The 56,592-nt window shown below is 69.9% G+C and carries 52 protein-coding genes, 1 tRNA gene, 5 pseudogenes and 1 riboswitch (1 of these 59 only partly in view); of the genes and pseudogenes, 40 read left to right on the top strand and 18 right to left on the bottom strand.

Annotated features, from left to right (window positions below; genetic code table 11):
• Together ACIBJH_RS41375 and ACIBJH_RS41370 are read left to right on the top strand one after the other, a co-directional pair.
• Window positions 1-68: the 3' portion of a hypothetical protein gene (locus ACIBJH_RS41375; RefSeq protein WP_399122103.1), read on the top strand. 478 nt of this gene lie to the left of the window's left edge; 68 of the gene's 546 nt are visible here — the last part of the coding sequence; the start codon falls outside the window, past its left edge; its stop codon occupies window positions 66-68.
• Between the two features lie 85 nt (window positions 69-153).
• A pseudogene (locus ACIBJH_RS41370) lies at window positions 154-699 on the top strand (amino acid permease); the annotation flags it as partial.
• A gap of 119 nt (window positions 700-818) precedes the next feature.
• Here the strand turns inward: ACIBJH_RS41370 and ACIBJH_RS41365 are convergent.
• From ACIBJH_RS41365 to ACIBJH_RS41350, 4 genes and pseudogenes are all read right to left on the bottom strand, one after another.
• A pseudogene (locus ACIBJH_RS41365) lies at window positions 819-956 on the bottom strand (ATP-binding cassette domain-containing protein); the annotation flags it as partial.
• Complete coding sequence (locus ACIBJH_RS41360; RefSeq protein WP_399122102.1) at window positions 953-1,294, bottom strand: hypothetical protein; 342 nt, start codon at window positions 1,292-1,294, stop codon at window positions 953-955. The gene ACIBJH_RS41360 and the pseudogene ACIBJH_RS41365, both read right to left, overlap by 4 nt.
• A gap of 18 nt (window positions 1,295-1,312) precedes the next feature.
• The gene (locus ACIBJH_RS41355) at window positions 1,313-2,527 is read right to left on the bottom strand and encodes an Acg family FMN-binding oxidoreductase (RefSeq protein ID WP_399122100.1); all 1,215 of its coding nucleotides are present in this window, start codon (window positions 2,525-2,527) and stop codon (window positions 1,313-1,315) included.
• Window positions 2,528-3,041: 514 nt separating this feature from the next.
• Window positions 3,042-3,173, bottom strand: a complete 132-nt coding sequence (locus ACIBJH_RS41350) for a hypothetical protein (protein ID WP_399122098.1) — start codon at window positions 3,171-3,173, stop codon at window positions 3,042-3,044.
• 98 nt (window positions 3,174-3,271) lie between these two features.
• Here ACIBJH_RS41350 and ACIBJH_RS41345 point away from each other — a divergent pair, with 98 nt between their 5' ends.
• The 5 genes and pseudogenes from ACIBJH_RS41345 to ACIBJH_RS41325 all read left to right on the top strand — a co-directional run bounded on the left by ACIBJH_RS41345 (window position 3,272) and on the right by ACIBJH_RS41325 (window position 8,245).
• Entirely contained in the window at window positions 3,272-3,478 is a 207-nt protein-coding gene (locus tag ACIBJH_RS41345; RefSeq protein ID WP_362984531.1) for a DUF2180 family protein, read from the top strand.
• 72 nt (window positions 3,479-3,550) lie between these two features.
• Window positions 3,551-5,272 (top strand): GAF domain-containing protein, encoded by a 1,722-nt coding sequence (locus ACIBJH_RS41340; RefSeq protein ID WP_399122097.1) that lies wholly within the window; start codon window positions 3,551-3,553, stop codon window positions 5,270-5,272.
• 102 nt (window positions 5,273-5,374) lie between these two features.
• A pseudogene (locus ACIBJH_RS41335) lies at window positions 5,375-6,332 on the top strand (IS481 family transposase).
• Between the two features lie 144 nt (window positions 6,333-6,476).
• Window positions 6,477-6,623 carry a hypothetical protein gene (locus ACIBJH_RS41330; RefSeq protein WP_399122096.1) on the top strand — a complete coding sequence of 49 codons (147 nt, stop codon included), beginning with the start codon at window positions 6,477-6,479 and terminating at the stop codon, window positions 6,621-6,623.
• A 164-nt stretch (window positions 6,624-6,787) separates the two neighbouring features.
• Window positions 6,788-8,245, top strand: coding sequence for an MFS transporter (locus tag ACIBJH_RS41325; RefSeq protein ID WP_399122095.1), 1,458 nt, complete (start codon window positions 6,788-6,790; stop codon window positions 8,243-8,245).
• 174 nt (window positions 8,246-8,419) lie between these two features.
• Here the strand turns inward: ACIBJH_RS41325 and ACIBJH_RS41320 are convergent, their stop codons facing one another.
• Both ACIBJH_RS41320 and lgt read right to left on the bottom strand, forming a co-directional pair.
• Window positions 8,420-9,253, bottom strand: a complete 834-nt coding sequence (locus ACIBJH_RS41320) for a phosphatase PAP2 family protein (protein WP_399122094.1) — start codon at window positions 9,251-9,253, stop codon at window positions 8,420-8,422.
• On the bottom strand, window positions 9,250-10,134 hold the full coding sequence (gene lgt, locus ACIBJH_RS41315; RefSeq protein ID WP_399122093.1) for a prolipoprotein diacylglyceryl transferase: 885 nt from the start codon (window positions 10,132-10,134) through the stop codon (window positions 9,250-9,252). Before lgt ends, ACIBJH_RS41320 begins: the two co-directional genes overlap by 4 nt.
• A gap of 158 nt (window positions 10,135-10,292) precedes the next feature.
• On the opposite strand from lgt, the gene ACIBJH_RS41310 reads away from it, so the two are divergent.
• Entirely contained in the window at window positions 10,293-10,823 is a 531-nt protein-coding gene (locus tag ACIBJH_RS41310) for a MarR family winged helix-turn-helix transcriptional regulator (protein ID WP_399122092.1), read from the top strand.
• A 178-nt stretch (window positions 10,824-11,001) separates the two neighbouring features.
• Here ACIBJH_RS41310 and ACIBJH_RS41305 read toward each other — a convergent pair whose 3' ends face one another.
• A complete protein-coding gene (locus tag ACIBJH_RS41305; protein WP_399122091.1) occupies window positions 11,002-12,663 on the bottom strand; it encodes a penicillin-binding transpeptidase domain-containing protein in 1,662 nt (553 codons plus the stop codon).
• A gap of 477 nt (window positions 12,664-13,140) precedes the next feature.
• Between ACIBJH_RS41305 and ACIBJH_RS41300 the strand changes: the two genes are divergently transcribed.
• Window positions 13,141-13,968 carry a phosphatase PAP2 family protein gene (locus ACIBJH_RS41300; protein ID WP_399122090.1) on the top strand — a complete coding sequence of 276 codons (828 nt, stop codon included), beginning with the start codon at window positions 13,141-13,143 and terminating at the stop codon, window positions 13,966-13,968.
• A gap of 703 nt (window positions 13,969-14,671) precedes the next feature.
• A pseudogene (locus tag ACIBJH_RS41295) lies at window positions 14,672-14,959 on the top strand (fluoride efflux transporter FluC); the annotation flags it as partial.
• Window positions 14,960-15,157: 198 nt separating this feature from the next.
• Window positions 15,158-15,234, bottom strand: a riboswitch (Fluoride riboswitch).
• 82 nt (window positions 15,235-15,316) lie between these two features.
• On the opposite strand, the gene eno reads toward ACIBJH_RS41295, so the two are convergent.
• From eno to ACIBJH_RS41280, 3 genes and pseudogenes are all read right to left on the bottom strand, one after another.
• Window positions 15,317-16,591 (bottom strand): phosphopyruvate hydratase, encoded by a 1,275-nt coding sequence (gene eno, locus ACIBJH_RS41290; RefSeq protein ID WP_399122089.1) that lies wholly within the window; start codon window positions 16,589-16,591, stop codon window positions 15,317-15,319.
• A gap of 120 nt (window positions 16,592-16,711) precedes the next feature.
• Window positions 16,712-17,406: pseudogene (locus tag ACIBJH_RS41285) on the bottom strand (2,3-diphosphoglycerate-dependent phosphoglycerate mutase).
• Window positions 17,403-17,879, bottom strand: a complete 477-nt coding sequence (locus ACIBJH_RS41280) for an inorganic diphosphatase (protein ID WP_399122138.1) — start codon at window positions 17,877-17,879, stop codon at window positions 17,403-17,405. The pseudogene ACIBJH_RS41285 and the gene ACIBJH_RS41280 overlap by 4 nt, the downstream one beginning before the upstream one ends.
• Before the next feature lie 152 nt (window positions 17,880-18,031).
• Here ACIBJH_RS41280 and ACIBJH_RS41275 point away from each other — a divergent pair, with 152 nt between their 5' ends.
• Window positions 18,032-18,379, top strand: a complete 348-nt coding sequence (locus ACIBJH_RS41275; protein WP_399122088.1) for a DUF190 domain-containing protein — start codon at window positions 18,032-18,034, stop codon at window positions 18,377-18,379.
• Between the two features lie 11 nt (window positions 18,380-18,390).
• Here ACIBJH_RS41275 and ACIBJH_RS41270 read toward each other — a convergent pair whose 3' ends face one another.
• From ACIBJH_RS41270 to ACIBJH_RS41255, 4 genes are all read right to left on the bottom strand, one after another.
• Complete coding sequence (locus tag ACIBJH_RS41270; protein WP_399122087.1) at window positions 18,391-18,888, bottom strand: hypothetical protein; 498 nt, start codon at window positions 18,886-18,888, stop codon at window positions 18,391-18,393.
• 181 nt (window positions 18,889-19,069) lie between these two features.
• Window positions 19,070-19,288, bottom strand: a complete 219-nt coding sequence (locus ACIBJH_RS41265) for a universal stress protein (protein WP_399122086.1) — start codon at window positions 19,286-19,288, stop codon at window positions 19,070-19,072.
• A gap of 263 nt (window positions 19,289-19,551) precedes the next feature.
• Window positions 19,552-20,715, bottom strand: coding sequence for a cysteine desulfurase family protein (locus ACIBJH_RS41260; RefSeq protein WP_399122085.1), 1,164 nt, complete (start codon window positions 20,713-20,715; stop codon window positions 19,552-19,554).
• The gene (locus ACIBJH_RS41255; RefSeq protein ID WP_399122084.1) at window positions 20,712-21,380 is read right to left on the bottom strand and encodes an ArsR/SmtB family transcription factor; all 669 of its coding nucleotides are present in this window, start codon (window positions 21,378-21,380) and stop codon (window positions 20,712-20,714) included. Before ACIBJH_RS41255 ends, ACIBJH_RS41260 begins: the two co-directional genes overlap by 4 nt.
• Window positions 21,381-21,466: 86 nt before the next feature.
• Here ACIBJH_RS41255 and ACIBJH_RS41250 point away from each other — a divergent pair, with 86 nt between their 5' ends.
• The 3 genes from ACIBJH_RS41250 (at window position 21,467) to ACIBJH_RS41240 (ending at window position 24,839) form a co-directional block, all read left to right on the top strand.
• A complete protein-coding gene (locus ACIBJH_RS41250; RefSeq protein ID WP_399122083.1) occupies window positions 21,467-22,825 on the top strand; it encodes a rhodanese-like domain-containing protein in 1,359 nt (452 codons plus the stop codon).
• Entirely contained in the window at window positions 22,822-24,120 is a 1,299-nt protein-coding gene (locus ACIBJH_RS41245) for an MFS transporter (RefSeq protein ID WP_399122082.1), read from the top strand. The genes ACIBJH_RS41250 and ACIBJH_RS41245 overlap by 4 nt, the downstream gene beginning before the upstream one ends.
• Window positions 24,121-24,680: 560 nt before the next feature.
• Window positions 24,681-24,839 carry a hypothetical protein gene (locus ACIBJH_RS41240; RefSeq protein WP_399122081.1) on the top strand — a complete coding sequence of 53 codons (159 nt, stop codon included), beginning with the start codon at window positions 24,681-24,683 and terminating at the stop codon, window positions 24,837-24,839.
• Between the two features lie 267 nt (window positions 24,840-25,106).
• Here ACIBJH_RS41240 and ACIBJH_RS41235 read toward each other — a convergent pair whose 3' ends face one another.
• The 4 genes from ACIBJH_RS41235 to ACIBJH_RS41220 all read right to left on the bottom strand — a co-directional run bounded on the left by ACIBJH_RS41235 (window position 25,107) and on the right by ACIBJH_RS41220 (window position 28,013).
• Entirely contained in the window at window positions 25,107-25,349 is a 243-nt protein-coding gene (locus ACIBJH_RS41235) for a thioredoxin family protein (protein WP_399122080.1), read from the bottom strand.
• Window positions 25,350-25,379: 30 nt separating this feature from the next.
• Window positions 25,380-26,429 carry a permease gene (locus tag ACIBJH_RS41230; protein WP_399122079.1) on the bottom strand — a complete coding sequence of 350 codons (1,050 nt, stop codon included), beginning with the start codon at window positions 26,427-26,429 and terminating at the stop codon, window positions 25,380-25,382.
• Window positions 26,426-26,785, bottom strand: coding sequence for an ArsR/SmtB family transcription factor (locus ACIBJH_RS41225; protein WP_399122077.1), 360 nt, complete (start codon window positions 26,783-26,785; stop codon window positions 26,426-26,428). Before ACIBJH_RS41225 ends, ACIBJH_RS41230 begins: the two co-directional genes overlap by 4 nt.
• 1,156 nt (window positions 26,786-27,941) lie before the next feature.
• Window positions 27,942-28,013, bottom strand: a tRNA-Arg gene (locus ACIBJH_RS41220).
• A gap of 218 nt (window positions 28,014-28,231) precedes the next feature.
• Between ACIBJH_RS41220 and ACIBJH_RS41215 the strand changes: the two genes are divergently transcribed.
• The 26 genes from ACIBJH_RS41215 to ACIBJH_RS41090 all read left to right on the top strand — a co-directional run bounded on the left by ACIBJH_RS41215 (window position 28,232) and on the right by ACIBJH_RS41090 (window position 56,465).
• Window positions 28,232-28,714, top strand: coding sequence for a response regulator (locus ACIBJH_RS41215; RefSeq protein WP_399122076.1), 483 nt, complete (start codon window positions 28,232-28,234; stop codon window positions 28,712-28,714).
• A 185-nt stretch (window positions 28,715-28,899) separates the two neighbouring features.
• On the top strand, window positions 28,900-30,081 hold the full coding sequence (gene nrtL, locus ACIBJH_RS41210; RefSeq protein ID WP_399122075.1) for an ArgS-related anticodon-binding protein NrtL: 1,182 nt from the start codon (window positions 28,900-28,902) through the stop codon (window positions 30,079-30,081).
• Window positions 30,082-30,179: 98 nt separating this feature from the next.
• The gene (lysA, locus tag ACIBJH_RS41205; protein WP_399122074.1) at window positions 30,180-31,577 is read left to right on the top strand and encodes a diaminopimelate decarboxylase; all 1,398 of its coding nucleotides are present in this window, start codon (window positions 30,180-30,182) and stop codon (window positions 31,575-31,577) included.
• Between the two features lie 155 nt (window positions 31,578-31,732).
• On the top strand, window positions 31,733-33,025 hold the full coding sequence (locus ACIBJH_RS41200) for a homoserine dehydrogenase (protein WP_399122073.1): 1,293 nt from the start codon (window positions 31,733-31,735) through the stop codon (window positions 33,023-33,025).
• Window positions 33,026-33,031: 6 nt separating this feature from the next.
• Complete coding sequence (gene thrC / locus ACIBJH_RS41195) at window positions 33,032-34,090, top strand: threonine synthase (protein ID WP_399122072.1); 1,059 nt, start codon at window positions 33,032-33,034, stop codon at window positions 34,088-34,090.
• A 280-nt stretch (window positions 34,091-34,370) separates the two neighbouring features.
• Window positions 34,371-35,312, top strand: coding sequence for a homoserine kinase (thrB, locus tag ACIBJH_RS41190; RefSeq protein ID WP_019073189.1), 942 nt, complete (start codon window positions 34,371-34,373; stop codon window positions 35,310-35,312).
• 402 nt (window positions 35,313-35,714) lie between these two features.
• Window positions 35,715-37,748: a transcription termination factor Rho gene (rho, locus tag ACIBJH_RS41185; RefSeq protein WP_399122071.1), complete on the top strand. Its 2,034-nt coding sequence runs from the start codon at window positions 35,715-35,717 to the stop codon at window positions 37,746-37,748.
• A gap of 150 nt (window positions 37,749-37,898) precedes the next feature.
• Entirely contained in the window at window positions 37,899-39,743 is a 1,845-nt protein-coding gene (locus ACIBJH_RS41180; RefSeq protein ID WP_399122069.1) for a trypsin-like serine protease, read from the top strand.
• A gap of 196 nt (window positions 39,744-39,939) precedes the next feature.
• Entirely contained in the window at window positions 39,940-41,076 is a 1,137-nt protein-coding gene (locus ACIBJH_RS41175; protein WP_399122068.1) for an LCP family protein, read from the top strand.
• 335 nt (window positions 41,077-41,411) lie between these two features.
• Window positions 41,412-41,636, top strand: a complete 225-nt coding sequence (rpmE, locus tag ACIBJH_RS41170) for a 50S ribosomal protein L31 (protein WP_019060712.1) — start codon at window positions 41,412-41,414, stop codon at window positions 41,634-41,636.
• Between the two features lie 108 nt (window positions 41,637-41,744).
• Complete coding sequence (gene prfA, locus ACIBJH_RS41165) at window positions 41,745-42,821, top strand: peptide chain release factor 1 (protein ID WP_093629136.1); 1,077 nt, start codon at window positions 41,745-41,747, stop codon at window positions 42,819-42,821.
• A gap of 68 nt (window positions 42,822-42,889) precedes the next feature.
• Window positions 42,890-43,735, top strand: a complete 846-nt coding sequence (prmC, locus tag ACIBJH_RS41160; protein WP_399122067.1) for a peptide chain release factor N(5)-glutamine methyltransferase — start codon at window positions 42,890-42,892, stop codon at window positions 43,733-43,735.
• A 181-nt stretch (window positions 43,736-43,916) separates the two neighbouring features.
• Window positions 43,917-44,564: an L-threonylcarbamoyladenylate synthase gene (locus tag ACIBJH_RS41155; protein WP_262063545.1), complete on the top strand. Its 648-nt coding sequence runs from the start codon at window positions 43,917-43,919 to the stop codon at window positions 44,562-44,564.
• Entirely contained in the window at window positions 44,561-45,229 is a 669-nt protein-coding gene (locus tag ACIBJH_RS41150; protein WP_200710996.1) for a protein-tyrosine-phosphatase, read from the top strand. The genes ACIBJH_RS41155 and ACIBJH_RS41150 overlap by 4 nt, the downstream gene beginning before the upstream one ends.
• Before the next feature lie 204 nt (window positions 45,230-45,433).
• Window positions 45,434-45,604, top strand: a complete 171-nt coding sequence (locus tag ACIBJH_RS41145; protein WP_399122066.1) for a hypothetical protein — start codon at window positions 45,434-45,436, stop codon at window positions 45,602-45,604.
• A 115-nt stretch (window positions 45,605-45,719) separates the two neighbouring features.
• Entirely contained in the window at window positions 45,720-46,958 is a 1,239-nt protein-coding gene (gene glyA / locus ACIBJH_RS41140) for a serine hydroxymethyltransferase (RefSeq protein WP_399122065.1), read from the top strand.
• 129 nt (window positions 46,959-47,087) lie between these two features.
• Window positions 47,088-48,407 (top strand): MraY family glycosyltransferase, encoded by a 1,320-nt coding sequence (locus ACIBJH_RS41135; RefSeq protein WP_399122064.1) that lies wholly within the window; start codon window positions 47,088-47,090, stop codon window positions 48,405-48,407.
• A gap of 294 nt (window positions 48,408-48,701) precedes the next feature.
• A complete protein-coding gene (locus ACIBJH_RS41130; RefSeq protein WP_399122063.1) occupies window positions 48,702-49,115 on the top strand; it encodes a hypothetical protein in 414 nt (137 codons plus the stop codon).
• A 210-nt stretch (window positions 49,116-49,325) separates the two neighbouring features.
• Entirely contained in the window at window positions 49,326-50,162 is an 837-nt protein-coding gene (gene atpB, locus ACIBJH_RS41125; RefSeq protein ID WP_399122137.1) for a F0F1 ATP synthase subunit A, read from the top strand.
• A 73-nt stretch (window positions 50,163-50,235) separates the two neighbouring features.
• Window positions 50,236-50,484, top strand: coding sequence for a F0F1 ATP synthase subunit C (locus tag ACIBJH_RS41120; RefSeq protein WP_067003022.1), 249 nt, complete (start codon window positions 50,236-50,238; stop codon window positions 50,482-50,484).
• Window positions 50,485-50,521: 37 nt separating this feature from the next.
• Window positions 50,522-51,067 carry a F0F1 ATP synthase subunit B gene (locus tag ACIBJH_RS41115; RefSeq protein WP_399122062.1) on the top strand — a complete coding sequence of 182 codons (546 nt, stop codon included), beginning with the start codon at window positions 50,522-50,524 and terminating at the stop codon, window positions 51,065-51,067.
• 2 nt (window positions 51,068-51,069) lie between these two features.
• On the top strand, window positions 51,070-51,885 hold the full coding sequence (locus ACIBJH_RS41110; protein WP_399122136.1) for a F0F1 ATP synthase subunit delta: 816 nt from the start codon (window positions 51,070-51,072) through the stop codon (window positions 51,883-51,885).
• Window positions 51,886-52,015: 130 nt separating this feature from the next.
• Window positions 52,016-53,605 (top strand): F0F1 ATP synthase subunit alpha, encoded by a 1,590-nt coding sequence (gene atpA / locus ACIBJH_RS41105; protein ID WP_399122061.1) that lies wholly within the window; start codon window positions 52,016-52,018, stop codon window positions 53,603-53,605.
• A gap of 21 nt (window positions 53,606-53,626) precedes the next feature.
• Complete coding sequence (locus tag ACIBJH_RS41100; RefSeq protein WP_399122060.1) at window positions 53,627-54,544, top strand: F0F1 ATP synthase subunit gamma; 918 nt, start codon at window positions 53,627-53,629, stop codon at window positions 54,542-54,544.
• A complete protein-coding gene (gene atpD / locus ACIBJH_RS41095) occupies window positions 54,544-55,980 on the top strand; it encodes a F0F1 ATP synthase subunit beta (protein WP_019073172.1) in 1,437 nt (478 codons plus the stop codon). Before ACIBJH_RS41100 ends, atpD begins: the two co-directional genes overlap by 1 nt.
• Before the next feature lie 110 nt (window positions 55,981-56,090).
• Window positions 56,091-56,465 (top strand): F0F1 ATP synthase subunit epsilon, encoded by a 375-nt coding sequence (locus ACIBJH_RS41090; RefSeq protein ID WP_359602173.1) that lies wholly within the window; start codon window positions 56,091-56,093, stop codon window positions 56,463-56,465.
• Window positions 56,466-56,592 lie beyond the last annotated feature (127 nt).

Below are 56,592 nucleotides of genomic sequence, written 5' to 3'. Positions count from 1 at the left end.
ATTCCGGCCACGCGCTGCGGGAGCCGCGCTCCGCCACCGCAGCGGACCACCGCCACAACCCGGGCTGAACCACGGTGGACAAGGCCCACAGCCTGCGGTGCCCGTCGTGGTGCCGCGGGCCCTGCACGTGAACAGACAGCGAGGAAGCCCCCTATGAGTACCCGCATGAACAACGAGGCGCCCGACGCCGCCCCGCCGGTTCCGCAGGCCCCGGCCCCGGACGAGGCGGCACCGTCGGGTCGGTTCGGTCTGTCCACGGCCACCGCGCTGGTCATCGGATCGGTGATCGGTACCGGGGTGTTCGCGCTGCCGTCCGCGCTGGCGCCGTACGGCCCGATCAGCCTGGTCGCGTTCGTGCTGGTCACCGTCGGTGCGCTGGCTCTGGCGTTCACGTTCGGCGCGCTGTCCAAGCGGGTGCCCGGCTCGGGCGGACCGTACGTGTACGCCAGGGACGCCTTCGGTGACTTCGGCGGGTTCCTCAACGCGTGGTCGTACTGGATCACGGCCTGGGCGGGCAACGCCGCCATCGCCGTGGCCTGGGTCGGATACGTCGAGGTGTTCTGGAACTCCGGACATGCCAAAACGTGGTCCATCGTGATCGCGATGGCCGGCCTGTGGATCCCGGCGGCCATCAACCTGTCCGGCGTACGCAACATGGCGGTCACCCAGATCGTGACGAGCGTCCTGAAGTTCGTGCCCCTGCTGTTCATGGCCACGATCGGCCTGCTCTTCATCCGGGTGCACAACTTCGGCCCCTTCAACGCCGGTGGCACGTCGGCCGGTTCGGCGATCTCCGCCGCAGCCGCGATCGCGCTGTTCATCCGCATCGTCGTCGACTTCCCACTGCCGTTGGGCCCGAGGAACCCGGTGACCTGTCCGGCAGCGACGGTGACGGTCAGGTCGTCCACGGCCAGTGTCGTGCCGTAGCGCTTGGTCAGCCGCCGTGCCTCGATCACGGCCGCGACTCCAAGGAGGTGACGGATGCCGTGCTGCCCTGCGGTCGGCCGAGGTTGCGGATGGCGAACCAGCCCAGCAGCAGGGCCAGGACGGCCAGGAGCGGTGTGGCGATGCTCCACCAGGTGGTGACGGCAAGGGGCAGCGAACCGGCGGCCAGCAACGCCATGGCGCCCGGCACCGAGCGGTGAGCCGCGGCGAGCGCGGCGAGTAGGACCGGGCCACCGGCGAGACCCAGGATCCGGTCCCATCCGTGGGCGGTGAGCCCGATCCACATGTAGAGCAGCGCGACGACGGCCACCAGCACTGCGGGCCAGGTCCGACGCAATGTCTCGTTCATCGAAACCTCCAGGGTGCGTTACGCGCGTACGACATCGGCGGCGGGCCGGCGAGGGCTCGGCAACGCGGTGGCGGTGGGGTATCCGATCCGGAACGTCATGACCGCGTGCGAGCCGGCGGGCAGCATCGCCGCGATGGCGTCGGTGACCTCCGGTGAGAGACCGGCAGAGGTCTCCCGGTCGACGCGTTCGGGGATCTGGCACAGCGGCTGCATCCCCAGCCCGTGGGTGGTGGCCGTGAGGTGGATGCGCTGCCAGACACGTCCGGCCCGCAGGCGCTGGAGGGGGTCGTGCGGATCCTGTACGACCAGGGCGCCGAAAGCGGAAGCGGTGGGGAGCTGGGTGTCGCGGGTGCCGCTGAGCCAGCCGTCGTTGTTCTGCTCACGGGTGGTGGGCAGCAGCTTGGAGAGGGTCCGGACGACTGCGGACTGGCCGGAGGGATCGATGGTGATGCCGTCCTTGTGCCGCTGGATGTCGTGCCAGTCTGAGCGGTACCAGCGGTAGTCGTCGGCGGCCTGCCGCGGGTCGGCGATGATGGCCCGGGTCGCGCGAACGGTCAGATCGCTGAACGCCTTCTTCTGTGCGGCGGTGGTGAACCAGACCAACCGCGTGCCGGGGATGTCGGCCAAGGCGCTGAGCGCGTCGAGTCTGCTGCCGGTCACGGTGCGGCTGGTGCTGTAGGCGCCACGGCTGGTGTGGCGTACGGCGATGGCGTCGAACAGCGGTGAGCCCGATGCTGCGGCCGGGGTCAGTGACACCGTCGCGATGTGGGTGGTGTCGGACGGGGTGGGCAGGAAGGACACCTTCGCGGCCATGCCGTTGGGCGCGGCGGCCAGCGCCAGGTTCTCCACGGCGCAGCCGAGCGAGATCTGCATCTCGCGCAGCAGCGGGTCCATCGCCCCGGTGGTGCGGGACATGTCGGCGAACAGCTCGATACGGTCGGCGGAGACGGTGAACAGCCAAGGCTGGGTGTTGTGGGCGTTGGCGGCCAGGATCGCGGCGGCGACCAGGTTCAGCGGATGGCCGCCCGGGTCCGCCCGGCCCCAGGCGTCGTAGGCGGAGCCGGTCCCGGTCGAGAACACGCCGCCGTCGACGGCCCGCCAGGTCAGGCCGGTGGCCCCGGCGACCGCGACGACGCCGGACCCAAGCCCGAGGATCTGCAGGGCCTTACGACGGCTCACCGGCCGTGCGGCAGCGGGTTGGCCGGAGGTGGGCTGTTCGAGATCGGTTCGCACGGGAGCGGCGCCCTTCTGAACGCCGCGCACCCAGCGGGCACACGACGGTGGATGAAACACCACCAGGGGCCGGGGCGACGGCTTCACCCTACGCTCCATGGCCCCGATGCGAGGCGGACGGGACGCGCATGACGTTCACGTCTGATCGAGCACAAGAGCTGGATGGCCGTGCCCCCCGGCCTGGTCTGATTCCGGCATCCCCGGGCGACTGCCGCTGTGCAGGACCGGATGCGGGGACTAGTGTGGATGGTGCCGCCCTGGTTCCTGGCTGCGCCGCTTCCACCGCGATGTCGCACCGGATCACTCCGCTCACCTGTCGCAGGGTCGGTGTCCCGACTCCTTCGTACGGTGTCCGTGGTCAACCCGATGCGTCCAGCGGGGCACCTTCTCCTGCCCCGCCCTCCTTCGGCAGGCCATCGAAACCCTGGCGGTACCCATGGACGCACTGCTCCTCCCCGCGGTGTTCCCGTTCGTACTGCCGGGCACGATGATCGGGCTCTGCGGGTGGGACGACTCACCACAGCTGCCCGAAGAGCACGCTGAGACGTCGGTGGCCGTTGCCCTTCGGCTCTCTGCCCTGGCGGAGATGCCGGCCTATGGCCGCCGCACGCTCGTCGAGACGGTGGAACGGGGCCGTACGGCTCACCTGCGGCTGGAGCGTGCAGCCGCACCAGGACCAGATTCAACCGGGCATGCTCGCGCACCCCGCCGTATCCGCCGGCCACCCGGACAGGAGAGAGAAGCATGAACTGCTACGACTGTCACCAGACCGGGACGAGCACCGCTGCCGTCGCCGTCTGCCGGAACTGCGGCGCCGCGCTCTGCCCCGATCACGTCAAGGTCAACCCGCAGCACCTGGAGCGGCCGGAAGGTATGGGTGTGACCACCCTCAAGAAACCCGCTCGCCGCATCACCTGCCTCACCTGTCATGACGCGGAGCACCAGTTCTGACCTGCCCGCGCCACCCACCGGGCACCGGCAACGGCAGGCCACCCGGGACGACCGAGCGACCGGAGGCAGCACGTGAACGTCGAGGAACCCACCCGGCCCGATGCGGTGCCACGACTGCGTCTCGACGGGCTGCTCGAAGACATCCAGGCCCAGGTCCGTCTGGTCCGTGGCACCCAGGGGCGCCTCCACGGTCTCCTGGAGGCGGTCCTGTCGGTGGGGCGCGAACTCGATCTGTCCCAGGTGCTGCGCCACATCACCGAGGCCGCGGTGGTTCTGGTCGACGCCGAATACGGTGCACTGGGTGTCATAGGTCCCGATCAGCGCCTCGCGCAGTTCCTCACGGTCGGTGTCAGCGAGACCGAGCAGGCACGGATCGGGGCTCTGCCCGCCGGGCACGGGATGCTCGGCGAACTGATCAGCCATCCGCGACCGCTGCGGCTGACAGAGCTGTCGCACCACGCGGCCTCCTGCGGCTTCCCCGCGCACCACCCGCCGATGCACTCCTTCCTGGGGGTGCCCGTCAGTGTCAGAGGCGAGGTGTTCGGCAACCTCTACCTCACCGAGAAGCGCGGTGGCGCCCAGTTCGACAGTGAGGACGAAGCCGTCCTGTCGACCCTGGCCGCAGCCGCAGGGGTGGCGATCGACAATGCCCGCCTCTACGCGGAGGCACAGGTCAGAGAACGCTGGATGGCGGCAGGCGCCGAGCTCACCCGCGGCCTGCTCTCCGGGACCCCGGAGACGAAGGTGCTGGAGCTGATGCTGACCCGGGCACAGGACATCACCTCGGCCGACCTCGGCGTGGTCGACCTGGTCACCCCGGGCTCGCTGGAACTGCGCGGGGTACTCGCTCTCGGAGAAGGCGCCGCGCCGCACCGTGGCGTGCGGCTGCCGCGCGAGGGGACTCTGAGCGGGGCGGCCCTGGCCGCAGGGCAGTTGATCACCACCTCGGATGTGGACTGCGACCCTCGGGTCACCCACCGTCCCGAACGCTGGAAGGGGCTGGGACCCGCGGTCGCCGTTCCCATGAGTACCAGTGACGGAGACCGCGGGGTACTCGTACTCGCCCGTGCCACGGGGCGCCCGCCCTTCACCCAGGCGGAGATCGTGCCGCTGCCCGGATTCGCGGGCCAGGCCGCCCTCGCGCTGGAACTCGCCGACAAACGCAGGGCCGCCGAGCAGGTGAGCCTGCTGGAGGACCGCGACCGCATCGCCCGCGACCTCCACGACCTGGCCATCCAACGGCTGTTCGCCACGGGAATGACGCTGCAGAGCGCACATCGCTACGTCGAGCACCCGGAAGCAACCGCGCGGATCAACCGGGCCGTCGACGACCTCGACACCACCATCAAAATCATCCGCTCCACTATCTTCGGCCTGCGCGCCCACGACACCACGGCCACCGGCCACGGCCTGCGTGCCCGTGCCTCCAAGACCGTCGAAGAGGCCGTTCCCGCACTGGGGTTCACCCCGTCCCTGCTCATGGAGGGACTGCTCGACACCGACGTCCCGCACACCATGGCGGACGAAGTCGTGGCGGTGCTGAGCGAAGCCCTGTCGAACATCGCCCGCCACGCACACGCCTCGTCCGCGGAGATCGCACTCGTCGTCCGCAAGGAACGGCTCACCCTGACCATCACCGACAACGGCGTCGGAATCGGCGACGGCGGACACCGCAGCGGGCTGCGCAATCTCAGCGAGCGCGCGCGGAACCTGGGCGGTGAACTCACCCTGGCCGCGCCGCCCGAGAGCGGCACCCTTCTCCGCTGGGGCGTACCGCTTCCGGACCGGCGCTAGCTGTATTGATCACGAGCGTTGTTGACACCCGGTCGGGCTTGATCATGGCGAAGACCTCCGGTGTGGTGGAGCTGTCTATGACTGCACCGTACGGAGGCCTTCGTGTCCCACCGTAATGCCCGGCTGACCGTTCACGGCAGGCGGCTGCTCGTCGAACGTGTCCGCTCCGGCCGCCCCGTCGCCCATGTCGCCGCCGAGATGGGCATCTCCCGCGCAACCGCCCGCAAGTGGATCCGGCGCTGGCGGTCCGAGGGCGAGGCGGGCCTCGCCGACCGTTCCAGCCGCCCCCGGACGACACCGCACCGCACTGCGCCGGCAGTGGAGGCCCAGGTGTGCAGGCTGCGTCAGGACCGCAAACTCGGCCCGGCCCGCATCGGACCGATCCTGGGCCTGCCCGCCTCCACCGTGCACCGCATCCTCACCCGGCACGGCCTCAACCGTCTCGCGTTCCTGGACCGGCCCACCGGCCAGGTCATCCGCCGCCACGAACGCGACAAGCCCGGCGAACTCATCCACGTCGACGTCAAGAAACTCGGCCGGATCCCCGACGGCGGCGGCCACAAGGCGCTGGGACGCCAGGCCGGCCGGGCCACCCGCAGCAGCATGGGCTTCGACTACGTCCACTCCGCCGTCGACGACCACACCCGCCTGGCCTACAGCGAGATCCACGGCGACGAGAAGGCCGCCACCTGCGCCGGCTTCCTGCGGCGGGCCGCGGCCTTCTTCGCCGCCTCCGGTATCGACCGCATCGAGCGCGTCCTGACCGACAACGCCTGGCCCTACCGCAAGAGCCTCGCCTGGCGCCAGGCCCTGGCCGACCTCGGCGCCACCGGCAAACTCACCCGCGCCTACCGGCCACAGACCAACGGCAAGGTCGAACGCTTCAACCGCACCCTGCTCGACGAATGGGCCTCCCTACGGCCCTACACCAGCAACACCGAACGCACCGCCGCCCTGGCAGACTTCCTGCACACCTACAACCACCACCGCTGCCACACCTCACTCGGAGGCCACCCCCCCCATCAGCCGTGTCAACAACCCTCCGGGTCAATACAACTAGGGCCTACGATGCCCGGATGATCACTGAGGGGGATTCAGAGGGCAGGCGTCCACGAAGCGCGCGCCACGTAGCTTCCCCTGGGCTCTTCCTCAGCCGATGAGCTCGCTGAGGATGCGGCGGGCCTTGCGTTCCACGAGGACGGGTATGTGCGTTCGAATCGGGAGGGCACTGGGACTCGCGGGCTTCGGCAACCGCGGCCTCGATCTCGTCGGGTGTGTGGCGATCGCTGTGGGAGGTCTTGAGCTGCTCGGTGACGCGCAGGATGGCGGCGTCCTCGTCCAGGTCAATTGACACGGCTCCCCCTGATGTCAGGGCGTTTCGTCCGGTTGGGGAGGTCCGCAGCAGCGCCATGGACATTCCTCGCGCCGTCATCTGGGCGGTGCGGGTGGCGCTGCCGCGGAACCCGAGATGGAACGATAGCAAAACATTTCGGTGACCGATATATCCTGAGGCGTATGGCTACCCGAATCAGTCCCCGCCCGTCCAGGAGGCGCTGGTCCGCCGTGCTCACCGTGGAGCGGGCTCGTCCGGAAGGGATACGGTCGCGGCCGAACGCCTGGTGGCTGGCGGTGGGCACGGTGTGCTTCGGGGCGTTCATGGGCCAGTTGGACGCGAGCATCGTGACGCTGACCTACGGGAGCCTGCGTACAGAGTTCCGTACGTCGCTGGCGGCGGTGGAGTGGGTGTCGCTGGCCTATCTGCTCACTCTGGTGGCGCTGCTGATTCCGGCCGGGCGGCTGGCCGACGCGCACGGCCGCAAGCTGCTGTACCTGTACGGGTTCGCGGTGTTCACGTTGGCGTCCGCCGCCTGTGGGCTGGCGCCGTCGCTGGCGGCGCTGGTGGGCTTCCGGGTGGTGCAGGCGGCCGGGGCGGCGCTGATGCAGGCCAACAGCGTGGCGCTGGTGACCACCAGCGCGCCGCGGGAGCGGATGCGCACGGCGTTGGGGGTGCAGGCCGCCGCGCAGGCCCTGGGTCTGGCTTTGGGTCCGACGGTGGGCGGGCTGCTGGTGTCGACGCTGGGCTGGCGCTGGGTGTTCGGGGTGAACGTTCCGATCGGGCTGGTCGCGCTGGTGGCGGGGCACTATCTGCTGCCGCGGACCCGGGCCCGTAGCCGGGCGGCGCGCTTCGACTGGCAGGGCCTGGCCCTGCTGGCGGTGGCGACCACCAGCGCGCTGCTGGGAGTCTCGGCGGTCTCCGGACTGCCGGTGCCCGGCTGGGGAATGGCCGTGCTGTTCGCAGTGGCCGTCGTGGCGGGCTGGGGTTTCGTCCGGCGGCAGCAGCGGGTCGCCGCGCCTTTGCTGGACCTGGCCCTGCTGCGGGGGCGGGCGGTGGCGTTCGGACTGGCCGGAGCGCTGAGCGGGTACCTGGTGCTGTTCGGACCGCTGGTGCTGGTTCCGGTCGTCCTCACGGCACAGGGCACCTCGGCGTTGACCGCCGGAACGGTGCTGACGGCGCTGCCGGCCGGGTTCGCGCTGGCCGCGACCGGAGGCGACCGGCTGCTTCCGCGCTCCCTGACCGACCGCATGCGCTGCCTGGCCGGAGCCAGCGTCTTCGCCCTCGCCGCGGCGGCACTGCTGGCTGTTCCGCTGACGATCGCCTGGCTGGTGCCGGTCCTGGCGCTCGCCGGGCTGGGGCTGGGAACCTTCACCCCGGCCAACAACACCATGATCATGGGGGCGATCCCGGCCCGCTCCTCCGGCACCGGCGGCGGCCTGGTCAACATGACCCGTGGCCTGGGCACCGCACTGGGTGTCGCCCTGGTCACGCTCGCCCTCCACCTGGCCGGCGACAGCGGAGTCCAGACGGGTGCCCGCTGGGCCGCCGCCGTCCTGGCGGTCGCTTCGGCCGTCGCGGTCGCCTCGGCCTGGCTGAGCCCGAACGGCGAGTCGAAAGCCGCGCGGGAGACGCCATGACGAGGTATGTGAGGGGATCGCGAGAGTGATCCGGGACACCGGCGAGTGGGTGTGGGACGCCTGGGTGACTGGTCTGGACGTCCTGTTTGCCGCACTCGCGGTGACGGGCGCGGTGGTGTTGCAGGCGCGCTGGCTGGCCGCCGTCGCCGGAATCTGGGCGGTACTGGCGCTGCGTCAGGGCTTGCTGGCCGTGAGGGCGTTCCGCCGTAGAGCTGGGTAGGCCGGGCGGCCGGTGAGGAGCCGCTGGATGAGGAAGCCGACCGCGAGGGTGGCTGCGCCGGCTGCCGCGTCGGTCACGAAGTGGTTGGCGGTGGCCAGGATGACGGTGAAGGTCGCCGGCGGGTAGCAGAGGCCCAGCACCCGCACCCAGGTGCGGCGGGCGAGGAAGGCCAGGGTGAGGCCGGACCAGGCGGACCAGATGATGTGCACCGAGGGCATCGCGGCGTACTGGTTGGAGAGGGAGGCAACGTCCCCCGACGCCCACGATCCCCAGGTGTGGTGGACGACCACCGTGTCGATGAACCCGCGCCCGACCAGGAACCGGGGCGGGGCCGTGGCCAGGAACGCGAAGCCGGCCAGCGCCAGCAGGGTGGCGGTATAGAGGGCGGTGCGCACCGCGCGGTAGCGGCCCGGGTGGCGGACGTACAGCCACACCAGGACGCCGATGGTGACGATGAAGTGCAGGGTGGCGTAGTAGTAGTTCATCCCCACGATCAGCCAGCCGACCCGGTCGGCGGCGTGGTTGACGGTGAGTTCGATGTCCACGTGCAGCATCTGCTCGGCGTGCCAGATGGCGTGTGCGCGGTGCAGGGCGGCGGTGCGGTGGGCGGGTACGGCGTTGCGGGTGAGGGTGTAGGCCCAGTAGAGGAGCCCGCTGCAGGCCAGTTCCATCCACAGCCGGGGCCGGTCCAGGGGGCGCAGGCGGGCGGGCAGCAGCGGGCCGATGTGCCCTCTTGGACGCGGCGGGTGCCCGGAGGCGGCCGGCGACGCTTGGGTGGCCTCCCTCACGCCTTCTCCCGCGCGGACGCCTGGGCGGCCACCGGCTCGGCATCCGCAGCGTCCGGGGCCGGGTACGGGGCGTCGTCGTCAGGGCGCGGACGCCGGGAGGCGATCAGGTATGCCAGTGCGCCGGTGAACAGGATGAGGGAGACGTAGTCGTTCAGGCGCAGGCCCAGGAAGTGGTTGGCGTGGTCGATGCGCAGCGCCTCGATCCAGGCCCGGCCGGTGGTGTAGGCCAGGACGTAGCAGGCGAACAGGCGTCCGCGCCGCAGCCGCTGGTGATGGCGGGCGTCGAGCCACAGCAGCAGGGCCATCACGCCGAGGTCCCACAGCGACTCGTACAGGAACGTCGGGTGGTACAGGGCGACAGAGGGGGAGTCGGCGGGGCGGTTGGCCGGGTCGATGTACAGCGCCCACGGCAGATGGGTGGGGCCGCCGTACAGTTCCTGGTTGAAGTAGTTGCCCCAGCGGCCGATCGCCTGGGCCAGCACCAGCCCCGGGGCGACGGCGTCGGCGAAGTCGGACAGCTTGACGCCGTGGCGGCGGCAGCCGAGCCAGGCACCGACCGCACCCAGCGCCACCGCGCCGGGGATGCCCAGGCCGCCGTCCCAGATGAACAGCGCGTGCAGGGGCTGCTTGCCGGAGGCGAAGTACAGCTCCGGGTCGGTGATCACGTGGTAGAGACGGCCGCCGAGGATGCCGAACGGTACCGCCCAGATCGCGATGTCCGCGATGTCCTCGCGGCGGCCGCCCCGGGCCTCCCAGCGGCGGCCGGTGAGCCAGACGGCGGTGAAGATGCCGGCCAGGATGCACAGCGCGTACGCGCGGATCGGCAGTGGCCCGAGGTGCCACACTCCCTGGGAGGGGCTGGGCAGGTACGCCTCGTTCATCAGGTCGACCGTTCTCGCGTGATCTGGGACCCGGCCCGCGGCCGGAGTACCCGCACGACATTACATCGGACACCGAAGCATTCGGAATCGGTGCGGGCGGAGCGGCCACACGGCGGACGCCCGGCTGTACCCGGGCGCGGTCCGACTACTCTTGGCCCATGTCTGCGCAGCCCGACTCCGAGGTCTCTCCGCCCCGTTCCGCCGGACAGGCTCCGGACGCACGCCTGCTCACCGAGGCCGTCACCCGGCTGCGCCGCGCACTGCGCGCTTCGATCCGCACCGACTACCCGTGGGAGACCCTCCCCATGGCCCAGGTCGAACTGCTGCAGGTACTCGGTGAACACTCCCCGGCCCGTGTCAGCGACCTCGCCTCCCGTCAGCGTCTGGCTCCCAGTACTGTCAGCGGGCTGATCGGACAGATGATCACTGCGGGGCTGGTCGTGCGTGACGTCGACAAGGTCGACCGCCGCGCTTCCGTGGTCACCCTCACCGACGCCGGGCGGGAGCAGCTCGCCGCCTGGACCGCCGCCCATGAGCGCCGCATGGACGCCGCGCTCGCCGCCCTCGACGGCGCCGAGCGCCGGGCGATCTCGGGCGCACTGCCGGCTCTCTTCCGGCTCGCCGAGAACCTCGGCGAGCCGGAAGAGAGCACGGCGGACGGTGCCCTTGGGGACGACACGCGTCCGTAGGCGCGACGCGGAGTCGCTGCGTACGCCCACCGATGGGGCGCGCGGCGGTTTGCGCGATACCGCGCAGATCGGTGGGCGACCGGCAGGGACGAGAACACGCAACCGGTGCGGAGGTGGGTGATCCGGGGGTGGGTGAGCAGCGGGCTGGCTGCGAAGGCAGAGGCCCGGCCGCGCATCACTACCCTGCGGTGAGCAGGTCCCATACGACGTAGCCGGCGGAGCCGACGCCCGAACTGCCGCCCTCCACGAGAGAGGCGACGGCGAGGTCGCCGTTGTAGGCGGTGAGCCAGCCGTTGGTGCCGTCGCCCTCTTCCGCGGTGCCGGTCTTCGCGCCCACCCCGGAAAGGCTGCTCAGACGGGCGCTCGCGGTACCGCTCGTGGCCACCGCGCGCATCATGCGCTGGAGGTAGTCGGCGGTGGTGGGCGACAGAGGGTGGGGCGCCGGGGTCTGCGGCTGGTCGGGCAGGATGACCGGCTGGTGGAAGGCGCCGTCGCGGACCGTGGCCGCCACCGAGGCCATCACCAGCGGGCTGGCCGTGACCTGGCCCTGGCCGATGAACTGGGCCGCCTTGTCCCCGCCCGACGGGGTTGCGGGGACGGACGGGTCGGTGGTCTGCACGCCCCCGCCGATCGACCAGCTGCCGAACCCGAACACGTCGCGGGCCTCGTCGTGCAGGTCGGCGGCCTCGTCACCGCCGTGGACGAGGTGGTCGAAACCCTCCTTGACGAAGGCGGTGTTGCAGGACTCGGCGAACGCCTGCAGGAGCGTGGCGTTCGGGTTGGCCGGCACGTCCGCCTCGTTGTGGAACACCTGGCCGGACGCCGCCTGCGTCGTGTTGCAGGGGGCCGTGCTGTCGGGCGTCATGCCCGCCCGGTCGAACAGCGCCGCCGACGTGATGATCTTCATGGTGGAGCCGGGCGCCTTGGCCGCGTTGATCGCGATGTCGCCGTCCGGCCCGTCGTAGGCGACGGCGCGGATGTGGCCGTTGCGGCGGTCGAGCGCGACCACCCCGGCCGGCTTGCCGTCCACCCGCTGGTCGTGCACCGCCTTTTCGGCCGCCGCCTGCAGGCCGGCGTCGATGGTGGTGCGCACGGACGCGGCCGTCGGCTCCTTGAAGACTTTCAGGGTGGCAACGGTGGCCCCGGCGGTGTTCACCACCGTCACGCCGCTGCCGCTCCTGCCCTTCGCGGTGGCCGCCGTGTGCGCTCCGATGGTGGACACGATGGCCGCGAGAGAGGGGAACCGCTCACCCGTCAGCCGCGTACTGCCGTCCCGCGCGAGGACCCGCACCTGCGAAGCCGGTGGTGCGAGGGGGCCCAGGCGCAGGCTCTGGCCGGCGCCGAGCTTGGGGTGCAGGACCGAGGGCGACCAGCGCACCGCCTGCTGCCCGGCGGCGTCCTGCACCACGTCGAGCGCCCCGGGATACGACCACGTACCCGCCGCGAGCCGGGCCGTGGCCGTGAAGGTCACCCGCACCGCGTTGCGGCGCAGCGGGTCGGTTCCGGCCGCGGTGACGTCGCTGAACGTCAGAGAGTGCAGCTTCACCCCATCGTGGTAGGCATCCAATGCCTGCCGCGCGCCCTTCGGCGCGTCCGTCTCGGCCGCCGCCCCCGCGTAGTGGGCGGGTCCCGCGGCCCAGTCCTTCAGGAAGCCACGCGCGAACGTCCCGGCCTCCACCGCAGGCGGCGGTGTGCTCGACTCCGCCGCGGGAGTCACGGTCCTCCGCCTGCCGCCCGACGGCCGGCTCTGGCCGTGCGCGATGTTGTAGGCGCCGAACCCTCCCAGGCCCAGCGCGACCGCGCAGGCCCCGATGACGCCGCTCTTCGCTGCCCTGTTCACTGTCAGCCCCCGGTGGTCGCAACAGTTCGGTCCACTGCCGGGGCAGGATCCTACGACGCAGCGACGGCACCCACACGACGGGGGCAGGACATGGGCTTCCCGCCCCCGCAGCACCGTGTGAGCGGCTGTGCCGTCCGGTGCGTCATCCTCGACCGTCCCGGTCAGGGGCGGTGTGCCGGGCCCGAGTCGCACGACATGGCCGATGCCGAGGGTGACGACCCTCCCGCGCCGGATCCGTGAGCCTGCCGTGTGCAGACGGTGGTGGACGTAGGAGCGGAGAGCGAAACGAAGGGCGAACGAAGGCGAACGGGCGGTGTACCAGCGCCGAACCTCTTCGGTTGCCGATATATTCGGCAATCAATATGTTCTGTCAGCTACGTGTTCGGTGTCCATGTCCCTGCTGGTGAAGCGGCGACGGTGCGCCCCACGCCATGGCCGCCGCCCCGCTGCCTTCGGAGAATCAGGAGACACGTCCGCATGACGATCAACACCACCGCACTCCGTGCCGCGGCTTACCGCGGGCGCCTTCGCTGGTGGTCGGAACTGCCGCTCATAGCCGTCGTCTACACCCTTTATTCCGGGGCGCGTCTGTTGGTCAGGGGAGAGGTGGGCGACGCCGTGAGTCACGGCGCCGACATCCTGCACGACGAGCAACTGGTACATCTGGACCCCGAAGGCTGGTTCAACAGGCTTTTTGCGGACCACGCCTTCCTGGGCGTGCCCGCCGACTTCGCATACGCCTCGCTGCACTACATCGTCACTCCCGCCACTCTGGTCTGGCTGTGGCGCCGCCACCCCGTGCACTACCGCAGGGCCCGTACCTGGCTGACGATCTCCACCCTGATCGGCCTGGTCGGCTTCACCGTGCTGCCCACTGCCCCGCCGAGACTGCTGAGCGGCGGACACGGCTTCATCGACACCATGGCGTTGTACAGCTCCTTCGGCTGGTGGGGCAGCGATGCGAGCGCACCGCGCGGCATGGGCCACCTCACCAACCAGTACGCGGCCATGCCCAGCCTGCACGTCGGCTGGTCGCTGTGGTGCGGCATCCTGCTCTTCCGCTACGGGCGGCACTGGCCAGTGCGCACCCTCGGCGTGATTTACCCGATCGCGACCACCCTGATCGTGCTGGGCACGGCCAACCACTACCTGATGGACGCGGCCGTCGGCATCCTGGTGATGGGCCTCGGCTTCGCTCTGGCCGGGCCCGCACTGAGGGCCGTCGACGTGCTGTCCGTCCGCCTCGGGCGCGCCGGAAAGGCGGGGCTGGCATCCCCCGCCTCGACAGCCGGGGCTGTTCGCTGACATGCACGGCGTTGTTCCGCTCGCACCATCGGCGACGCGTTGCACGAACATCCGCCCCCCTGCGCAGACAGAGATGGAACCCCCAACAGCGGGGCCCTTCGACATCGTGCCCGGTGAGGCACTGGCGTGGCTTTAACGCTCTGCGGCGGCCCCACTTCTCCGGCTTGCGCTGGCTCCGCCCACAGCGGACAGGCCCAGTTCCGGTCCGAAGCGGCCCCGCCACTCGCCAGGTCCGACGGTGCACGGTGGGGCCAGGCCGGGCCGGAATCGAACGTGCTCGTGGGTCCACGTAGGGCCGATTTTGGTGGGGCCAACTGCGCCGTAGAGCCACTGGCGGAGGAAACGAGATTCGAACTCGTGAGGGGGTGCCCCCAACACGCTTTCCAAGTCTTCGTCCGGGGGTTCGGTGGGGGACGTGGGTGTTCTGACCTGGGGTGGAGCGGGTGCGGATTGGGGTTTCGTACGGCGCTGGACGCGGGCGAATGAGACCAGGGCGGCGGACGTCATCCCTGCTCAGCGAGTTATCTTGGCTACGTATCGAGATGCCGCGACAGGTCCGGAACGTGGACCCCAAAGCGCCGCAGCAGACACCCGCGTTACCCTGGCTTCTGGCCGTGGTCTGTGATCGCGGCGCGGCGGTGGGGCTCGCCGTACCCGAACGGCGGCACCGGTGCCGCCAACAGTCCCTACTTGCGACGTCGATCTGCACGTGCCCGCCAAGCGGCAGCAGTCCTGGCGAGCACAGTGGCCGATCGTGGCGGTCGTGGCGCTCGGCGGAGCCATCGGGGCTTCCGCTCGGTACGGGGCCTCGCTCCTGTGGCCGGCCTCGTCGGGGGCGTTCCCGTGGACCACCCTGTGGATCAACGCAGTGGGCTGTGCGGTGGTCGGCGTCTTCATGGTGGTGATCACGGATGTGTGGGTGGCACACCGGCTGGTGCGGCCGTTCTTCGGCACCGGTGTGCTGGGCGGCTTTACGACCTTCTCGACGTACCCCGCGTCAAAGGGCTGGACGCTGGACCCGCGGGAGCCCGCCATGGGGCGCGGCCCAGCCCGTCCAAGGAGTGTCGGAGACACATGCGGTGGGAGATCGGCGGCAGCAGGGGTGGGGGCAGGCCGGCGGCTGAGTGCGGGGAGCGCGGTCCTGTGCGGCGATTCCACCTGCGCACCTCAAGGAAGGCGTGCGTTCCTGACCAGGTCAGGAACCATCGGCCCGGGCAGGCGGTTCGGACCAGAGCGGTCCCGGCGGGATCCATCGCCACAAGCGAGTGAACAACTCCGCGGAGCGGTGGTCAGGGTGGCGGGCTTCCTGAACCACCGCTCGATGCCACGGCTTTACCCCCGTTGCTCGTCAGCGGTTCAGCCCGTACGGCAGGGCGGGCTCGGCCGCGGCGATCTCGATGAGCCGGTTGTACTTGGCGACGCGTTCACCGCGGGCCGGTGCGCCGGACTTGAGCTGGCCGCTGCCGGTGGCGACGACGAGGTCGGCGATGAAGGAGTCCTCGGTCTCACCGGAGCGGTGGGACACCATCTGCGTGTAGCCGGCCTCGCGGCAGATCCGCATCGCCTCCAGGGTCTCGGTGACCGTGCCGATCTGGTTGACCTTGATCAGGGCGGAGTTGCCGATCTTCTTGCTGATCGCCTCGGTGATGATGGCCGGGTTCGTGACGAAGATGTCGTCGCCCATCACCTGCACGCGCTCGCCGAGGCGTTCGGTCAGGCGGACCCAGCCGTCCCAGTCGTCCTCGGCCAGCCCGTCCTCGATCGACCAGACCGGGAAGCGGTCGGTGATCGCTTCGTAGCGGTCGATGAGCTGGTCGGTGGCCAGCGCGTCGCCCGCGACCCGGTAGAGCCCGTCGGCCGCGTTGCGGAACTCGCTGGCGGCCGGGTCCAGGGCGATGGCGATGCCGTCGCGGCCGGGTGTGTATCCGGCGTCGGTGATGGCGTCGACGAGGAGTTGGAGGACGTCTTCGGGGCGGTTGATCGCGGGGGCGAAGCCGCCCTCGTCGCCCAGTCCGGTGGTCTGGCCGTCGGCGGACAGACGCGACTTGAGCCTTGCGTACACCTCAGCGCCGGCGCGGACCGCCTCCGGCAGGCTCGGGGCGCCGATGGGGGCGAGCATGAACTCCTGGAAGTCGAGGCTGTTGGCGGCGTGGGCGCCGCCGTTGACGACGTTGAAGTGCGGCACCGGCAGACGCGGTGTCGTGCCCGCGGTCTGGGCGAGGTGCTGCCACAACTCCCGTCCGGCGAGGGTGGCTTCGGCGCGGGTGGCGGCGAGGGAGACCCCGATGATGGCGTTGGCGCCGAGCCGGGACTTGGTGTCGGTGCCGTCCAGTTCGATCAGTGCGCGGTCGATGTCGGCGGCGGAGGTGAAGGCGCGGCCGGTGAGGGCCTGGGCGATCTCGCCGTTGACGTGGCCGACGGCCGTCAGGACGCCCTGCCCGTTGTAGCGGGTCTTGTCGCCGTCGCGGAGTTCGACGGCCTCGCGGGTGCCGGTGGAGGCGCCGGAGGGGACCCCGGCGCGCACGCGGGTGCCGTCGGCGGTGGTGAGAGTGACGGCGAGGGTGGGGCGGGCGCGGGAGTCGAGGATCTCCACGGCGTGCAGGTGGGCAATGTGCAGCGACATGCTGGGTTCCTCCGTCGTCCGGTCGGAGCAGGTGGCGGTTCGCTTTCGTGGGCTGCCGGTTCAAGCCTGGCCTTCGGCGGCGACGGCCGCTGCGGCCACTCGGGCACTTTCGGGGTCCAGCTAGCCCCCTCCGCGTACGAGGGGCCGGAGGTGGCGGTCGAAGTCGTAGCGCAGTGGTGCCCCGGTGGGGATGTTCAGGTCCTCGGCCTCCTGCTCGGTGAGCCGGTCCAGGACCGCGATCAGGGCGCGCAGCGCGTTGCCGTGGGCGACCACCAGCACGAGGCGTCCGGTGCACAGCTGCCCGGCGAGGACATCCGCCCAGTACGGGGCGACCCGGGCGATCATGTTGGCCAGGCTCTCCACCGCGGGCAACCCGCCGCCCCGCAGAGGTGCGTAGCGGGGATCCGCGCGCAGACGGGCGAGTTCGTTGCCGGGCAGCGGGCCCGGAGCGGCGGTGAGCGAGCGGCGCCACGCCTGGTATTGCGCGGGGCCCACCGCGCGGCGGACCTCGCGTTTGACGCGGTCGGTGAGCGCCCCGTACTGGCGTCGTTGAGCCGCCAGGTGCGGTGGACCGGGATCCAGGAGCGGTCCAGCTCCTCCAGGAGGAGGTCCGCGGTGCGGATCGAGCGCCGCAGCACCGAGGTGTGAACGGAGTCGGGTACCCATCGGTCCCGGGCCAACAGCTGCGCCGCCGCGGCGGCCTACTTCCCCCCGTGGGCCGTCAGCGGGACGTCGGCCCAGCCGGTGAAGCGGCCCTCCGCGTCGGCGGTGCTCTGTCCGTGCCGCAACAGGACCAGCGTGCCCGGCACGCTCACGAGCCCTTCCCCGCGGCCATGTCCGTGGCCCGCCGGCGGGACGCCGCGATCTCCGCGTACGCCTGCTCCCGTCCCTCCCAGTGGGAGCCCTCGACGGACTTGCCGGGTTCCAGGTCCTTGTAGACCTCGAAGAAGTGGGTGAACTCCAGCCGGTCGAAAGCGGGGACGTCACCGATGTCCTGCACACTCGCCCAGCGCGGGTCGTGGGCGGGCACGCACAGCACCTTCTCGTCCGGGCCGTGCTCGTCCTTCATCACGAACATGCCGACGGCCCGGCACTCGATGAGGCAGCCGGGAAACGTCGGCTCACCGACCAGGACCAGGGCATCCAGCGGGTCCCCGTCACCGCCGAGGGTGTGCTCGATGTAGCCGTAGTCGGCCGGGTACCTGGTCGAGGTGAACAGCAGCCGGTCCAGCCGGATCCGGCGCAGTGCGTGGTCCATCTCGTACTTGTTGCGGGACCCCTGGGGGATCTACACGATCACGTCGAACTCCACGACGGCCTCCTTGCCTCATAGGTGTCCTGCACTTGGGGGCCGGCCTGGTCAACCCGGCCTGGTGCGGGCTCTGTTCGCCCTGCCGACGCGGCAGTACGGTCGCAACGGCACGCACGAGGAGGTGGGCGATGCCTGATGCCGGCGGTGCCGTCCGTGTGACCATCCACCTCGACGGGGCGGTGCTGTGGCACCACCGGCCCGCCTACGCCGAACTCGTGCACCGGGCCCATCGCGAGGGCCTGGCCGGGGCGAGCGTCTTCCACGGATTCACCGGCTTCGGCGCCCAGCGCCGGATCTACCGCGAGCGCCCTGCCCACCTGGCGGCGAAGGGCCCGTGCGCGGTCGTGCTCGTCGACGAGGAGGACCGGCTGCGGTGCTTCCTGGTCGGCGTGCAGGACGTGCTGGAGCACACCGAGGCGGTAGCGGTGCTCGACCGGGTCCGCATCCACCAGGCCGGCGCGCGGGCGGCGGGCTAGATCACCTGTCCTCACGGCGTGTCCTCCTCCGCCTTGAGGGTGTCGCGCAGCCGCCGCAGATCGTCCGCCGGCCGGCCCAGGCCGTTCAGCTGCAGCCGGGCCGCCTCCGTGCGGGCGTCCGGGTGCACGGTGAAGGCCATATTCACCGACTGGTGCACCATCCACTGGCCGTAGTCCAGCAGCCGCCCCGCGTACGCCCGCGTCTGCGCGAGGTCGGGGTCGGACAGTGGTAGCTCCCGCAGCCGGGCCCGCAGGCGCAGGAAGGCCGAGCTTGCGTCGCTGCAGTCCCGGGCGACCTGCCCGGGGATGGGGCCGGGCTCCCCGCAGGAGGCCACCGCCGCGTCGGCTCGCCGCTGGGCGGCGACGGCATTCTCCAGCACGGCGAGCAGCGCCCGCGCCTGGACCGGGCGCGGCACTGGGGGCGGAGCGGGAGGAGGTCGCAGTCGTGTGACGAGGCGGACGGCACGGTGCAGCAAGGCTGTGCTGCTGCCGGGCGAGGATGCGGGCATGGTTCCTCCTGGTCAGCACGGCTGGACCAGGGACCGTCAGCGGACGCCTCCGCGGTTGCGGTGAGCCCCATCACCGGCACTCCCACCCCAGGGGCGTGCTCTTCCAGTGTGCGCCTTCCGCCATTCCAGGCCAGCCCACCGCCGCCTGCCATGGGCCGGAGGGGGCAGTCCGCCGAAATCATCAGCGCACGATCAGCACCGAGCAGGGGGCGTGCCCACTGGCCTTCTCCGCCGTGGAGCCCAGCAAGCGGCCCCAGACCGAGGAGTGCCCGGATCCACTTCCCAGAGCGAGGAGCGCTGCTGCGACAGAAGCCAGCGCGAGGGCAGTGAACAGGCCGGGGTAGCCGCCAAGGGGTTCGGCCAGGGCAGCTCCCGCGAACGGCGCCAAGGCCCCGCCCACGTCACCGGATGCGTCTGCGAGAGAGGCCGTTGCGCTCTGCCCCGGGTCTCGTCCCCGTCCTGTCGGCCGTCGGGTGCCATGGCGCGTCGGGCCGAGTAGCCAGGGCGCCGCCTGTCAGACGGAGCGCGTACACATCCCGGTCGGGGTCGGGGATGGGCCCGAGGCAGGTGCGGCCGGTCATGCCTCTCCTGCTCATCATCGCTCTCACGGTGGGGCCGATAGCCCCTTCTGGTCGCTTTCATGAGGGGGCCGACGGCCCGTTCTCATAGCGCGGCAGCCGCCTTGAGCAGCGCGGTCGCCGCCGTCTCGATGTCCTCGGGCGTGCTCCAGCGGCCCAGGGACAGTCGCAGGGCCCCGAGCGCGCGGCCCGCGTCGAGGCCCATGGCGGTCAGGACGGGCGAGGGGGTGTGGGTGCCGCTGTGGCAGGCCGAGCCGGTGGAGGCCGCCAGTCCGGGTGCGGTGGCGAGGAGTTCGTGCCCGAGCGTGCCGTCGATGCTGGCGTTGAGCGTGTTGGGCAGGCGACCCGTGTCGGGTCCGTTGAGGTGGACGCGGCCGGGCAGGGCGTCGGCCAGGCGCCGGTGCAGGCCGTCTCGGAGGGCGGCCATACGGGCCGGTGTCCCGTCGGCGAGTTCTTCGGCGGCGAGTTCGGCGGCCGTGCCCAGTGCGACGGCGAGCGCCACGTTCTCGGTGCCGGCGCGCAGGCCCCTTTCCTGACCTCCGCCGTAGACGAGCGGTTCGAGGGCGACGCCCTGGCGGACGTACAGGGCGGCGATGCCCTTCGGCGCGTACATCTTGTGGCCGACGACTGTCAGCAGGTCGACGCCCAACTCCCCTACGTCCAAAGGGATTTTCCCGGCCGCCTGGGCGGCGTCGCAGTGGAAGAGCGTCCCGTGGGCGCGGGTGATGCGGGCCAGTTCGGCGATGGGCTGGAGGACGCCGGTCTCGTTGTTTGCGGCCATGACCGAGACCAGGACCGTGTGTTCGGTGAGGGCGGAGGCGAGCGCCGCCGGGTCGACCAGGCCGTCGTGGTCGACGGACAGGTACGTCACCTCGGCGCCGTGGAATTGTTCCAGGGCGCGGCAGGTCGCCAGGACGGCCGGGTGTTCGGTGACCTGGGTGATCACATGCGGTCGGTCGGCCGTGGCGGTCAGTACGGTGCCGCGCAGGGCGAGGTTGTCGGCCTCGGAGCCGGAGCCGGTGAAGACGATCTCGTCGGGCCGGGCCCCGATCAGGGCCGCGACCTGCGCGCGTGCCTGATCGAGCGCGTGGCGGGGCTGATCGCCGTAGGAATGGTCGCTGGAGGGGTTGCCGAAGTACTGCCCCAGCTGAGGCAGCATCGCGTCGACCACCCGCGGGTCCACCGGGGTGGTGGCGTTGTAGTCCAGATAGACCGGCCCGCCCCGCAGCCCCGGGTGCGCGGGGATCACGCGGCTTCTCCGGTGGCCACCGGCAGGTCGGCCAGGCGCCACTCCAGCATGCCGTCGGACAACCGTACGGCTCTACGCCCGCGGGCGGCGAGCAGCCGCACGGCATCGTGGGCCAGGACGCAGTACTCGCCCCGGCAATAGGCGACGACCTCGGCCTCTGCGGGCAACTCGGCGATCCGGTCGGCGAGTTCTTCCACCGGGATGGAGAGCGCGCCTGGGATGTGCCCGGCGGCGTACTCCACGGCCGGACGCACGTCCAGGACGACGACCTCACCCGCCTGCGCACGGGCCAGCAGTTCCTCGCGCCCGACGCCCTCCGGCTGGTCGTCGCCGAGGTAGGCGGTGCGGGCGGCCTCGACGCCGGGCTGGTGGGTCTGGGCGACCCGGCGCAGCAGGGCGTAGAGGGCGGCGACGTCGTCTCCGGCCAGCCGGTAGTGGATGCGTACGCCCTCGCGGCGGGTGGTCACGAGCCCGGCCTGCTTGAGGGTCTGCAGATGCGCGGAGGCGGTGGTCAGGTTCAGTCCGGCCGCCTTGGCGAGGGCGTCGACGGTGCGTTCGCCCTGGGCCAGCAGGTCGAGCAGTTCCAGGCGCTTCCCGCTGCTCAGCGCCTTACCGGTGTGGGCGAAGGCGTCGTACAGCGCCGACTTGCGCGCGGGGTCTCCCATGGCATCCTCCATAAATCCATGGAATATTGTATAGGTGGGTGAGTGTGGAGGCCACCCGGCCCGTACCGTGACACCTGGAGGACCCGATGGGCTTCGCCGACGACCACCTGATACCGCTGGTCGACGAGGGACTGGGCAACAGCGCCTACCTCGTCGACCTGGGCGACGGGCACGCCCTGGCGGTGGACGCGAGCCGGGACCTGCGCGCCCTGCGCACCGCCGCCGCGCAACGCGGGCTGAGCGTCGCCTACGCCGCCGACACCCACCTGCACGCCGACTTCCTCACCGGTGCGCTCCAGCTCGCCGCCGACGACGGCGCGACCGTCCTGGCCTCCGCCGCCGGGCACCGCGCCTTCCCGCACACAGCGCTCGCCGACGGCGACGAGACCGACCTGGGCGGGCTGATACTGCGGGCTTTGGCCACTCCCGGTCACACCGACGAGCACCTGTCCTTCCTCCTCCTGGACGGCACACGGGAGTTGGGCGTCTTCACCGGAGGCTCCCTCATCGTCGGCTCAGCCGCTCGCACCGACCTGCTCGGCGCCGAGCGAGCGGACGAACTCGCCCGCGCCCAGTACCACTCCCTGCGGCGTCTTACCCAGCTGCCGGACACGACCGCCGTGTGGCCCACCCACGGCGCCGGCTCCTTCTGCTCCGCCCCGCCCAGCGCCGAACGCACCACCACCCTCGGCGCCCAGAAGCGGGCCAACTCCCTGCTCACCGCATCGGACGAGGACACCTTCGTACGGCAGCTGCTGGGCAGCCTCGGCTCCTACCCCGCCTACTTCGACCGCCTGGGCGAGATCAACCGGCGCGGCCCCGCGGTCCTCAGCGCCGCCCCGACCCTGGCCGCGCTCTCGGCGGCCGAGACGCGCCAACTGCTGGGCCAGGGGGCCCAGATCATCGACGTACGTCCCGTCACGGACTTCGCCCACGGCCACATCCCCGGCGCGATCTCCATCCCGCTGCGCGACCAGTTCGCCACGTGGCTCGGCTGGCTGCTGCCCGACGCCACCCCCCTCGTCTTCGTCACCGCACCCGGCCAGGACCTCGCCGAACTCACCTGGCAGGCCCTGAAGATCGGATACGAGCGGCTGGCCGGACACCTGGAGTGGACCGCCTGGCAGTCGGACGGCGGAGAGCAGCAGACCATCGACCTGCTCACCGCCGATCGCATCGCCGGCCGTCCGGTCCTCGACATCCGGCAGCGGGCCGAGCACCTCGCCGGCCACATCGCGGACGCGGTCCACATCGAACTCGGCGAGCTCGCCGGACACGCCGACGAAGCACCGGCCGGGGCCGTGGTCGCCTGCGGCCACGGCGAGCGCGCGATGACCGCCGCCAGCCTCCTCGCACGCGCCGGACACGAGGGCCTCGCCGTCCTGGACGGCGGACCGGGCGACTGGGCGAAAGCCACCGGCCGCACGTTGGAGGCAGGCGCGTGACCTCCCCGAAGTTCTCGGCCCCGCCCGAACAGGGGGGATCCTCATCCGCAACCGCCGGCGGCATACGGCTCGGACTGCGCGCCAACCTCGCTCAGTTCACCCTGCTCGTCGCGGTCAACGCCCTGGTCGGCGGCATGCTCGGCCAGGAACGCACCGTGCTGCCGCTGCTCGCCGACGACGTCTTCCACCTGTCCGCCTACACCGCCGCCCTCACCTACATCCTGGCCTTCGGCGCCACCAAGGCCATCACCAACTTCTTCGCCGGCACCTGGTCCGACCGCTACGGCCGCAAGCCGGTCCTGATCGCCGGCTGGCTGATCGCCCTGCCTGTGCCCGCCATGCTGGCCTGGGGCCCGACCTGGGCCTGGATCATCGCCGCCAACGTCCTGCTCGGCATGAACCAGGGCCTGACCTGGTCCACCACCGTCATCATGAAGATAGACCTGGTCGGCCCGCAGCGCCGTGGCCTGGCCATGGGCTTCAACGAGGCCGCAGGGTACGGAGCGGTGGCCGTCACCGCCATGGCCACCGGCGCCATCGCCGAACACGCCGGGCTGCGCCCCGAGCCCTTCCTCGTCGGCGCCGCCTATGCCGTCCTGGCCCTGGGCCTGTCCACCCTCGCCGTCCGCGAGACCCGCGAACACGCCCGCGCCGAGGCCGCGCAACACCACCAACAACCAGGCTCGGAAGCCGAGTTGACCACCGGCCAGATCGCCCGCCTCACCAGCCTGAGCGACAAGGCCCTGTCCGCCGCCAGCCAGGCCGGCATGGTCAACAACCTCAACGACGCCCTCGCCTGGGGCATCTTCCCCCTGCTCTTCGCCGCCCACGGCCTCTCCATCGCCCAGATCGGCGTCCTCGCCGCCCTCTACCCCGCCGTGTGGGGCGCGGGCCAGTTGCTCACCGGCTGGTGGTCCGACCACATCGGCCGCAAACACCTCATCACCGCGGGCATGCTGCTGCAGGCTGCCGCCATCGCCCTCGTCGCCGAAGGAACCACCTTCTCCGTCTGGGCCGCCGCCCAGATCCTGCTCGGCGTCGGCACCGCGCTGGTCTACCCGACGCTCCTCGCCGTCATCGGCGACGTCGCTCACCCCGCCTGGCGCGCCCGCGCAGTCGGCGTCTACCGGCTGTGGCGCGACGGCGGCTTCGCCGTCGGCGCACTCGTCGCCGGAATCCTCGCCGACGCCTACAGCCTCACCACCGCCATCTGGACCGTCGCCGCCCTCACCGCAGCCTCCGGCCTCGTCGTCGCGATCCGCATGTACGAAACCCACCCACGCTCGATGAACTGAGACCTGAATCATGGGAGCTCTCCCAGTGGGTTGTGCCGCCCGCGCCGACCCGACCGCAGGGTGGCGGCCGACGCCGCCACGGGCACCGTGGGCTGCTTGCGGCGAGCATCTGTCTGGCCGCCTCGGGCCGAACCTGGAAGCAACTGCCGCCTCTGTTCGGCCCACCCGGGCCGATCGCGCGCCCGCGCCCCACCGAGAGCCGGTCGCGCTGCGCGATTGCTCGGTGAACATGCGGGCGCTGAAAAGGGGGGTGCAATCTGGGAGTGGAACAGCCGGCTGCTCACGCGCGAGAGGTTCGGTGACGTCGATCCCTCCGCCGAACCCGAGGCCGTTGAGGATGTCCTGCCGCCGGTGCAGACGGTTGTGAACTACGACGAGCCGGACTTCACCCCGTACAGCGCGAGGTCCTCGGGCCCGGATAGGGGAAGGGCGAGGAACGGCGGGCGGCGCGTGAGCACAAAGCACGCGTCTTCAGCGACTACTTCCATTTCGGCCAGGCACGGGAGCTGATAGGCGCCTCTACCGGACCCGAACGTCCCGCCGTCGCCCCGGAGAAGCCGTTGGCCTGCAACGGGTTCGCTCCCGACTTCGTCCACCGCAGCATCCCGGCACCCGATCTGACGATCGAGCAGGTGGTGGAACCGGGTGTCACGTTCGCCCACGAGGCGCTGAAGGCCCACGTGAACGCGTTCGGCGAAGTCCGCCGCACGGACCGCTGACCGAGGCGGGCGACCGGTCGGGCAGACCGAGTCGGAAACGGGCATCACGGCCAGCCAGGGAGGACCCACCGCCCATGCCCCACGGACAACTCCCCTTCCGACCACGAAGGCGGGGGAAGAGCGGAAGAGCAACGACGGCCGGGCGTCGCAGACGCAGAAGCGGGCACGTTCTCACCGAGCTCGGCGCGTCGAAGACCTGCTGTGGGCCCACGACCAGCCACCGGGACTGGGCCGGCAGCGGCCGGGGAGGAACGACGACGACGGTCGTCAGCCGATGATGTTGGTAAGGAGTTCGCGGACCTGGGCGGGGGTGGGGACGCGGCCTGAGGTGAGGACTTTCTCGTCGACGACGAGGGCGGGTGTACTCATGATCCCGTAGGCGGCGATGGTGGGGTAGTCGGTGACCTTCTCGATGGTGGCGTCGAGACCGAGGGCGTTCACGGCTTCGCGGGTCGCGCGCTCCAGGGTGCGGCAGTTGGCGCAGCCGGGGCCGAGCACCTTGATGATCATGTGGGGTCTCCTTTCGGGATCGGGTGAGGGTCAGGCGAGGACGAGGTTGAACAGGTAGCCGACGGCGACGATGCCGGTGGCGACGACGGCCACGAAGGCGGCCAGCAACTGCGGTTTCAGGACGCGGCGCAGCAGAATCATCTCGGGCAGTGAGAGGGCGACGACGCTCATCATGAAGGCGAGCAGGGTGCCCATCGGGAGTCCCTTTTCGTACATGGCCTGGACGAGGGGCATGACGCCGGCGGCGTTGGAGTACAGGGGCACGCCGATGGCGACGGCGATCAGGACGCCGAAGGCGTTGCCGCCTCCGGCATGGGAGGCGAAGAAGTCGGCCGGCGCCCAGCCGTGGATGACGGCACCGAGGCCGATGCCGACAAGCAGATAGGGCCAGATCTTACGCAGGATCGTGGTGACCTCTTCGGCGCCCATCTGGAGACGCTGGGCGAAGGTGAGGCCGGCGGTGGAGTCGATGACCTGGCCGCCCAGGCGGGTCTCGAACACGAAGGGTTCGACCCATTTCTGTACACCGAGGCGGCCCAGGGTCCAGCCGGAGGCAACGGCCACACTCAGGCCCGCCGCGATGTAGAGAGCTGTGACCTGCCAGCCGAACAGGGTGAACAGCAGGCCGATCGCGATCTCGTTGACCAGCGGGCTGGCGATGAGGAAGCTCAGCGTGACGCCGATCGGGACGCCGGCGGCGACGAACCCGATGAACGCCGGTACGGCGCTGCACGAGCAGAACGGGGTGATCACGCCCAGGCCGGCGGCCATGACGTTGCCGACACCCTGCCGCTTGCCGCCGAGCAGCGCGCGGGTGCGTTCGATGCTCATGTAGGAGCGCAGGACGGTGACGACGAAGATGATGCCCACCAGCAGCAGAGCGATCTTGACCGTGTCGTAGCAGAAGAAGTGGATCGTCTCCGTCGGCCGGGTGTCGGCCCGTAGCCTGGCGACGTCGTAGAGCAGCCGGTCCCACACCCATCCGTTGATCCAGTAAGCGAGTAACCAGGCACCCGCGGCACCGGCCAGGGTCAGCGTCCTGCCGCAGGTCGAGGCAGGCAGCCGTTCGGCGATGCTCATGGCCGCACCCGCCCCGGCGCGGGCAGCCCGGGCAGCCCGGGCAGCCCGGGCAGCGAGGAGCGCATGCGGGCGAGTGCATCGTCGGCGAGGGCGTAGTCGATCCAGCGGCCCCGTCGGCTGGTGGTCACCAGACCGGACTCGCGCAGCACCTTGAGGTGGTAGCTGAGCAGGTTCGCGGCGATCGGCAGGTGCTCCTGCAGGCTGCACACGCATGCCGGTCCGTGCACGAGCTGTTGCAGCACGCTCCAGCGGACCGGGTCGGCGACGACCTGCAGCAGGGACACCGATGCGGCTGCCGCCAAGTCCGCTTCGAGCAGCGGTCCGACGGTCGTTTCAGTCCCTGTTGAATCAATCATGCTTGAAGTGTGGAACGCCCCGTTCCACCTCGACCCGGGCCGAAAGGGCATCGACACATCGACGAACGGACCTTCCTCCGTGGGCCGTTCGGCTCTGCTGAACGCGGCAGCCGCCGCTGCCGACACCTCATGGGATGGGGCGGCCGGTACATGGAGGGGGTGATCGGGTGGGTTGTCGCGTCCTGGCGTGGGCCCGGGCTCCGTACGCCGTCCGCGCGGTCAGCAGTGCCGGGACGCAGAGGTCGTCGAGGAGTCCGCGGACCCGGCGCTCGATGTCGTCGCGGATGGGCCGGACGTCGTCGACGGACTGGCCCACAGAGTCGTCCAGAGTCCATTCGAGGCCGACGCGGACATGCAGGCCAAACAGAGCAGCGCCTGCTGCACAGGCCCGGCCGAGGCCGCCGTGACGGAACCGGCCGTCGTGGACTCATGTTTTTTGATGCACCGATGACCGACCTCCAACGAGGCCGTGACCGGGGCGGAAGACCGGCGGCCTCGCGTCGCCCTGCCCGCCCTGTGCGTCACCCGGCTCACCAACTGGGGCATCGCCTTCCCGTTCTCAACGCCCGGATCACTGCTGATACCGGTCGGTCGCTGGCCGCCATCACCAGCGCCTTCTCGACTGCCTGATCGTCTCCGCGCTCGCCGGGGTCCCCGCTGGTCGCATCCTCGATTGTCGCGGCCTGTGCGCACGACAACTGCCTGGTTCGGCTGTGGAGTGGGGCAGAGGGGAACAGCGGCGGGTGCGCGCCGGCGTTTGACGGGCTGCGCCTTCGGGGCCTGCCGGTCCCCGTGCTTTGCGGCACTGAACTCACGTGGACCAGGTGGTAGGCAGAAACGGTAACGACCCACCAGACCGTGTGCGCTTCCGTGTGCTCTCGGACACATCAGGGCAGGTCACGCGCGGTTTGGCGAGTATCGGCGACAGGAATCCCATGGTGCCGCGCAGTTTTGGCATTTGTTGGCGAGCGAGGCCACAGCGCGCTCAGGTGCGTGCCCTTGGCCTGCGGAAATATTTCAGCAGGCGAGGTTATCCACAGGGTGTGCGGTGGTGTGTGGACTGAAACGAGCAACGGTCAAGTAGGCCGTGTGCGTTTTGGCATGCACAAGAAAGGCCCTGACCGGCGTTTCCGCTGGTCAGGGCCTAAATTTCCGGTGCCCCCGGCAGGATTCGAACCTGCGCACACGGCTCCGGAGGCCGTTGCTCTATCCCCTGAGCTACGGGGGCGTGTTCGTCGCGGTGTTCGTGGCGACGGGTAGAACCCTACCAGCTCCATACCCGTGTTCATGAACAGGTTTCCCGGTGGTCAGAGAGGTCGGCGGAGGGATGGTCCAGGAGGTGTCCCGGGTCGCTCGCAGGGGGTGGAAGTGGGGAAAACCCGGACGCGGTGGCCGGTCCGGACCTACTCTCAAGTTGTGCCAGGCGCGTCGGGTCGGGTGCTTGTTGTGGACGACAACAAGGTCATCCGGCAGTTGATCAGGGTCAATCTCGAACTGGAGGGTTTCGAGGTCGTGACCGCGGCCGATGGTGCCGAGTGTCTGGACGTCATCCACCAGGTACGGCCCGATGCCGTGACCCTCGATGTCGTGATGCCCCGGCTGGACGGACTGCGTACCGCCGCTCGGCTGCGCAGCGATCCCCGTACCCGTGATCTGCCCCTCGCCATCGTCAGCGCCTGTACCCAGCACGAGGTCGACAGCGGACTCGACGTCGGCGTCGACGCGTTTCTCGCCAAGCCCTTCGAGCCTTCCGAACTCATCGCGCTCGTACGGCAGTTGATCGAGCGTGGACGGCGTGACGCTACGGACGGACTGTCCATCGGGGATCCCTTCGGCGCGGGCGAGGTCGAACGCGCCGAAAGGGTCGACCGGGCCGAACGCGCTGGACGGGGCGAGCGGGCTGGACGGGGCGGTCGTACCGGCGGCTGAAACCGTCACCCACCCGACACTGCCCCCACCTGACGCCGGTTGCCCCCGGCGCTGGACACACCTCCAGCCCATTCCCCGCGAACCCCCACCCCGGCGTCCGCATCCCCACCCCCAGGCGTCCACATCCCGGACCCCCGGCCAAACCGGCTGGCCTACCCACCCCCCTCCTCCCCTACGCTTGTCCCGTGACCCCCGTCGAGCTCTCCCGTACCGTGCTGCGCGCGGTGCGCCGTGCTGTCGAGGGCGGGGAGCTGAGCGTGGTCGTGCCGGAGACGGCCTCGGTGACCGTGCCGGGGGTCGGCGGGTGGGGTGACTACGCCACCAACATCGCCCTTCAACTGGCCCGGCCCGCCGGAGAGACCCCTCGGCACGTCGCCGAGCTGCTGCTGCCGCATCTGGCCGGCGCGCAGGGCGTCAGCGGGGTCGAGATCACCGGGCCCGGGTTTCTCAACATCAGTCTGGGGAGTACGGCGTCCACCTCGCTCGTCGCGGAGATCCTGCGACGCGGACCGCGGTACGGGTTCGTCGACGACCGAATCATCGGCGATGACACCACCCCTGACGCCCCAGCCGCTCAGCTCGTACGACTCCATGCCCCCTACGAGCCACGCGCCCTCGTCGTCATGGACGTCGTCGCCCGTCTGCTGCGCTCACAGGGGGCCGTCGTCCGCACCAGCTGTGAGGCCCGGTCGCCCGAGCCGACCTGGGCGGCCGTTCTCGGTGTCGCCGGCGTCGACCCCCAGGAATCCACCCCGCTCGACCGGGACCGGGACCGAGACCTCGACCTCGCCCTTGAAGTCGTACGCCCCGTCCCCGTCCCCGTCCCCACCCCCGACATCGCCGCCCTCCTCGCCCTCGGCCGCGACGCCGCCCGCTGGGCCCTGCTCCATCCCGCCGCCCATGACCGGCCCCGTCTCGCCGCCGACCACCTTGTGCAGCGGGAGTCGAATCCGCTCTTCCGGGTCCGTTACGCCTACGCCCGCACCCGGGCCGTCAGCCGCAACGCCGCCGACCTCGGATTCACCGCCGAACCCGGCGACGTACAGGACACGTACGACGTGCAGGGCGTCGTAGAAGAGGTCACCACCTCCCTCAGGCGCCCTCTCGGCCCAGAGGTCACCCCCCTCCTCGCCGATCACCCCCGCGTCCTGTCCCGCGCGGCAGCGCACCGCGCGCCCGACCTGCTCGCCCGTCACCTGGTCGTCGTAGCCGATGCGACGCTCTCTCTTCTTCCCGCGGTGCTTCCGCTCGGGGACGAGAAACCCTTGGCCGCCCACCGTGCCCGGCTCGCGCTTGCCGAAGCCGCTGGGGCGGTGCTCGCCGGTGGCCTCTCCCTGCTCGGCATCGACGCACCCGAACACCTCTGAGCGCCAGGACCGAGCCGAGACCAGGTCAGACAGACACACAGACAGCAAGAAGTCACCGCTCGATCCTCGCGCCAGGAAGAGACAGAAGAGAACACGACATGAGCCGTTCCGCACACCCCGCAGGTCCCCGTCACGCCGATGTGCTGCCCGAAGGGCACTACTCCGGTCCCGCCGCCGACCTCAACGCACTCGACCCCAAGGTGTGGGCGCAGACCGTCACCCGCGACGACGACGCGAACGGTGTCGTCACCGTCGGCGGTATCGATGTGAAGACCCTCGCCGAGCGGCACGGGACCCCGGCGTACGTTCTCGACGAGGACGACTTCCGGCAGCGTGCCCGGGCCTGGCGTACCGCCTTCGGGCACGACGCCGACGTCTTCTACGCCGGCAAGGCGTTCCTGTCCCGTGCCGTCGTGCGGTGGTTGCACGAGGAGGGGCTGAATCTCGATGTGTGTTCCGGGGGAGAGCTGGCCACCGCCCTTTCCGCCGGTATGCCCGCCGACCGCATCGCCTTCCACGGCAACAACAAGTCCACGGACGAGATCCACAGGGCCATCGAGGCCGGTGTCGGGCGGATCGTCCTCGACTCCTTCCAGGAGATCGTCCGCGTCGCCCACATCGCGCAGTCCCTCGGCAAGCGGCAGCGCGTGCAGATCCGTATCACTGTCGGCGTCGAGGCGCATACGCACGAATTCATCGCCACCGCCCACGAAGACCAGAAGTTCGGGATTCCGCTGGCGGGAGGGCAGGCCGCCGAGGCCGTACGGCGCGCGCTTCAGCTCGACGGGCTCGAACTGATCGGGATTCACTCCCACATCGGGTCGCAGATCTTCGACATGTCCGGGTTCGAGGTCGCCGCCCATCGTGTTGTCGGGTTGCTGAAGGACATTCGGGACGAGCACGGCGTCGAGCTGCCCGAGATCGACCTCGGGGGCGGGCTCGGGATCGCGTACACCAGTGATGACGACCCCCGCGAACCCCACGACATCGCCAAGGCGCTCACCGAGATCGTCACCCGCGAGTGCGACTCCGCCAAGCTGCGGACTCCTCGGATCTCCGTCGAGCCCGGGCGCGCCATCGTCGGGCCCACCGCCTTCACGCTCTACGAGGTCGGCACCATCAAGCCGCTCGACGGGCTGCGGACGTACGTCTCGGTCGACGGTGGCATGTCCGACAACATCCGGACGGCGCTCTACGACGCCGAGTACAGCGTCGCTCTCGTGTCCCGTCGCTCCGATGCCGAGCCGATGCTCGCCCGTGTTGTCGGCAAGCACTGCGAGAGCGGGGACATCGTGGTCAAGGACGCGTTTCTGCCGGGGGATCTGGCACCCGGTGATCTCATCGCCGTACCGGCCACGGGCGCGTACTGCCGTTCCATGGCCAGCAATTACAACCATGTGCTCCGGCCGCCGGTCGTCGCCGTGAAGGACGGCGAGTCGCGGGTCATCGTCCGGCGGGAGACCGAGGAGGACCTGCTCCGGCTCGACGTCGGTTGAGCCGCACTCCGCAGAAACGAATGGGGTGGAAGATCTCTCGTCTTCCACCCCTGTGAAAATGAAATCGATGTCTCACGATCCGGACTATGGATAGAAAGTCCCGTCCGGTGAGTGAGACTGGTCCAACCGATGACGGTATGAGGAAACGAGGTCGGATGATGCGTACGCGTCCGCTGAAGGTGGCGCTGCTGGGCTGTGGAGTGGTCGGCTCAGAGGTGGCGCGCATCATGACGACGCACGCCGACGACCTCGCCGCCCGCATCGGCGCACCGATCGAGCTGGCGGGAGTCGCGGTACGGCGGCCCTCCAAGGTCCGTGAAGGCATCGACCCCGCCCTCGTCACCACCGACGCCACCGCCCTCGTCGAACGCGGCGACATCGATGTGGTGGTGGAGGTCATCGGGGGTATCGAGCCCGCCCGGTCGCTCATCACCACCGCCTTCGAGCACGGCGCCTCCGTCGTCTCCGCCAACAAGGCGCTGCTCGCCCAGGACGGCGCCGCCCTGCACGCCGCCGCCGAGCGGCAGGGCAAGGATCTTTACTACGAGGCCGCCGTCGCCGGGGCGATTCCCCTCATCCGGCCGCTGCGTGAGTCCCTCGCGGGGGACAAGGTCAACCGCGTGCTCGGGATCGTCAACGGGACCACCAACTTCATCCTCGACAAGATGGACTCGACCGGCGCCGGGTACCAGGAGGCTCTCGACGAGGCCACCGCCCTCGGGTACGCCGAAGCCGATCCCACCGCCGACGTCGAGGGGTTCGACGCCGCCGCCAAGGCCGCCATCCTCGCCGGAATCGCCTTCCACACGCGCGTGCGTCTCGACGACGTCTACCGCGAGGGGATGACCGAGGTCACCGCCGCCGACTTCGCCTCCGCGAAGAACATGGGCTGCACCATCAAGCTGCTCGCCATCTGCGAGCGGGCCGAGGACGGCGGGTCCGTCACCGCGCGCGTGCATCCCGCCATGATCCCGCTCAGCCACCCGCTCGCCTCCGTCCGCGGCGCCTACAACGCCGTGTTCGTCGAGTCCGACGCCTCCGGGCAGCTGATGTTCTACGGCCCCGGAGCGGGCGGTGCCCCCACCGCCTCCGCCGTCCTCGGCGACCTCGTCGCCGTGTGCCGCAACCGGCTCAACTCGACCACCGGGCCAGGGGAGTCGGCGTACGCCGGACTGCCCGTGTCGGGCATGGGCGAGGTCGTCACGCGGTACCACATCAGCCTCGACGTCGCCGACAAACCGGGTGTTCTCGCACAGGTCGCCACCGTGTTCGCCGAGCACGGTGTCTCGATCGATACGGTTCGGCAGCAGGGGAAGGACGGCGAGGCCTCTCTCGTCGTCGTCACGCACCGCGCGTCCGACGCCGCCCTCACCGGGACCGTCGAGGCGTTGCGCAAGCTCGACACCGTGCGGGGTGTCGCCAGCATCATGCGGGTTGAAGGAGAGTAACCAGCAATGACCCACCAGTGGCGCGGAATCATCGAGGAGTACCGGGACCGGCTCCCGGTGTCCGACAGCACGCCGGTCGTCTCCCTCCGCGAGGGCGGCACGCCCCTCGTGCCCGCGCAGGTGCTCTCCGAGCGCACCGGCTGCGAGGTCCACCTCAAGGTGGAGGGTGCCAACCCCACAGGGTCCTTCAAGGACCGCGGTATGACCATGGCCATCACGCGGGCCAAGGAGGAGGGCGCGCAGGCCGTCATCTGCGCCTCCACCGGCAACACCTCCGCGTCCGCCGCCGCCTACGCCGTGCGCGCCGGGATGGTCTGTGCCGTTCTCGTGCCGCGCGGCAAGATCGCGCTCGGCAAGATGGGCCAGGCCCTCGTGCACGGCGCGAAGATCCTCCAGGTCGACGGAAACTTCGACGACTGCCTCACCCTCGCCCGCGAGCTGAGCGACAACTACCCTGTGGCGCTGGTGAATTCGGTCAACCCGGTGCGCATCGAGGGCCAGAAGACGGCCGCCTTCGAGATCGTCGACATGCTCGGCGACGCGCCCGACATCCACGTCCTGCCGGTGGGCAACGCGGGCAACATCACCGCGTACTGGAAGGGCTACAAGGAGTACGCCGGCGACAAGATCGCCCGGCAGACTCCGCGCATGTGGGGGTTCCAGGCGTCCGGGTCCGCGCCCATCGTGCGCGGCGAGATCGTCAAGGACCCGTCGACCATCGCCACCGCGATCCGCATCGGCAACCCGGCCTCCTGGCAGTACGCGCTCGCCGCGCGGGACGAGTCCGGCGGGTTCATCGACGAGGTGACGGACCGTGAAATCCTGCGCGCCTACCGCCTGTTGGCCGCACAGGAGGGTGTTTTCGTCGAGCCCGCGTCCGCCGCTTCCGTCGCCGGTCTGCTGAAGGCGGCCGAGCAGGGCAAGGTCGACCCGGGCCAGACCATCGTCTGCACGGTGACCGGAAACGGTCTGAAGGACCCCGACTGGGCCGTCGCGGGCGCCCCGCAGCCGGTCACGATCCCGGTCGACGCGCCGACCGCCGCCGAGCGACTCGGACTCGCGTAGAACGACGTTTGGCGCGTCCCGTAGGGGAGTTCCCCGCGGGGGGTGCACAGGGGGCTTACGACACGCATCGTGCGCCTCCTGTGCGCCCTATGTCGCCACAGAACCTTCCTTCGATAGGCTGTACCGAACCCGCCCGCCGCATATGCCTGCGCGCATGGCTCGGCACCGCGCCGTCTCCACGGCCCGAGGGTCTCCACGTACCTATCGGATGTCATCGAACTTCATCGCACTTCATCGAATGTCTTCGACAATCACGCAGCTCAAGGAGAGTCATCGAGCGATGGCCGGTCCAGCCTTCCGCGCCGCCGCCGTCCGGGTGCGCGTCCCCGCCACCAGCGCCAACCTCGGCCCGGGCTTCGACGCCTTCGGCCTCTCGCTGGGGCTCTACGACGACGTCGTCGTCCGTGTCGCCGACTCCGGGCTGCTCATCGACATCGCGGGCGAGGGCAGCGAGACCCTCCCGCGCGACGAGAACCACCTCCTCGTACGGTCCCTGCGCACCGCCTTCGACCTGCTCGGCGGACAGCCGCGCGGCCTGGAGATCGTCTGCGCCAACCGCATTCCGCACGGCCGCGGCCTGGGCTCCTCCTCCGCCGCCATCTGCGCCGGCATCGTCGCCGCGCGCGCCGTGACCATAGGCGGGGACTCCAAGCTCGACGACACGGCCCTGCTGGAGCTCGCCACCGAGATCGAGGGCCACCCCGACAACGTGGCGGCCTGTCTGCTGGGCGGTTTCACGCTCTCCTGGATGGACGCGGGCGCCGCACGGGCGATCAGGATGGACCCCGCCGGTTCCATCGTTCCGGTGGTTTTCGTGCCCGGGAAGCCCGTCCTCACCGAGACGGCGCGCGGCCTGCTCCCGCGCAACGTCCCGCACGTCGACGCGGCCGCCAACGCGGGCCGCGCCGCACTGCTCGTCGAGGCCCTCACCCGCCGCCCCGAACTGCTGCTGCCCGCCACCGAGGACCGCCTGCACCAGGAGTACCGGGCACCGGCCATGCCCGAGAGCGCGGCGCTCGTCGAGCGGCTGCGCGCGGACGGGGTGCCGGCCGTCATCTCCGGTGCCGGGCCCACCGTGTTGGCACTGGTCGACGCCGACAACGCCGACAAGGTCGCCCATCTCGCCGGCGAGGGCTGGGCCGCCAACCGGCTCGATCTCGACGAACAGGGCGCGTGCGTCCTTCCGCTCGCGGCCCCGAGCAGCGCCCCGAGCAGCAATTGACTACGTACCGTCGCCGGATTTCGAGAGGGGGAATGTTTGTTGGATCCGGTAGTGTTAATCTCAAGTCTGCACCCGACCCCACCATGGCGAGGTGCTTGTTGTCCCCGTCAGGGACAGACATTCTTCCGGGAGCCTCCCAAACCACACTCTGTTCCGTCCGGGCACTGAGTGGTTCGCCGGGCACGCTCCGGAAGCCGGGAAAGCTCCGGAATTGGTGCGACCAAGCAACGTGACACAGCCACTCGGTGCCACTGCTTTGGGAAGCGCCGTCACCAGAAATCTCTTCCGCCGCTTAGGCGGACCACCGCCCCGGCACGGTTCACACAGCAAGAACCGAAGCCGGACAGCACAACCGGTCGCCGAGCCAGACAGGCCGACGTCCGCTCCAGGGAAGGACCCTTCGTGAGCGACACCACCGATCTGATGGGCGCGCGTGTCGAGGAGACCGCTGCCGCGCCCGCCACGGACGCCTCCGCGCCTGCCACCGGTGCCGGCTCCCGGCGGCGCCGCGGTACCGGCCTCGACGGCATGGTGCTGGCCGAGCTGCAGCAGGTCGCGTCCGGCCTCGGCATCAGGGGCACCGCGCGGATGCGCAAGAGCCAGCTGATCGAGGTCATCAAGGAGGCGCAGGCGGGCGGAGGTGCTCCGGCCAAGGCCGAGACCGCCACCGAGACCAAGCCCAAGCGCCGCGCCACCTCCAAGACCCGTACGGGCGACGAGACGGTCTCCCCGGCCGAGGAGAAGGCCGAGAAGGTCGCCGCCGAGAAGGCCGTGGCCCAGCAGCAGATCGAGATCCCCGGCCAGCCGGCCAGCGACGATGCGCCTGTTGAGCGCCGTCGTCGCCGGGCGACCGCCGAGGCGGGCAGCCCCGAGACGGTCGTCGCCGAGGTCAAGAGCGAGCCGAGGGCCGAGACGCCCGCCGCCGCGCAGGGCGAGGCCAGGGGCGACGCGGGTGACGACGGCCGTCAGGGCCGCCGTGACCGCCGTGACCGCGACCGCGGTGGCCGTCAGGACCGTGACCGCGGCGACCGCCGCAAGGGCGACGAGCAGCAGGGCGGCGGCCAGCAGCAGGACCGCCAGCAGGGCGGCGGCCGTCAGGACCGCCAGCAGCAGGGCCAGCAGCAGAGCGGTGGCCGCCAGGACCGTCAGGACCGGCAGCCGCGCGACAACGGCCCGCAGGACGACGACGACTTCGACGGCGGACGCCGTGGCCGTCGTGGCCGTTACCGGGACCGTCGTGGCCGTCGTGGCCGTGACGAGTTCGGCGGCACCGCCGCGGGCGAGCCGCAGGTCGCGGACGACGATGTCCTGATCCCCGTCGCGGGCATCCTCGACATCCTCGACAACTACGCCTTCATCCGTACGTCGGGCTACCTGCCGGGTCCGAACGACGTGTACGTCTCCCTCGCCCAGGTCCGCAAGAACGGCCTGCGCAAGGGCGACCACGTCACCGGCGCGGTCCGCCAGCCGAAGGAGGGCGAGCGCCGCGAGAAGTTCAACGCGCTCGTGCGCCTCGACTCGGTCAACGGCATGGCGCCCGAACACGGCCGCGGGCGGCCGGAGTTCAACAAGCTGACGCCGCTGTACCCGCAGGACCGGCTCCGTCTGGAGACCGACCCGGGTGTGCTGACGACCCGCATCATCGACCTCGTCGCGCCGATCGGCAAGGGCCAGCGCGGTCTGATCGTGGCCCCGCCGAAGACCGGCAAGACCATGATCATGCAGGCGATCGCCAACGCGATCACGCACAACAACCCCGAGTGCCACCTGATGGTCGTCCTGGTCGACGAGCGTCCGGAAGAGGTCACCGACATGCAGCGGTCGGTGAAGGGCGAGGTCATCTCCTCGACCTTCGACCGCCCGGCCGAGGACCACACCACGGTCGCGGAGCTGGCCATCGAGCGCGCCAAGCGCCTGGTGGAGCTGGGCCACGACGTCGTCGTCCTGCTCGACTCGATCACGCGTCTGGGCCGGGCCTACAACCTCGCCGCGCCCGCCTCCGGCCGCATCCTCTCCGGTGGTGTCGACTCCACGGCGCTGTACCCGCCCAAGCGCTTCTTCGGTGCCGCGCGCAACATCGAGGACGGCGGCTCGCTGACCATCCTCGCCACCGCGCTCGTCGACACCGGCTCGCGCATGGACGAGGTCATCTTCGAGGAGTTCAAGGGCACGGGCAACGCCGAGCTGAAGCTCGACCGGAAGCTCGCCGACAAGCGCATCTTCCCCGCGGTGGACGTCGACGCGTCCGGTACCCGTAAGGAAGAGATCCTGCTCGGCAGCGACGAGCTGGCCGTCACGTGGAAGCTGCGCCGGGTGCTGCACGCGCTCGACCAGCAGCAGGCGATCGAGCTGCTCCTCGACAAGATGAAGCAGACGAAGTCGAACGCCGAGTTCCTGCTCCAGATCCAGAAGACCACTCCTGGCAACGGCGACTGAGGGAAGTCAGCGTCATCGGAGGGCCGCCCCCTGTTGTGGGGGCGGCCCTCTGCGTTGTCAGTGCCCCGCTGTAGGATCGCGCTCTTCGGACTCGCTTTCGACGATCGTCCGAACTTCTGATCCCGAGGGGGGACTTGAATGGGTACGCCCATGCCTGGGGCCGGTCGGCACAGACGCCGGATACGTTTCGCCCTGCCCGTCGCCGCGGCCGCTGTAGCCGCCGCCGTGACCGCCGCGGTGCTGACGACGTCCGCCGGTGCCGCCACCGCGCTGCCGACGCCGACCGCGAAGCCCGTCGTCAGCCAGCCGTCGCTCGCCACGCTGAAGAAGCGCATCGCGGGCGCCGAGGCCGGTGACGACATCGCCGGCCAGACGACCACCAAGAAGTCGTCCCGGAGTGCGAGCACCACCGCCACGACCGCCAGCCCGAGGATCATCGGCGGCACGACGACGACCATCAGCGCCGCGCCGTACATGGCGCAGCTCTGGTACTACGACGACAAGGGCACCGCCGACGAGGCCGACGACCTCGGCTTCTTCTGCGGCGGCTCGGTCATCTCGCCGTCGAAGATCCTGACCGCCTCGCACTGCGTCAAGGGCTACAACTGGGCCAAGTACGGCACGGTCGTCACCAGCGCCACCGTGCTGCCGACCACCGACGCCGACGGCAACCTCGACCTGCACGGCGGCCAGGCCACCGCGGTCCTGCGGCAGTGGAACCACCCGTCGTACAACGCGACGACGATCGACAACGACGTGGCGGTCCTCACCCTGGGGGCGCCCGTCAAGGCGACCCCGATCCGCATGACGACGAACACCGACACCACGTCGTACACGGGCACGGCCGCCAAGACCGCCAAGGTCTACGGCTGGGGCCGTACCAGCTCCTCGTCGGAGGACATCTCCGAGACGCTGAAGACGGCCTCGCTGCCGATCCAGTCGGACGCCACCTGCGCCGCCGCCTACGGCAGCCTGTACATCAAGGGTCACAACGTCTGCGCGGGCGAGCCCGCCACCGGCAGTGACACCACCACGACGGCCATCTGCAACGGCGACTCCGGCGGCCCGCTGGTCGTCGCCGGCCGGATCGTCGGTGTCGTCTCCTGGAGCGCCGACGACGGTGACGCCACCACGGTCAACGACTGTGTCGTCGAAGGCACCTACGGCGTCTTCGCGAAGGTCAGCGCGTACGTCGGCGCGGCCTACGCGCAGGTCGACGACGGCAACCTGAGCTACACCGACAACAAGGCCGACATCTTCGCCCGCAAGTCCTCCACCAAGGTGGGCTACGAGCTGGACTCCAAGGGCACCTCACTGGCCACCCGCCAGTCCCTGGGCGACTGGGGCGGCGTCAACCTGGTCCGGTCCGCCGACCTGAACCGGGACGGCTTCCAGGACTACGTCTACCGGACCACCGACGGCGCGGTCTACTGGGACCACTTCGCGCTCAACAGCGCGCGCGACGACGGCAGTTGGGTCAGCACGAAGATCTTCACCAACTGGAAGACCCGCACCCGGATCATCGCCCCCGGCGATGTCACCGGCGACTACCTGCCCGACCTGATCTCGGTCGACAGCTCCGGTGTCCTGTGGATCTACCCCGGCAAGGGCAACGGCACCTTCAGCTCGCCGTCGCGGGTCGGCGCGGGCTGGAGCCAGTACAACGCGCTCGTCGGCAAGGGCGACTTCAACGGCGACGGCAAGGCCGACCTGATCGCCCGCAACAAGAGCACCGGCGCCGTCTACCTGTACAAGGGCGCCGGCAAGTCCGGCTCGGGTGCCTTCGCGGCCCGCATCAAGGTGCGCAGCTGGGCCAGCTACAACGCCTTCGACGCGGTCGGCGACTTCACCGGCGACGGCAAGGCGGACCTCCTGATCCGCAACGCCAGCGGCTCGCTGTACGTGTACCCGGGTACCGGCAAGGCGACCAGCGAGATCTTCGGCACACCGAAGTCACTTGGTACCGGTTTCCAGCAGTACGACATCTTCGGGTGAAATAGCAGGTGAGCGGCGCATGACCCGCTGACGTGACTACACAGAGTGCCCATCGCCGTACGCGATGGGCACTCTGCGTTGTGCAACCCTTTGTCGAGTTTCCCCGTCTGACCAGGCGGACGAAAATGGAGCGGTACTGACCGCGCCTGACCCTGAAAGCAGGGGGTAACCGACCGGACGAGAGACCGAGGAGCCCATGTCCGCCGAGAGCACGCCGGAGCCCGCTATACCGGGCAAGGACGGCAACAGCGGCCCGCGTCACCGCGCCGGAGGCCGCAAGCAGAAGAACCGCAGTCCTCGCCACAGGGCCCTGATGATCACGGCCTGGGTCGCCGGAGGCGTCCTGGTGCTGGGCGGTACCGGCGCGGGATACGTGTACTTCAAGCTCAACGGCAACATCAAGAGCGTCGACATCAACCAGGCCCTCGGCACCGACCGGCCGGTCAAGGTCGACAACGGCTCCGAGAACATCCTCGTCCTGGGCTCCGACTCCCGCTCCGGCACCAACAAGAAGCTGGGCGGCGGCACCGACGACGGCAGCGCCCGCTCCGACACCGCGATGATCATCCACGTCTACAAGGGCCACAAGAAGGCCAGCGTGGTGTCCATTCCGCGCGACACCCTCGTCGACCGGCCCGAGTGCACCGACACCAAGGGCGTCACCCACGACGCGGCCTCCGGCGTGATGTTCAACGAGGCGTACTCGACCGGCGGCGCCGCCTGCACGGTGAAGACCGTCGAGTCCATCTCAGGTCTGCGCATGGACCACTACCTCGAAGTCGACTTCGCCGGCTTCGAGAAGCTCATCAACGAGCTGGGCGGCGTCCAGATCACCACCACCAAGGACATCAAGGACACGAAGAGCCACCTGGACCTCAAGGCCGGCAAGCACACGCTCAACGGCTCGCAGGCCCTCGGCCTGGTCCGCACCCGGCACGGCGTCGGCGACGGCTCCGACCTCGGCCGCATCCAGCTCCAGCAGGCGTTCATCAAGGCCCTGGTCAACCAGGTCAAGCACGTCGGCCTCCTGACCAGCCCGACCAAGCTCTTCGACCTCGCCAACACCGCCACACAGGCCGTCACCACCGACTCCGACCTCGGCTCGGTGAACTCCCTCACGTCCTTCGCCAACGGCCTCAAGGGCATCAGCTCCGCCGACATGACCATGGTCACGATGCCGGTCGAGTACGACCCGGCCAACCCGAACCGCGTGATCGTGGAGAAGGCCAAGGCCCAACTGGTCTGGACGGCCCTGAAGAACGACCGGCCGATACCGGCGGCGGCCTCCAAGGGCACGGCGACCGGCGAGGCCAAGGGTGTCGTGACGTCGTAGTTCGGCCGCGGGTGCGTTGTGGGGGGGGGGGGGGGGGGGGGGGGGGGGGGGGGGGGCGGATCAGAGACAGCCACACACACGGCGGGTGGGGCGGGGCGCGGGGGGGGCGCGGGCCCCCCCCCCCGCGCGCCCGCGCGGGGGCCCCCCCCCCCCCCCCCCCCCCCCCCCCCCCCCCCCCCCCCCCCCCCCCCCCCCACCGGCCCGCAGGGAATAGATCACCTAGACCCCCCGTTTTGGGGGATGGCGCCAGTCCTGGCAGACTGGACAGTCGGCCCCGGTTCACGCCCCGCAAACCCGCGGAGCGACCCGGCGCCCTCCCGAACCTAGGAGACACCTTGAAGCGCGAGATCCACCCCGAGTACGTCGAGACCCAGGTCAGCTGCACCTGTGGCGCGTCGTTCACCACCCGCAGCACGATCACGAGCGGCAACATCCGCGCCGAGGTCTGCTCCGAGTGCCACCCGTTCTACACGGGCAAGCAGAAGATCCTCGACACCGGTGGCCGCGTGGCCCGCTTCGAGGCCCGCTTCGGCAAGGCTGCTGCCGGCTCCACGAAGTAGCGAGCTTCAATTTCGCCGGTCCACGGCCACGCCCTGCTTACAGGCGTGCCGGGACCGGCGTTTTTGGTCGCCCGCCTTCCCTTTCTTCACGCATTTCAGGAGCCCAAGATGTTCGAGGCTGTCGAGGACCTCATCGGCGAGCACGCCGACCTTGAGAAGAAGCTCGCCGACCCGTCGGTCCACGCCGACCAGGCCAACGCGCGCAAGCTGAACAAGCGCTACGCCGAGCTCACCCCGATCGTCGCCACGTACCGCTCCTGGAAGCAGACCGGCGACGACATCGAGACCGCGCGTGAACTCGGCGCCGACGACCCGGAGTTCGCGGCCGAGGTCAAGGAGCTGGAGAAGCAGCGCGACGAGATCACGGAGAAGCTGCGGCTGCTGCTGGTGCCGCGTGACCCCAACGACGACAAGGACGTGATCCTTGAGGTCAAGGCGGGCGCGGGCGGCGACGAGTCCGCCCTGTTCGCCGGTGACCTGCTGCGCATGTACCTGCGGTACGCGGAGCGCGTCGGCTGGAAGACCGAGATCATCGACGCCACCGAGTCCGAGCTGGGCGGCTACAAGGACGTCCAGGTCGCGGTGAAGACCAAGGGTGGCAACGGCGCGACCGAGCCCGGCCAGGGTGTCTGGGCCCGCCTGAAGTACGAGGGCGGCGTGCACCGCGTGCAGCGCGTGCCGGCGACCGAGTCCGCGGGGCGTATCCACACCTCGGCGGCCGGTGTCCTGGTCACCCCCGAGGCGGAGGAGGTCGACGTGGAGATCAACCCGAACGACCTCCGCATCGACGTCTACCGCTCCTCCGGTCCCGGCGGCCAGTCCGTCAACACGACCGACTCCGCGGTGCGCATCACGCACATTCCGACCGGAGTCGTCGCCTCCTGCCAGAACGAGAAGAGCCAGCTGCAGAACAAGGAGCAGGCGATGCGTATCCTGCGCTCCAGGCTGCTCGCCGCGGCACAGGAGGAAGCGGAGAAGAACGCCGCCGACGCCCGCCGCAGCCAGGTCCGCACGGTCGACCGCTCCGAGAAGATCCGTACGTACAACTTCCCGGAGAACCGCATCTCGGACCACCGCGTCGGATTCAAGGCGTACAACCTTGACCAGGTCCTGGACGGCGACCTCGACGCGATGATCCAGGCTTGCGTCGACGCGGACTCGGCCGCCAAGCTCGCGGCGGCGTAACACGAGGTCGTAACACCACGGCACGCACGGCACGTTGGGCACGGACGAGTACGACACGGAGGACTTGCGTGAACCTGCTGCTAGCAGAGGTGGCCCAGGCCACCCAGCGGCTGGCCGACGCCGGCGTGCCCTCGCCGCGCAACGACGCGGAGGAGCTCGCCGCGTTCGTGCACGGTGTGAAGCGGGGCGAGCTGCACTCCGTGAAGGACGTGGACTTCGACGCCCGCTACTGGGAGACCATCGCCCGCCGCGAGCAGCGTGAGCCGCTCCAGCACATCACCGGCCGTGCCTTCTTCCGCTACCTGGAACTCCAGGTCGGGCCAGGGGTGTTCGTGCCGCGCCCCGAGACCGAGTCGGTCGTCGGCTGGGCCATAGACGCGGTCCGCGCGATGGACGTCGTGGAGCCGCTGATCGTGGACCTCTGCACCGGATCCGGCGCCATCGCGCTCGCCCTCGCGCAGGAGGTCCCGCGCTCCCGGGTGCACGCCGTGGAGCTGTCCGAGGACGCCCTCCAGTGGACCCGCAAGAACATGGAGGGGTCGCGGGTCGACCTGCGGCAGGGCAACGCCCTGGACGCCTTCCCCGACCTCGACGGCCATGTCGACCTGGTCATCTCCAACCCGCCGTACATCCCGCTCACGGAGTGGGAGTACGTGGCACCCGAGGCCCGCGACTACGACCCCGAACTCGCCCTGTTCTCGGGCGAGGACGGCCTCGACCTGATCCGCGGCATCGAACGCACCGCACACCGACTCCTGCGCCCCGGCGGGGTCGTCGTCATCGAGCACGCCGACACCCAGGGCGGCCAGGTGCCGTGGATCTTCACCGAGGAACGTGGCTGGGCCGACGCGGCCGACCACCCCGATCTCAACAACCGCCCGCGCTTCGCGACCGCCCGCAAGGCCATGCCATGACAGCAGCGTTCGCTACGGCAGCAGCGAGTGAGCCGAAGGGGCGCGTCGGTGTCGAGGGCGCTGGGGGTCCCCCCTCTGGGGGAGCGCGGAGGCCCGCAGGGTCGAGCACGGTCGCGGTCTCGACACCGACAACAGGCGCCCCGGAGGCGAACCGAGCTACGAAAAAAGGAGACCGCTAGACATGGCACGGCGATACGACACCAATGACGCGACCGACCGCACGACGGGTCTGCGCGAGGCCGCGTCCGCCGTCCGCCGGGGCGAACTCGTGGTCCTGCCGACCGACACGGTCTACGGCATCGGGGCCGACGCGTTCACCTCGGAGGCCGTCGCCGATCTCCTGGACGCCAAGGGCCGGGGCCGCAACATGCCCACGCCCGTCCTCATCGGCTCCCCGAACACCCTGCACGGCCTCGTCACGGACTTCTCCGAGCTGGCCTGGGAACTCGTCGACGCGTTCTGGCCGGGCGCCCTCACGCTGGTCGCCAAGCACCAGCCGTCCCTGCAGTGGGACCTGGGGGACACCCGGGGCACGGTCGCCATCCGTATGCCGCTGCACCCCGTCGCCATCGAGCTGCTGACGGAGGTCGGCCCGATGGCGGTCTCCTCCGCGAACCTCACGGGCCACCCCGCGCCGGAGGACTGCGACGCCGCGCAGCAGATGCTCGGCGACTCGGTCTCCGTGTACCTCGACGGCGGTCCCACCCCCGGCAACGTGCCGTCGTCGATCGTCGACGTCACGCGCGAGGTGCCGCTGCTGCTGCGGGCCGGCGCGATCTCGGCCGAGGAGCTGCGGAAGGTCGTCCCCGACCTTGAGGTGGCGAATTGACAGCCCCTGACGCGGGGCGTGGCATAGGCAACGGGGAAGTGACGGGGACCTTCGGGCTCCCCATGGACAGCTTCCGCATCCTCCACGTCAGCACCGGCAACGTGTGCCGCTCGCCGATCACCGAGCGGCTGACCCGTCATGCCCTGGCGGACCGGCTCGGCGACCCGCTGTGGGGCGGGCTCATCGTGGAGAGCGCCGGCACCTGGGGCCATGAGGGCGCACCCATGGAGACCAACGCGGCGACCGTCCTCACCGACTTCGGCGCGGACCCCTCCGGGTTCACCGGCCGCGAGCTGCTCGACGACCACGTGATCCGCGCCGACCTGGTGCTCACCGCCACCCGGGACCACCGCCAACAGGTCATCTCCATGGGCCACTCGGCGGGCCTGCGCACCTTCACCCTCAAGGAGTTCACCCGCCTGGTGAAGGCGATCGACCCGGCCACCCTCCCACCCCTGGAAGACGGCATGGTGGCCCGCGCCCGCGCCCTGGTCCGCGCAGCGGCAGCCCTCCGAGGCTGGCTCCTGGCCCCCACAGCAGAAGCGGACGAGGTCTTCGACCCCTACGGCGCCCCCCTCCCGTTCTTCCGCTCCATCGGAGACGAGATAAACCAGGCGATCGATCCGGTGGTCACGGCGTTGACGGGGGTTTCCGCGCGGACGTGATCCGGCGGTCGTGGTGTTCGCGGGTGTGCTCGGGCGGACTTGATCCGGCGGGAGCGGGGCCGGCGAGGGCCACTGCGGAGCGGTTGTTCCGGCGGGCCGAGTCGGAGTCGCCCGCCGCGGAGCGGCTGATGTGGCTGGACCAGGTGATCGATCCGGTGGTGACGGCGGTTGCAGGGGTTTTCGCGCGGACTTGATCCGGCGGTCGTGGCTCGCGCGGATGTGTTCCGGCGGGAGCGGGGAGTCGGCGGGGGTTTCCTGCGCGGGCCGGTCCGGCGGGCCGAGGCGGCGGCGCCCGCCGCGGAGCGGCTGATGTGGCTGGACCAGGTGATCGATCCGGTGGTCACGGCGGTTACAGGGGTTTTCGCGCGGACTTGATCCGGTGGCCACCGCGTTCACGGGTGTGTCCGTGAAGACCTGACAACGGTCGCGCGTCCCACCCGTCCCGGGCCTACATTGGACGTACGTCACCGTCGACGGCTCGGAGTCCACCATGTCGGTCACCCCTGTCCTTGAGGCCGATGTCCTGCGCCGGCAGGACCCCGAGCTGGCCGAGATCCTGCTCGGGGAGCTGACCCGGCAGTCGACGACGCTCCAGCTGATCGCCGCCGAGAACTTCACCTCGCCCGCCGTGCTGGCCGCCCTCGGCTCCCCGCTCGCCAACAAGTACGCCGAGGGCTACCCCGGCGCCCGTCACCACGGCGGCTGCGAGATCGTCGACGTCGCCGAGCGCGTCGCCGTGGACCGCGCGAAGGCGCTGTTCGGCGCCGAGCACGCCAACGTGCAGTCCCACTCCGGCTCTTCGGCCGTACTGGCCGCGTACGCGGCCCTGCTGCGGCCCGGTGACACCGTCCTCGCGCTGGGGCTGCCGTACGGCGGTCATCTCACGCACGGGTCGCCCGCGAACTTCTCCGGGCGGTGGTTCGACTTCGTGGGGTACGGCGTGGATGCCGAGACCGGGCTCATCGACCACGACCAGGTGCGCGCCCTCGCCCGTACGCACCGCCCCAAGGCGATCGTGTGCGGCTCCATCGCCTACCCCCGCCACATCGACTACGCCCTCTTCCGCGAGGTCGCCGACGAGGTGGGCGCCTATCTCATCGCGGACGCCGCCCACCCCATCGGCCTGGTCGCCGGGGGAGCGGCGCCGAACCCGGTGCCGTACGCCGATGTCGTCTGTGCCACCACGCACAAGGTGCTGCGCGGGCCGCGCGGCGGGATGCTGCTGTGCGGGAGCGAGCTGGCCGAGCGCGTGGACCGGGCCGTTTTCCCGTTCACCCAGGGCGGTGCGCAGATGAACACCATCGCGGCGAAGGCCGTCGCGTTCGGCGAGGCGGCCACGCCGGCCTTCACGGCGTACGCCCATCAGGTGGTCGCCAACGCCCGGGTGCTCGCGGCCGGACTGGAGGCGGAGGGGATGGTCGTCACCACGGGCGGCACCGACACTCATCTGATCACCGTCGACCCGATGCCCCTCGGTGTCGACGGACGCACCGCGCGCGGGCGGCTGGCCGCCGCCGGAGTGGTTCTGGACTGCTGTGCGCTGCCGCACGGCGAGGCCCGTGGCCTGCGGCTCGGTACGGCCGCGGTGACCACGCAGGGCATGGGTGAGGTGGAGATGGCGCGGATCGGCGCGCTGCTCGCGGGGGTGCTGCGGGAGAAGGTGGAGAGCCGGAAGGCGCGTGACGAAGTGCGGGATCTTGTGGGTGGATTCCTGCCGTATCCGGGCTGAACGGGGGTACCCGGACCCAGGTACACAGCCACACGTGCAACCATCGTCGCTACCCGGAAGTCCCCAACCATATGCGTCCCTCGCTAGGGTGTGGGGCTGTGATGGCCAGCGAGACCTGTGGGGAAGCCTGTGCGTGAATACCTGCTGACGCTCTGCGTGACGGCCGCGGTGACGTATCTGCTGACCGGGCCGGTGCGGAAGTTCGCGATCGTGGCCGGGGCGATGCCGGAGATCAGGGCCCGTGACGTGCACCGGGAACCCACTCCGCGGCTCGGCGGTATCGCCATGTTCTTCGGTCTGTGCGCCGGTCTGCTGGTCGCGGACCATCTGACCAACCTCAGCGAGGTCTTCAAGAACTCGAACGAGCCGCGGGCGCTGCTCTCCGGCGCGGCCCTGATCTGGCTGATCGGTGTCCTGGACGACAAGTTCGAGATCGACGCCCTGATCAAGCTGGGCGGCCAGATGATCGCCGCCGGCGTGATGGTGATGCAGGGTCTGACGATCCTGTGGCTGCCGATCCCGTTCGTCGGCAACGTGGCGCTGACCCAGTGGCAGGGCACCCTGCTCACGGTCGCCCTGGTCGTCATCACCATCAACGCGGTCAACTTCGTCGACGGCCTCGACGGCCTCGCGGCCGGCATGGTGTGCATCGCCGCCGCCGCGTTCTTCCTGTACGCCTACCGCATCTGGTACTCGTACGGCATCGAGGCCGCCGCCCCGGCCACGCTCTTCTCGGCGATCCTGATGGGCATGTGCATCGGCTTCCTGCCGCACAACATGCATCCCGCGCGGATCTTCATGGGCGACTCCGGCTCGATGCTGATCGGCCTGGTGCTGTCCGCGGGTGCGATCTCCATCACGGGACAGGTCGACCCGGACGCGCTGCAGCTGTTCCTGAAGTCGGAGAAGGCGGCCGTGCACTCGACGGTGCCCGTCTACATCCCGCTGCTGCTGCCGCTGACGATCATCGCGGTGCCGACCGCCGACCTGGTGCTGGCGATCGTGCGCCGCACCTGGAAGGGCCAGTCGCCGTTCGCCGCGGACCGCGGCCATCTGCACCACCGGCTCCTGGAGATCGGCCACTCGCACAGCCGGGCGGTGCTGATCATGTACTTCTGGTCGGCGCTGATCGCGTTCGGCGCCCTGGCCTACTCGGTCAACTCGGCCTCGATGTGGATCGTCCTCGGCATCGTCTTCCTGAGCGCGGTCGGTCTGGTGCTGCTTCTGCTGCCGCGCTTCACCCCGCGCGCCCCGCGGTGGGCCGAGTACCTGGTGCCGCCGCGTTATCGGCGTCGCAGGGCGGCAGTTGAGCCCGTGGTGGTGCTGGCGGAGGAGTGCCGCGATCCGCGTCCGCCGGTTGTCGCCGGAGTGTCAGGAGTCAACGGGGCGACCGCTGTCGGCGCCCGTTCGCGTCTCCTGGACGGACGTAAAGCCGAGTCCTCGCGCTGACGCCAAGGTAAGAATCTGACTAAAGCGTTGCCATCCCGTGGGCAGACAAAGTCTCCCCATACCAGACAAGTTGGCCGCTATTTTGCACAGACGCGCACTGTCACTCTCATGTGTGACAGCAAGCACACCTTCTAGGTAAAGACCGCATCAAATAGTTTGTGATACGGTTCACGAGAACCCGGGACAGAGCCGAAGGACCGTAGTGCGAGGGTCCATTGGCGTGAGGTTCTCTCTCATCCCGGGACTACGCTCGTCCATGACGACACGCCCCCCTTAGCAAGCGGAGTTGCCGCCATGCCGTCCAATGACGCCCGGATTCTCCTTCAGGCCGCTGTGCCCACAGCTGCCGTCGGCGCGATTGCCGCCGTCGTCAGTGGTGTGGTCGCCGGCGGTAAAGGAGCTATTGGGGCAGCCGTTGCGACGCTGATCGTGATCCTCTTCATGGGAATCGGGCTCTACGTTCTGCAGCGCACTGCCAAATCGCTTCCGCAGCTCTTCCAGATGATGGGCCTGATGCTCTACGCGGCCCAGCTCCTGCTGCTGTTCATCTTCATGGCCGCGTTCAAGAACACGACGCTGTTCAATCCCCGGGCCTTCGCCATCGTGCTCGTGGTCGCCACGCTCACCTGGATCGCCGCCCAGACTCGCGCCCACATGAAGGCCAAGATCCTCTACGTCGAGCCCGACAAGACCGGGCAGTCGTCGTGAGAGGTAGGCCCGCGATAAAGGCGCGCGAGAGATGCTGCTATCGTCCGGTGCCAACTGCGGCATCGCGGGCGCGGGCATCTGAGCTGACGCCTGCTCAATCGCGAGGCGAGATGCCCCCCAGCCGCCCCCACATCCGTAACACCAGTCCCGTGCCGAACTGCGGCCGTGCGCCGCGCCGACACCACGAGGTTGCCGTACCCATGCGCCATGATGAAGGAGCCCGCGGTGAGTGCTGACCCGACGCAGACGCTCGCTTTCGACACGAGCTGTCACCTGTTCGACGGGTGTGGCTTCCCGGCTCCGGGCCTGCACTCGTTCCTGTTCGAGCCGCTCTTCGGTGACGCGGACAGCAACGTGTACTTCAACAAGACGATGCTGCTGGCGCTGCTCGGGTCGATCGTCATCGTGGGCTTCTTCTGGGCCGCCTTCGCCCGCCCGAAGGTCGTCCCGGGCAAGCTCCAGATGGTCGCCGAGGCCGGCTACGACTTCGTCCGGCGGGGTGTCGTCTACGAGACCATCGGCAAGAAGGAAGGCGAGAAGTACGTTCCGTTCGTCGTCTCGCTGTTCTTCTTCGTCTGGGTGATGAACCTCTGGTCGATCGTTCCGCTCGCCCAGTTCCCCGTCACCGCGATCATCTCCTACCCCGCCGTCCTGGCCGGCCTGGTGTACATCACCTGGGTCTCGCTGACCTTCAAGCGGCACGGTTTCGTCGGGGCGTTCAAGAACTTCACCGGCTACGACAAGTCGCTCGGCGCGGTTCTCCCGCTGTCGATGACGATCGAGCTCTTCTCGAACCTGCTCGTGCGGCCCTTTACCCACGCAGTCCGGCTCTTCGCCAACATGTTCGCCGGCCACACCCTGCTGCTGCTCTTCACGATCGCCAGCTGGTACATGCTGAACGGCATCGGCATCGCCTACTCCGCCGTGTCGTTCGTGATGGTCATCGTGATGACCGCCTTCGAGCTCTTCATCCAGGCTGTTCAGGCCTACGTCTTCGTACTGCTGACCTGCAGCTTCATCCAGGGCGCGCTCGCCGAGTCCCACTGAGCACCCTGTCTGTCCGCCCATGACATCCGGTGGCCAACCCCCACCGGTCATTGAAAGAGAAGGAAGAACCGGCATGTCCGTTCTGCATGAGACCCTGGCCGCTGTCCAGATCAAGGGCAACCTCGGCTCCATCGGTTACGGCCTCGCCGCGATCGGCCCGGGCGTCGGCGTCGGCATCATCTTCGGTAACGGCACCCAGGCCCTCGCCCGCCAGCCCGAGGCGGCCGGCCTGATTCGCGCCAACCAGATCCTCGGCTTCGCCTTCTGTGAGGCGCTCGCCCTGATCGGTCTGGTCATGCCGTTCGTCTACCCGGCCTCCTGACCCGATCGCAGCGCACGTTTAGACGAAAGGCACTGATATGAGCCCCCTGGTTCAGCTGGCGGCGGAGGAGGCCGAGAACCCTCTCATCCCGCCGATCCCAGAGCTCGTCATCGGCCTGATCGCCTTCGTCATCGTCTTCGGCTTCCTCGCCAAGAAGCTCCTCCCGAACATCAACAAGGTTCTGGACGAGCGCCGCGAGGCCATCGAGGGCGGTATCGAGAAGGCCGAGGCCGCCCAGACCGAGGCCCAGAGCGTGCTTGAGCAGTACAAGGCTCAGCTCGCCGAGGCCCGGCACGAGGCCGCGCGTCTGCGCCAGGAGGCGCAGGAGCAGGGCGCCACGCTCATCGCCGAGATGCGCGCGGAAGGCCAGCGGCAGCGCGAGGAGATCGTCGCCGCCGGTCACACGCAGATCGAGGCAGACCGCAAGGCCGCCTCGCAGGCGCTGCGCCAGGACGTCGGCAAGCTCGCCACCGACCTGGCCGGCAAGCTCGTCGGCGAGTCCCTTGAGGACCACGCCCGGCAGAGCCGCGTCATCGACCGTTTCCTCGACGAGCTCGAAGAGAAGGCTGAGGCGGCTCGATGACAATGCACGGAGCGAGCCGCGAGGCTTTGGCAGCCGCACGCGAGCGTCTCGACGCGCTGACGGACTCCACGTCCGTGAACGCGACGCAGCTCGCCGACGAACTGGCCGCCGTCACCGCGCTGCTCGGCCGTGAGGTGTCGTTGCGTCGGGTCCTCACCGACCCGGCGCAGGACGGCGAGGCCAAGGCCCAGCTCGCCGAGCGCCTGCTCGGCGGTCAGGTCGGCGGCCCCGCCCTCGACCTGCTGTCCGGCCTGGTGCGCTCCCGCTGGTCGCAGTCCCGCGACCTGGTGGACGCGCTGGAGGAGCTGGCGGCCACCGCCGACCTCACCGCCGCCCAGCAGTCGGGCCAGCTCGACGACGTCGAGGACGAAGTGTTCCGGTTCGGCCGGATCGTCGCCTCGGACACCGGGCTGCGTGCCGCGCTGACCAACCGCGCGGCGGGCACCGCGGCCAAGAGCGAGCTGCTGAGCAGCCTGCTCGGCGGCCGGGCCAAGCCGGCGACCGAACGACTGGTGACGCGCCTTGTGACCGCGCCCCGGGGACGTAGCCTGGAAGCGGGACTCGAATCCCTGTCCAAGCTCGCCGCCGAGCGCCGCAGTCGCCTGGTCGCGGTCGTCACCACGGCGGTCCCGCTGAGCGACCCGCAGAAGCAGCGCCTGGGCGCCGCCCTCGCGAAGCTCTACGGCCGTCACATGCACCTGAACATCGACGTGGACCCCGAGGTCCTCGGCGGTATCCGGGTGCAGGTCGGCGACGAGGTCATCAACGGCTCCATCGCGGACCGCCTCGATGACGCCACCCGCCGCATGGCGAGCTAGCACCACCACAACAAAGACGTAGTAAGGCGGCCCGAGTTGGGCCGTGCAGAGGATTCACCTCGTTCAGGGGGGAGTCCCCCCATCCCCCCAAGTGAAACTTCGGGCCCAACAAGGAGAGCAGGGAACCCAGATGGCGGAGCTCACGATCCGGCCGGAGGAGATCCGGGACGCACTGGAGAACTTCGTCCAGTCGTACAAGCCGGACGCGGCCTCGCGCGAGGAGGTCGGTACGGTCACCCTTGCCGGCGACGGCATCGCGAAGGTCGAGGGCCTGCCCTCGGCCATGGCCAACGAACTGCTGAAGTTCGAGGACGGCACCCTCGGTCTCGCGCTCAACCTCGAAGAGCGTGAGATCGGTACCGTCATCCTCGGTGAGTTCAGCGGTGTCGAGGAGGGCCAGCCGGTCACCCGCACCGGAGAGGTCCTGTCCGTCGCCGTCGGCGAGGGCTACCTCGGCCGTGTCGTCGACCCGCTCGGCAACCCGATCGACGGCCTCGGCGAGATCGAGACCACCGGCCGCCGCGCGCTGGAGCTGCAGGCCCCGGGCGTCATGGTCCGCAAGTCGGTGCACGAGCCGATGGAGACCGGCTACAAGGCCGTCGACGCGATGACCCCGATCGGCCGCGGCCAGCGCCAGCTGATCATCGGCGACCGCCAGACGGGCAAGACCGCCCTGGCCGTCGACACGATCATCAACCAGCGCGACAACTGGCGCTCGGGCGACGTGAACAAGCAGGTCCGCTGCATCTACGTCGCCATCGGTCAGAAGGGCTCCACCATCGCCTCCGTGCGTGGTGCGCTCGAAGAGGCCGGCGCGCTGGAGTACACGACCATCGTCGCCGCCCCGGCGTCCGACCCGGCCGGCTTCAAGTACCTTGCGCCGTACACCGGTTCGGCGATCGGCCAGCACTGGATGTACGAGGGCAAGCACGTCCTCATCATCTTCGACGACCTCTCCAAGCAGGCCGACGCCTACCGCGCCGTGTCCCTCCTGCTGCGCCGTCCGCCGGGCCGCGAGGCCTACCCGGGTGACGTCTTCTACCTGCACTCCCGTCTGCTGGAGCGCTGCGCGAAGCTCTCCGACGAGATGGGCAAGGGCTCGATGACCGGTCTGCCGATCGTCGAGACCAAGGCCAACGACGTCTCGGCGTTCATCCCGACCAACGTCATCTCCATCACCGACGGCCAGTGCTTCCTGGAGTCGGACCTCTTCAACGCCGGTCAGCGCCCCGCGCTGAACGTCGGTATCTCCGTCTCCCGAGTCGGTGGTTCCGCGCAGCACAAGGCGATGAAGCAGGTCTCCGGCCGACTGCGCCTCGACCTCGCCCAGTACCGCGAGCTGGAGGCGTTCGCCGCCTTCGGTTCCGACCTGGACGCCGCGTCGAAGGCCCAGCTGGAGCGCGGTCAGCGGCTGGTCGAGCTGCTCAAGCAGCCGCAGTACCAGCCGATGCCCACCGAGGACCAGGTCGTCTCCGTGTGGTCCGCGACCACCGGCAAGATGGACGACGTACCGGTCGAGGACATCCGCCGCTTCGAGAAGGAGCTCCTGGAGTACCTGCACCGCAAGGAGCAGGGCCTCATGACCTCCATCAAGGAGGGCGGCAAGATGTCGGACGACACTCTCACCGCCGCCGCGGACGCGATCACCGAGTTCAAGAAGCAGTTCGAGACCTCGGACGGCAAGCTCCTCGGCGAGGACGCCCCGGCCGCGGCCAAGTGACGTAAGGAAGGGACCTGACTCATGGGAGCCCAGCTCCGGGTCTACAAGCGTCGCATCCGATCCGTCACCGCGACCAAGAAGATCACCAAGGCGATGGAGATGATCGCCGCCTCGCGCGTCGTCAAGGCGCACCGCAAGGTGCAGGCCTCGACGCCGTACGCGAAGGAACTGACGCGCGCGGTCACGGCGGTCGGTACGGGTTCGAACACCAGGCACCCGCTGACCACCGAGGCCGAGACGCCGACCCGTTCCGCTGTGCTGCTCCTCACGAGCGACCGCGGTCTGGCCGGTGCCTTCAACTCCAACGCCATCAAGGCGGCGGAGCAGCTGACCGCGCGTCTTGAGGCCGAGGGCAAGGAGGTCGACACGTACATCGTCGGCCGCCGCGGTGTCGCCCACTACAACTTCCGTGAGCGCAAGATCTCGGAGCAGTGGACCGGCTTCACCGACGAGCCCTCCTACGCGGACGCGAAGAAGGTCGCGGGTCCGCTCATCGAGGCCATCGAGAAGGACACGGCGGAGGGTGGTGTGGACGAACTCCACATCGTCTACACCGAGTTCATCTCGATGATGACGCAGACGCCGGTCGACAGCCGGCTGTTGCCCCTCAGCCTCGAAGAGGTCGCGGAGGAGGCTGCCCCCAAGGGCGAGATCCTTCCGCTGTACGACTTCGAGCCGTCGGCGGAGGACGTCCTGGACGCCCTCCTGCCGCGGTACGTCGAGAGCCGTATCTACAACGCGCTGCTCCAGTCGGCCGCCTCCAAGCACGCCGCCACCCGCCGCGCGATGAAGTCGGCGACCGACAACGCGGGAGACCTGATCACCACGCTCTCCCGTCTTGCCAACGCGGCCCGCCAGGCCGAAATCACCCAGGAAATCAGCGAGATCGTCGGTGGCTCCGCAGCCCTGGCCGACGCGACCGCGGGGAGTGACAAGTAATGACGACGACAGTTGAGACGGCCGTTGCCACGGGCCGCGTCGCCCGGGTCATCGGCCCGGTCGTCGACGTGGAGTTCCCCGTCGACGCGATGCCGGAGATCTACAACGCTCTGCACGTCGAGGTGGCCGACCCGGCCCTCGACGGCGCGAAGAAGACGCTGACCCTGGAGGTCGCCCAGCACCTGGGTGACGGCCTGGTCCGCACCATCTCGATGCAGCCCACCGACGGTCTGGTCCGCCAGGCCCCGGTCACCGACACCGGCGACGGCATCACCGTCCCGGTCGGCGACTTCACCAAGGGCAAGGTGTTCAACACCCTCGGCGAGGTGCTGAACAGCGACGAGAAGTACACGGGCGAGCGCTGGTCCATCCACCGCAAGGCCCCGCGCTTCGACGAGCTTGAGTCGAAGACCGAGATGTTCGAGACCGGCGTCAAGGTCATCGACCTGCTCACCCCGTACGTCAAGGGCGGCAAGATCGGCCTGTTCGGCGGTGCCGGCGTCGGCAAGACGGTGCTCATCCAGGAGATGATCTACCGTGTCGCCAACAACCACGACGGTGTCTCCGTGTTCGCCGGCGTCGGCGAGCGCACCCGTGAGGGCAACGACCTCATCGAGGAGATGGCCGACTCGGGTGTCATCGACAAGACGGCGCTTGTCTTCGGTCAGATGGACGAGCCCCCGGGCACCCGTCTGCGCGTGGCCCTGGCCGGTCTGACCATGGCGGAGTACTTCCGCGATGTGCAGAACCAGGACGTGCTGTTCTTCATCGACAACATCTTCCGCTTCACGCAGGCCGGTTCCGAGGTCTCGACCCTGCTTGGCCGTATGCCCTCCGCGGTGGGCTACCAGCCGAACCTGGCCGACGAGATGGGTCTCCTCCAGGAGCGCATCACCTCGACCCGCGGTCACTCGATCACCTCGATGCAGGCGATCTACGTCCCCGCGGACGACCTGACCGACCCGGCCCCGGCCACCACCTTCGCCCACCTCGACGCGACGACGGTTCTCTCCCGTCCGATCTCCGAGAAGGGCATCTACCCGGCCGTGGACCCGCTGGACTCCACGTCCCGCATCCTGGACCCCCGCTACATCGCGGCGGACCACTACAACACCGCGATGCGCGTCAAGACGGTCTTGCAGAAGTACAAGGACCTTCAGGACATCATCGCGATCCTCGGTATCGACGAGCTGGGCGAGGAGGACAAGCTCACCGTCCACCGTGCCCGTCGCGTGGAGCGCTTCCTGTCCCAGAACACCCACGTCGCCAAGCAGTTCACCGGCGTCGACGGGTCGGACGTCCCGCTGGACGAGTCGATCACCGCGTTCAACTCGATCATCGACGGCGAGTACGACCACTTCCCGGAGCAGGCGTTCTTCCTCTGCGGTGGCATCGAGGACCTGAAGGCGAACGCGAAGGAGCTGGGCGTCTCCTGACCCCGTGCTTCACCTGAGGGGGTGGGGCGTGTCCCACCCCCTCTCCCACGCCTACTAGAATTAAACCCACACCCGGCACGATCGCCGGGTGGTGACCCGAGGAGCCCACCTTGGCTGCTGAGCTGCATGTCGAGCTCGTCGCCGCGGACCGCCAGGTCTGGTCCGGCGAGGCCACCCTGGTCGTCGCGCGCACCACGTCCGGCGACATCGGCGTCATGCCCGGTCACCAGCCGCTGCTCGGTGTGCTGGAGTCGGGCCCGGTGACCATTCGTACGAGCGATGGTGGAACGGTCGTCGCCGCGGTGCACGGCGGTTTCATCTCGTTCGCGGACAACAAGCTGTCGCTGCTCGCCGAGATCGCCGAGCTGTCGGACGAGATCGACGTCCAGCGCGTGGAGCGCGAGCTGGAGCGGGCGAAGGCCGAGGGCGATGCCTCCGCCGAGCGCGCCGCGGACGTCCGACTGCGTGCGGTGGCGACCAACTGAGACCTGGCGCACCACGCGATGACGTGACTCAGCCGCGGGGGGGGGGGGGGGGGGGGGGGGGGGGGGGGCGGGGGGGGGGGGGGGGGGGGTTTTTTTTAAAACTACGCAGCGTCGGGACACGCGCCCC

It is taken from the genome of Streptomyces sp. NPDC050548 (assembly GCF_044457385.1).
Classification (GTDB): domain Bacteria; phylum Actinomycetota; class Actinomycetes; order Streptomycetales; family Streptomycetaceae; genus Streptomyces.
Note: the sequence above shows the minus strand (reverse complement) of the source record. Positions and strands in the feature narration are given on the sequence as shown.

Bases quoted from the DNA above. Each gene is read 5' to 3' on its own strand.
- ACIBJH_RS41230 (WP_399122079.1), bottom strand. From the start codon at position 26,429: ATGAGCATCGCCGAACGGCTGCCTGCCTCGACCTGCGGCAGGACGCTG.
- ACIBJH_RS41300 (WP_399122090.1), top strand. From the start codon at position 13,141: ATGACGATCAACACCACCGCACTCCGTGCCGCGGCTTACCGCGGGCGC.
- ACIBJH_RS41225 (WP_399122077.1), bottom strand. From the start codon at position 26,785: ATGATTGATTCAACAGGGACTGAAACGACCGTCGGACCGCTGCTCGAA.
- ACIBJH_RS41115 (WP_399122062.1), top strand. From the start codon at position 50,522: ATGAGCCCCCTGGTTCAGCTGGCGGCGGAGGAGGCCGAGAACCCTCTC.
- atpD (WP_019073172.1), top strand. From the start codon at position 54,544: ATGACGACGACAGTTGAGACGGCCGTTGCCACGGGCCGCGTCGCCCGG.
- ACIBJH_RS41130 (WP_399122063.1), top strand. From the start codon at position 48,702: ATGCCGTCCAATGACGCCCGGATTCTCCTTCAGGCCGCTGTGCCCACA.
- lgt (WP_399122093.1), bottom strand. From the start codon at position 10,134: ATGAACGAGGCGTACCTGCCCAGCCCCTCCCAGGGAGTGTGGCACCTC.
- ACIBJH_RS41330 (WP_399122096.1), top strand. From the start codon at position 6,477: ATGTGCGTTCGAATCGGGAGGGCACTGGGACTCGCGGGCTTCGGCAAC.
- thrB (WP_019073189.1), top strand. From the start codon at position 34,371: ATGGCCGGTCCAGCCTTCCGCGCCGCCGCCGTCCGGGTGCGCGTCCCC.
- ACIBJH_RS41270 (WP_399122087.1), bottom strand. From the start codon at position 18,888: ATGCCCGCATCCTCGCCCGGCAGCAGCACAGCCTTGCTGCACCGTGCC.
- ACIBJH_RS41310 (WP_399122092.1), top strand. From the start codon at position 10,293: ATGTCTGCGCAGCCCGACTCCGAGGTCTCTCCGCCCCGTTCCGCCGGA.
- atpB (WP_399122137.1), top strand. From the start codon at position 49,326: ATGAAGGAGCCCGCGGTGAGTGCTGACCCGACGCAGACGCTCGCTTTC.
- ACIBJH_RS41325 (WP_399122095.1), top strand. From the start codon at position 6,788: ATGGCTACCCGAATCAGTCCCCGCCCGTCCAGGAGGCGCTGGTCCGCC.
- ACIBJH_RS41255 (WP_399122084.1), bottom strand. From the start codon at position 21,380: ATGGGAGACCCCGCGCGCAAGTCGGCGCTGTACGACGCCTTCGCCCAC.
- thrC (WP_399122072.1), top strand. From the start codon at position 33,032: ATGACCCACCAGTGGCGCGGAATCATCGAGGAGTACCGGGACCGGCTC.
- ACIBJH_RS41250 (WP_399122083.1), top strand. From the start codon at position 21,467: ATGGGCTTCGCCGACGACCACCTGATACCGCTGGTCGACGAGGGACTG.
- ACIBJH_RS41175 (WP_399122068.1), top strand. From the start codon at position 39,940: ATGTCCGCCGAGAGCACGCCGGAGCCCGCTATACCGGGCAAGGACGGC.
- ACIBJH_RS41180 (WP_399122069.1), top strand. From the start codon at position 37,899: ATGCCTGGGGCCGGTCGGCACAGACGCCGGATACGTTTCGCCCTGCCC.
- ACIBJH_RS41120 (WP_067003022.1), top strand. From the start codon at position 50,236: ATGTCCGTTCTGCATGAGACCCTGGCCGCTGTCCAGATCAAGGGCAAC.
- eno (WP_399122089.1), bottom strand. From the start codon at position 16,591: ATGTCGCTGCACATTGCCCACCTGCACGCCGTGGAGATCCTCGACTCC.
- atpA (WP_399122061.1), top strand. From the start codon at position 52,016: ATGGCGGAGCTCACGATCCGGCCGGAGGAGATCCGGGACGCACTGGAG.
- ACIBJH_RS41360 (WP_399122102.1), bottom strand. From the start codon at position 1,294: ATGAACGAGACATTGCGTCGGACCTGGCCCGCAGTGCTGGTGGCCGTC.
- prfA (WP_093629136.1), top strand. From the start codon at position 41,745: ATGTTCGAGGCTGTCGAGGACCTCATCGGCGAGCACGCCGACCTTGAG.
- ACIBJH_RS41235 (WP_399122080.1), bottom strand. From the start codon at position 25,349: ATGATCATCAAGGTGCTCGGCCCCGGCTGCGCCAACTGCCGCACCCTG.
- lysA (WP_399122074.1), top strand. From the start codon at position 30,180: ATGAGCCGTTCCGCACACCCCGCAGGTCCCCGTCACGCCGATGTGCTG.
- glyA (WP_399122065.1), top strand. From the start codon at position 45,720: ATGTCGGTCACCCCTGTCCTTGAGGCCGATGTCCTGCGCCGGCAGGAC.
- ACIBJH_RS41275 (WP_399122088.1), top strand. From the start codon at position 18,032: ATGCCTGATGCCGGCGGTGCCGTCCGTGTGACCATCCACCTCGACGGG.
- ACIBJH_RS41200 (WP_399122073.1), top strand. From the start codon at position 31,733: ATGATGCGTACGCGTCCGCTGAAGGTGGCGCTGCTGGGCTGTGGAGTG.
- ACIBJH_RS41345 (WP_362984531.1), top strand. From the start codon at position 3,272: ATGAACTGCTACGACTGTCACCAGACCGGGACGAGCACCGCTGCCGTC.
- ACIBJH_RS41155 (WP_262063545.1), top strand. From the start codon at position 43,917: ATGGCACGGCGATACGACACCAATGACGCGACCGACCGCACGACGGGT.
- ACIBJH_RS41110 (WP_399122136.1), top strand. From the start codon at position 51,070: ATGCACGGAGCGAGCCGCGAGGCTTTGGCAGCCGCACGCGAGCGTCTC.
- ACIBJH_RS41100 (WP_399122060.1), top strand. From the start codon at position 53,627: ATGGGAGCCCAGCTCCGGGTCTACAAGCGTCGCATCCGATCCGTCACC.